The organism is Aliamphritea hakodatensis (genome assembly GCF_024347195.1).
Taxonomy (GTDB): domain Bacteria; phylum Pseudomonadota; class Gammaproteobacteria; order Pseudomonadales; family Balneatricaceae; genus Amphritea; species Amphritea hakodatensis.
Genome location: NZ_AP025281.1, coordinates 115,344 through 173,014, shown reverse-complemented (window position 1 = coordinate 173,014; position 57,671 = coordinate 115,344). Strand labels below are relative to the sequence as shown.

The 57,671-nt window shown below is 53.7% G+C and carries 48 protein-coding genes (1 of these 48 only partly in view); 30 read left to right on the top strand and 18 right to left on the bottom strand.

Translation table 11 applies throughout. The features are described from left to right. The 4 genes from PCI15_RS00755 to PCI15_RS00740 all read left to right on the top strand — a co-directional run. Positions 1 to 257: the end of a lysophospholipid acyltransferase family protein gene (locus PCI15_RS00755; protein WP_271272462.1), read on the top strand. It extends 394 nt beyond the left edge of the window; the window shows 257 of its 651 coding nt (coding positions 395–651); its start codon lies off the left edge, out of view; it ends in the stop codon at positions 255 to 257. A 90-nt stretch (positions 258 to 347) separates the two neighbouring features. Continuing rightward, the gene (locus PCI15_RS00750) at positions 348 to 947 is read left to right on the top strand and encodes a LysE family translocator (RefSeq protein ID WP_271272461.1); all 600 of its coding nucleotides are present in this window, start codon (positions 348 to 350) and stop codon (positions 945 to 947) included. Positions 948 to 966: 19 nt separating this feature from the next. After that, positions 967 to 1,800 carry an AraC family transcriptional regulator gene (locus PCI15_RS00745; protein WP_271272460.1) on the top strand — a complete coding sequence of 278 codons (834 nt, stop codon included), beginning with the start codon at positions 967 to 969 and terminating at the stop codon, positions 1,798 to 1,800. Positions 1,801 to 1,896: 96 nt separating this feature from the next. Beyond that, entirely contained in the window at positions 1,897 to 2,520 is a 624-nt protein-coding gene (locus PCI15_RS00740) for a LysE family translocator (RefSeq protein WP_271272459.1), read from the top strand. A 13-nt stretch (positions 2,521 to 2,533) separates the two neighbouring features. Here PCI15_RS00740 and PCI15_RS00735 read toward each other — a convergent pair whose 3' ends face one another. After that, positions 2,534 to 3,445 carry a LysR family transcriptional regulator gene (locus tag PCI15_RS00735; RefSeq protein WP_271272458.1) on the bottom strand — a complete coding sequence of 304 codons (912 nt, stop codon included), beginning with the start codon at positions 3,443 to 3,445 and terminating at the stop codon, positions 2,534 to 2,536. A 137-nt stretch (positions 3,446 to 3,582) separates the two neighbouring features. On the opposite strand from PCI15_RS00735, the gene PCI15_RS00730 reads away from it, so the two are divergent. From PCI15_RS00730 to PCI15_RS00695, 8 genes are all read left to right on the top strand, one after another. Further along, entirely contained in the window at positions 3,583 to 4,386 is an 804-nt protein-coding gene (locus tag PCI15_RS00730) for a transporter substrate-binding domain-containing protein (RefSeq protein WP_271272457.1), read from the top strand. 65 nt (positions 4,387 to 4,451) lie between these two features. Beyond that, on the top strand, positions 4,452 to 5,168 hold the full coding sequence (locus PCI15_RS00725; RefSeq protein WP_271272456.1) for an ABC transporter permease: 717 nt from the start codon (positions 4,452 to 4,454) through the stop codon (positions 5,166 to 5,168). 1 nt (position 5,169) lies between these two features. Then, complete coding sequence (locus PCI15_RS00720) at positions 5,170 to 5,859, top strand: ABC transporter permease (protein WP_271272455.1); 690 nt, start codon at positions 5,170 to 5,172, stop codon at positions 5,857 to 5,859. Between the two features lies 1 nt (position 5,860). Beyond that, positions 5,861 to 6,841 (top strand): agmatinase, encoded by a 981-nt coding sequence (speB, locus tag PCI15_RS00715; protein WP_271272454.1) that lies wholly within the window; start codon positions 5,861 to 5,863, stop codon positions 6,839 to 6,841. Further along, positions 6,834 to 8,327: a M81 family metallopeptidase gene (locus PCI15_RS00710; protein WP_271272453.1), complete on the top strand. Its 1,494-nt coding sequence runs from the start codon at positions 6,834 to 6,836 to the stop codon at positions 8,325 to 8,327. Before speB ends, PCI15_RS00710 begins: the two co-directional genes overlap by 8 nt. Next, on the top strand, positions 8,324 to 9,463 hold the full coding sequence (locus PCI15_RS00705) for an NAD(P)/FAD-dependent oxidoreductase (protein ID WP_271272452.1): 1,140 nt from the start codon (positions 8,324 to 8,326) through the stop codon (positions 9,461 to 9,463). The genes PCI15_RS00710 and PCI15_RS00705 overlap by 4 nt, the downstream gene beginning before the upstream one ends. A gap of 2 nt (positions 9,464 to 9,465) precedes the next feature. Next, positions 9,466 to 10,404 carry a bifunctional Delta(1)-pyrroline-2-carboxylate/Delta(1)-piperideine-2-carboxylate reductase gene (gene lhpI / locus PCI15_RS00700; protein ID WP_271272451.1) on the top strand — a complete coding sequence of 313 codons (939 nt, stop codon included), beginning with the start codon at positions 9,466 to 9,468 and terminating at the stop codon, positions 10,402 to 10,404. Positions 10,405 to 10,439: 35 nt separating this feature from the next. Next, positions 10,440 to 11,189 carry an amino acid ABC transporter ATP-binding protein gene (locus PCI15_RS00695; RefSeq protein ID WP_376787856.1) on the top strand — a complete coding sequence of 250 codons (750 nt, stop codon included), beginning with the start codon at positions 10,440 to 10,442 and terminating at the stop codon, positions 11,187 to 11,189. A gap of 39 nt (positions 11,190 to 11,228) precedes the next feature. Here the strand turns inward: PCI15_RS00695 and PCI15_RS00690 are convergent, their stop codons facing one another. Both PCI15_RS00690 and PCI15_RS00685 read right to left on the bottom strand, forming a co-directional pair. Then, a complete protein-coding gene (locus PCI15_RS00690; protein ID WP_271272449.1) occupies positions 11,229 to 12,494 on the bottom strand; it encodes a pyridoxamine 5'-phosphate oxidase family protein in 1,266 nt (421 codons plus the stop codon). 91 nt (positions 12,495 to 12,585) lie between these two features. Then, positions 12,586 to 13,131: a carboxymuconolactone decarboxylase family protein gene (locus PCI15_RS00685; RefSeq protein WP_271272448.1), complete on the bottom strand. Its 546-nt coding sequence runs from the start codon at positions 13,129 to 13,131 to the stop codon at positions 12,586 to 12,588. Positions 13,132 to 13,283: 152 nt separating this feature from the next. Here PCI15_RS00685 and PCI15_RS00680 point away from each other — a divergent pair, with 152 nt between their 5' ends. After that, positions 13,284 to 14,177, top strand: a complete 894-nt coding sequence (locus PCI15_RS00680) for a LysR family transcriptional regulator (RefSeq protein ID WP_271272447.1) — start codon at positions 13,284 to 13,286, stop codon at positions 14,175 to 14,177. Between the two features lie 3 nt (positions 14,178 to 14,180). On the opposite strand, the gene PCI15_RS00675 is transcribed toward PCI15_RS00680, so the two are convergent. Continuing rightward, positions 14,181 to 14,825 carry an HD domain-containing protein gene (locus PCI15_RS00675; RefSeq protein ID WP_271272446.1) on the bottom strand — a complete coding sequence of 215 codons (645 nt, stop codon included), beginning with the start codon at positions 14,823 to 14,825 and terminating at the stop codon, positions 14,181 to 14,183. A gap of 167 nt (positions 14,826 to 14,992) precedes the next feature. Continuing rightward, complete coding sequence (locus PCI15_RS00670) at positions 14,993 to 17,443, bottom strand: GcvT family protein (RefSeq protein ID WP_271272445.1); 2,451 nt, start codon at positions 17,441 to 17,443, stop codon at positions 14,993 to 14,995. A 206-nt stretch (positions 17,444 to 17,649) separates the two neighbouring features. Here PCI15_RS00670 and PCI15_RS00665 point away from each other — a divergent pair, with 206 nt between their 5' ends. Then, positions 17,650 to 18,558: a LysR substrate-binding domain-containing protein gene (locus PCI15_RS00665; RefSeq protein WP_271272444.1), complete on the top strand. Its 909-nt coding sequence runs from the start codon at positions 17,650 to 17,652 to the stop codon at positions 18,556 to 18,558. 16 nt (positions 18,559 to 18,574) lie between these two features. On the opposite strand, the gene PCI15_RS00660 is transcribed toward PCI15_RS00665, so the two are convergent. The 3 genes from PCI15_RS00660 to PCI15_RS00650 all read right to left on the bottom strand — a co-directional run bounded on the left by PCI15_RS00660 (position 18,575) and on the right by PCI15_RS00650 (position 23,885). Then, complete coding sequence (locus tag PCI15_RS00660; protein WP_271272443.1) at positions 18,575 to 19,609, bottom strand: GlxA family transcriptional regulator; 1,035 nt, start codon at positions 19,607 to 19,609, stop codon at positions 18,575 to 18,577. Positions 19,610 to 19,816: 207 nt separating this feature from the next. Continuing rightward, complete coding sequence (locus PCI15_RS00655; RefSeq protein ID WP_271272442.1) at positions 19,817 to 22,240, bottom strand: FAD-dependent oxidoreductase; 2,424 nt, start codon at positions 22,238 to 22,240, stop codon at positions 19,817 to 19,819. Between the two features lie 103 nt (positions 22,241 to 22,343). Next, complete coding sequence (locus PCI15_RS00650) at positions 22,344 to 23,885, bottom strand: trimethylamine methyltransferase family protein (RefSeq protein ID WP_271272441.1); 1,542 nt, start codon at positions 23,883 to 23,885, stop codon at positions 22,344 to 22,346. Between the two features lie 353 nt (positions 23,886 to 24,238). Here PCI15_RS00650 and gcvA point away from each other — a divergent pair, with 353 nt between their 5' ends. Then, positions 24,239 to 25,129, top strand: coding sequence for a transcriptional regulator GcvA (gcvA, locus tag PCI15_RS00645; RefSeq protein ID WP_271272440.1), 891 nt, complete (start codon positions 24,239 to 24,241; stop codon positions 25,127 to 25,129). A 299-nt stretch (positions 25,130 to 25,428) separates the two neighbouring features. Here the strand turns inward: gcvA and PCI15_RS00640 are convergent, their stop codons facing one another. Then, positions 25,429 to 26,313 (bottom strand): LysR family transcriptional regulator, encoded by an 885-nt coding sequence (locus tag PCI15_RS00640; protein ID WP_271272439.1) that lies wholly within the window; start codon positions 26,311 to 26,313, stop codon positions 25,429 to 25,431. Positions 26,314 to 26,421: 108 nt separating this feature from the next. Between PCI15_RS00640 and PCI15_RS00635 the strand changes: the two genes are divergently transcribed. Then, positions 26,422 to 26,571: a hypothetical protein gene (locus tag PCI15_RS00635; RefSeq protein ID WP_271272438.1), complete on the top strand. Its 150-nt coding sequence runs from the start codon at positions 26,422 to 26,424 to the stop codon at positions 26,569 to 26,571. Positions 26,572 to 26,650: 79 nt separating this feature from the next. On the opposite strand, the gene PCI15_RS00630 is transcribed toward PCI15_RS00635, so the two are convergent. Continuing rightward, positions 26,651 to 28,201, bottom strand: coding sequence for a cytochrome D1 domain-containing protein (locus tag PCI15_RS00630; RefSeq protein ID WP_271272437.1), 1,551 nt, complete (start codon positions 28,199 to 28,201; stop codon positions 26,651 to 26,653). Positions 28,202 to 28,342: 141 nt separating this feature from the next. Next, positions 28,343 to 29,821 (bottom strand): MocR-like pyridoxine biosynthesis transcription factor PdxR, encoded by a 1,479-nt coding sequence (gene pdxR / locus PCI15_RS00625; protein ID WP_271272436.1) that lies wholly within the window; start codon positions 29,819 to 29,821, stop codon positions 28,343 to 28,345. A gap of 280 nt (positions 29,822 to 30,101) precedes the next feature. Here pdxR and PCI15_RS00620 point away from each other — a divergent pair, with 280 nt between their 5' ends. From PCI15_RS00620 to PCI15_RS00600, 5 genes are all read left to right on the top strand, one after another. Beyond that, on the top strand, positions 30,102 to 30,299 hold the full coding sequence (locus PCI15_RS00620) for a DNA glycosylase family protein (RefSeq protein WP_271272435.1): 198 nt from the start codon (positions 30,102 to 30,104) through the stop codon (positions 30,297 to 30,299). 247 nt (positions 30,300 to 30,546) lie between these two features. Next, positions 30,547 to 32,244 carry an Hsp70 family protein gene (locus PCI15_RS00615; RefSeq protein ID WP_271272434.1) on the top strand — a complete coding sequence of 566 codons (1,698 nt, stop codon included), beginning with the start codon at positions 30,547 to 30,549 and terminating at the stop codon, positions 32,242 to 32,244. Positions 32,245 to 32,266: 22 nt separating this feature from the next. Further along, a complete protein-coding gene (locus PCI15_RS00610) occupies positions 32,267 to 33,448 on the top strand; it encodes a DUF805 domain-containing protein (RefSeq protein WP_271272433.1) in 1,182 nt (393 codons plus the stop codon). Continuing rightward, entirely contained in the window at positions 33,445 to 34,071 is a 627-nt protein-coding gene (locus tag PCI15_RS00605; RefSeq protein WP_271272432.1) for a DNA-3-methyladenine glycosylase family protein, read from the top strand. The genes PCI15_RS00610 and PCI15_RS00605 overlap by 4 nt, the downstream gene beginning before the upstream one ends. A 101-nt stretch (positions 34,072 to 34,172) precedes the next feature. Continuing rightward, the gene (locus PCI15_RS00600; RefSeq protein ID WP_271272431.1) at positions 34,173 to 35,573 is read left to right on the top strand and encodes a nicotinate phosphoribosyltransferase; all 1,401 of its coding nucleotides are present in this window, start codon (positions 34,173 to 34,175) and stop codon (positions 35,571 to 35,573) included. Positions 35,574 to 35,663: 90 nt separating this feature from the next. Here PCI15_RS00600 and rph read toward each other — a convergent pair whose 3' ends face one another. Beyond that, positions 35,664 to 36,434, bottom strand: coding sequence for a ribonuclease PH (gene rph, locus PCI15_RS00595; protein WP_271272430.1), 771 nt, complete (start codon positions 36,432 to 36,434; stop codon positions 35,664 to 35,666). Between the two features lie 102 nt (positions 36,435 to 36,536). Between rph and PCI15_RS00590 the strand changes: the two genes are divergently transcribed. After that, positions 36,537 to 37,400: a YicC/YloC family endoribonuclease gene (locus tag PCI15_RS00590; RefSeq protein ID WP_271272429.1), complete on the top strand. Its 864-nt coding sequence runs from the start codon at positions 36,537 to 36,539 to the stop codon at positions 37,398 to 37,400. 98 nt (positions 37,401 to 37,498) lie between these two features. Then, positions 37,499 to 40,798, top strand: a complete 3,300-nt coding sequence (locus PCI15_RS00585; RefSeq protein ID WP_271272428.1) for an SNF2-related protein — start codon at positions 37,499 to 37,501, stop codon at positions 40,796 to 40,798. 66 nt (positions 40,799 to 40,864) lie between these two features. Here the strand turns inward: PCI15_RS00585 and PCI15_RS00580 are convergent, their stop codons facing one another. The 3 genes from PCI15_RS00580 to PCI15_RS00570 all read right to left on the bottom strand — a co-directional run bounded on the left by PCI15_RS00580 (position 40,865) and on the right by PCI15_RS00570 (position 42,619). Then, a complete protein-coding gene (locus tag PCI15_RS00580; protein WP_271272427.1) occupies positions 40,865 to 41,455 on the bottom strand; it encodes a TIR domain-containing protein in 591 nt (196 codons plus the stop codon). 71 nt (positions 41,456 to 41,526) lie between these two features. Then, positions 41,527 to 42,012 (bottom strand): hypothetical protein, encoded by a 486-nt coding sequence (locus PCI15_RS00575; protein ID WP_271272426.1) that lies wholly within the window; start codon positions 42,010 to 42,012, stop codon positions 41,527 to 41,529. 13 nt (positions 42,013 to 42,025) lie between these two features. Continuing rightward, positions 42,026 to 42,619: a TIR domain-containing protein gene (locus PCI15_RS00570; protein WP_271272425.1), complete on the bottom strand. Its 594-nt coding sequence runs from the start codon at positions 42,617 to 42,619 to the stop codon at positions 42,026 to 42,028. Between the two features lie 206 nt (positions 42,620 to 42,825). Here PCI15_RS00570 and PCI15_RS00565 point away from each other — a divergent pair, with 206 nt between their 5' ends. The 4 genes from PCI15_RS00565 to PCI15_RS00550 all read left to right on the top strand — a co-directional run bounded on the left by PCI15_RS00565 (position 42,826) and on the right by PCI15_RS00550 (position 50,392). After that, entirely contained in the window at positions 42,826 to 43,314 is a 489-nt protein-coding gene (locus PCI15_RS00565; RefSeq protein WP_271272424.1) for a cyclic nucleotide-binding domain-containing protein, read from the top strand. Positions 43,315 to 43,460: 146 nt separating this feature from the next. Continuing rightward, positions 43,461 to 45,218 carry a gamma-glutamyltransferase gene (gene ggt / locus PCI15_RS00560; protein ID WP_271272423.1) on the top strand — a complete coding sequence of 586 codons (1,758 nt, stop codon included), beginning with the start codon at positions 43,461 to 43,463 and terminating at the stop codon, positions 45,216 to 45,218. Between the two features lie 192 nt (positions 45,219 to 45,410). Continuing rightward, complete coding sequence (locus PCI15_RS00555; RefSeq protein ID WP_271272422.1) at positions 45,411 to 46,409, top strand: ABC transporter substrate-binding protein; 999 nt, start codon at positions 45,411 to 45,413, stop codon at positions 46,407 to 46,409. Beyond that, positions 46,406 to 50,392 (top strand): response regulator, encoded by a 3,987-nt coding sequence (locus PCI15_RS00550; RefSeq protein ID WP_271272421.1) that lies wholly within the window; start codon positions 46,406 to 46,408, stop codon positions 50,390 to 50,392. Before PCI15_RS00555 ends, PCI15_RS00550 begins: the two co-directional genes overlap by 4 nt. Before the next feature lie 8 nt (positions 50,393 to 50,400). Here PCI15_RS00550 and PCI15_RS00545 read toward each other — a convergent pair whose 3' ends face one another. Next, complete coding sequence (locus PCI15_RS00545) at positions 50,401 to 51,165, bottom strand: substrate-binding periplasmic protein (protein WP_271272420.1); 765 nt, start codon at positions 51,163 to 51,165, stop codon at positions 50,401 to 50,403. 110 nt (positions 51,166 to 51,275) lie between these two features. Between PCI15_RS00545 and PCI15_RS00540 the strand changes: the two genes are divergently transcribed. From PCI15_RS00540 to fic, 3 genes are all read left to right on the top strand, one after another. Then, positions 51,276 to 54,332, top strand: a complete 3,057-nt coding sequence (locus PCI15_RS00540) for an AraC family transcriptional regulator ligand-binding domain-containing protein (RefSeq protein ID WP_271272419.1) — start codon at positions 51,276 to 51,278, stop codon at positions 54,330 to 54,332. A 40-nt stretch (positions 54,333 to 54,372) separates the two neighbouring features. Continuing rightward, complete coding sequence (locus PCI15_RS00535) at positions 54,373 to 55,419, top strand: response regulator (protein WP_271272418.1); 1,047 nt, start codon at positions 54,373 to 54,375, stop codon at positions 55,417 to 55,419. Between the two features lie 257 nt (positions 55,420 to 55,676). Further along, complete coding sequence (gene fic, locus PCI15_RS00530) at positions 55,677 to 56,780, top strand: protein adenylyltransferase Fic (RefSeq protein WP_271272417.1); 1,104 nt, start codon at positions 55,677 to 55,679, stop codon at positions 56,778 to 56,780. A 16-nt stretch (positions 56,781 to 56,796) separates the two neighbouring features. Here fic and PCI15_RS00525 read toward each other — a convergent pair whose 3' ends face one another. Beyond that, positions 56,797 to 57,024 (bottom strand): hypothetical protein, encoded by a 228-nt coding sequence (locus PCI15_RS00525; protein ID WP_271272416.1) that lies wholly within the window; start codon positions 57,022 to 57,024, stop codon positions 56,797 to 56,799. Positions 57,025 to 57,235: 211 nt separating this feature from the next. Then, positions 57,236 to 57,667 (bottom strand): universal stress protein, encoded by a 432-nt coding sequence (locus PCI15_RS00520; protein WP_271272415.1) that lies wholly within the window; start codon positions 57,665 to 57,667, stop codon positions 57,236 to 57,238. Positions 57,668 to 57,671 lie beyond the last annotated feature (4 nt).

Sequence of the window (57,671 nt, the reverse complement as noted above, 5' to 3'; positions counted from 1 at the left end):
CAGAACAGATGAGCAAAATTAAAAAAGGGGTTTTTTATGTCTTAAAAGAACGCCCTGATACCAAAGTGATCCCCGTGATGCTGCACGGTCTGGGCCGGGCCCTGCCCCGTAATGAAGCGCTCTTTGTCCCTTTTAACTGTGATGTAATCATTGGCGAAGAAATTCCGATGACTGAAAAGTCCCCGGCCTTTGTCGCGGCCATCGCCGCAGCGTTCGAACAGTTATCCGAATATTGCATTACACAAAATCAGTTATAAAAAACCAGGGGACTGAGACCCGCAATTTCGTTCAATACAACAGTCTCAGCGCTGGTTAAGCTGTCAGCATCATCACCTGCGGAGCATTCCATGCTGACAGTCGTATTATCTATGCTGGCATTTGCCCTCGTCGGCGCCATTTCACCGGGGCCGGTAAACATTGTTGCCACCGGAGCCGGTGCAAACTATGGGTTTCGTGGCGCCCTGCCTCACGTGCTGGGCGCCACCCTGAGCTATACCCTGATCGTTTTTCTGGTGGGGGCCGGTCTGAACCGTTTACTGGTTGAGTTCCCTCAATTCACCTCGGTTCTGCAGTACGCAGGGAGCGCGTTCCTGTTATGGATGGCCTGGAAAATCGCCTCTGCCCGTCCGGAAAGCCTGCAGGAGGATAACCGTTCAGAACCGCCCCGTATCATTGAGGGTGCACTCTGCCAGATACTGAACCCCAAAGCCTGGCTGGTTTCGGTCTCCGGTGTCAGTCTGTTTGTCAGCAGCCAGCAACCGGCTGAACTCTTCTTACTGATTTTCTGTGCCGTATCCTTTGCCATGTGCCTGATCGGTGTCGGCAGCTGGGCGCTGCTGGGTCAGCTGATCAGCGGTTACTTGTCCAGTCCGGCACGTCAGGTTATGTTTAACCGGATCATGGCAGCGCTGTTAGTCGCCAGTATTCTGACCATCACGAATGTTTAATCCGCCAGAGGCGCTGACGATGACAGCCAGCAACACACCGGAAATACGCAACCACTGTTTCTTTGCCCGCAGCCCGTCACTGCCGCAAGCAGAGTTACGGCTGGCGGATCACTCCAGCGCCTGCTACGGCACTCATTCCCACGATGAAGTATCATTCGGCGTCATTGATGCCGGCAGCGCCCGTTACCAGAACCGCCGGCATAACCACCAGATCGCTACAACAGCAACCGTGATGATGAATCCCGGCGATGCCCATTCCTGCAACCCGGATAACGGCGAATGGTCGTACCGGATGCTGTTCATTGACAGCCAGCTGATTGGCGAGCTGCAAGCCGAAATATTTCAGTGTCAGGGGCAGGACTACCTGTCTTTTCCCGGCCCGCTGGATACCTGCCGGCACAGCTACCGGGCGTTCAGCGCCCTTTTCAGTGCTCTGCAACAACCGGATAGCGGCATTGCTGAAAGCCTGCTGATGGACTATCTCGCCCTGCGGTATGCAACGGTAGCACCGCTGAATAAAGAGGTGATAAAAACCGATACCGCCGGCGTCCGTCAGGTACGGGAAATGATTCTGGATCAGCTGGATACCAATCTGTCACTGGACAGTTTCGCCAGCGAAACCGGGCTGAGCCGCTACCACCTGATCCGCAGTTTCAAGCAGGTTTATGGCCAGTCCCCCCATGCCTGGCAGCTGGATCAGCGCATTAAAACCGCCAAACGTTTACTGCGTGAAGGCGAAAGCCTCAGCAATACTGCCAGCCAGCTGGGGTTTGCGGATCAGGCACATTTTCAGCGCAACTTTAAGAAACGTCTGGCAATTACCCCCAGGCTTTATCAGTCGTTTTTTATCTGAACTCTTATCAGAACTCTTATCTGAGCTCTTATCAGAATGTTGACCCGGCGGGGAACGTCACCGGGCTTTTGACCGCTAAAAACACAGGGAATGACCATGTTTGATCCAACCCAGATTCTTGCCTATGCCACCGCACTGGCCATTGCCGCCATCATCCCGGGGCCGGGGATAACCGCGCTGATTGCCCGCAGTATCAGTGGCGGCGCCATTACCGGTTTCAGCTTTCTGCTGGGATTAATTCTGGGTGACCTGATTTATCTGTCATTTGCGGTATTCGGGCTGGCGCTGATTGCCGAACACCTGAACACCCTGTTTGTTATCGTCCGCTGGGGGGCTGCCCTGTACCTGAGCTATCTGGCCTGGCAGTTCTGGTTTGCGGAACATCAGCCACTGGATACGGAGCTGACCATCCGCCGTAAAGACCTGATTTCTGCCAGCCTGTCAGGGCTGACCATCACCCTGGGCAACCCGAAAAACATTGCGTTTTATCTGGCGCTGCTGCCGCTGGTGATCCCGCTGGACGCCATCACCCTGCACAGCTGGGGGCTGATACTGATGCCGGTAACCGTACTGGTACTGCTTGCGGTGGGCGGCATTTATATTGCCGGCGCGGTCCGGATTCGCCGCTTACTTTCGCAGCTGCATGCACAGCAGATCATTTTCCGCAGCGCCGCGGTTATGATGCTCTCAGCTGCGGGGCTGATGGTGTTGCGGGCCTGACCAGGAAAACAGTTTACAGGGCAGTGGCCTCAAGGTGATCGATAAACAGACGTTCTACTGCAGAAAAACTGGTTCCCGGGTTGTACACGTAGTACACCGCCGATTCAGGCAACTCTTCGTAGGGCGGTAAACGCCAGATCCTGCCCGTTTGCTCCGCCTCTCTGGCAATGTGCAACGGCAGAAAACCAATGCCGACACCGCACTCAATCATCCGTAGTACTTCCTTAACATTACTGGAAGTACCCCGGACATTCTGACCTATCGATGCCTTCGCCCTTAACGCAGTCACTTCAGTCATATGTTCGCCGCCCAGTACATCCGCAGTAAAACCAATGAAAGGCTCGCCCCGTAAATCCCCCAGCGCCAGCCCTTCCCGGCCAAACAGCGGATGCCCTGTGCCACAAAACAGAGCAAACACTTCGCGGCACAACTCTGCAGCCACCATCTGCCGGGGAATCACTCCGTCATAAATGCCAATAGTACAGTTGCCCACCTCAACACTGTGCAGAATGTCAGCAGTGGTGGTCACATTCATCTCCAGATCCACCTGAGGATAACGGCGGAAAAATTCCACCAGCTTCTGATCCAGCTTTGCAGACACCACATTATCAATGGTGGTGATTTTGATTTTGCCGGTCACCGGCTGTGGCAGATCTTCAAGCATGACTGGCAGACGTGAAATGGATGCATAGATACTGCAAGCCTCATTGAACAGCATTTCACCGGCAGCAGTTGGCCGCAGCCCTGCGGACTCCCGGATCAGCAACGCCGACCCCACAGTGTCTTCCAGACGCTTTATCGCCAGACTCACCGCCGGCTGGCTGCGGGATAGCTCATCTGCCGCCCGGGTAATACTTTTTTGATGTACCACAACCATAAAGGTATGCAGCAGGTTCCAGTCCAGCTTTCTCGCAAATTCAATCATTTAACCGCTCTCACACGCAGAAATGCCTAGTATTATAAATTTTATAAATACCTGAGATTTTAACTATAAAATTGATAAAGCCAAGTTGCCATGAAAAGCTGTCTGCAGAACAAAAACAAATATGACCGGAGAGCAACATGCGTAATCAGTTTAAAAAAGTTGCAACACTGCTAGCAGCTTTAACCCTCACAGGTGCCGTACAGGCCGCAGATAAAACCATCACCTTAGGCAGCGAAGGGTATTATCCGCCATTCAACTTCTTTAACAGTGCCGGCCAGCTTCAGGGGCTGGATATTGATGTGGGCAACGCCCTCTGTGAACAGTTACAGGCGAAGTGTAACTGGGTTGCAACTGACTGGGACGGCATTATCCCGGCCCTCAATGCGAAAAAATTCGACGCCATCATCGCCTCCATGTCGATCAATGAAAAACGTAAGAAAGTCGTCAGCTTCACCGATCCTTACTACTTCAACGGTATCCGGTTTGTCGCAGCTAAAGATACCCAGACAGAACCTGTCACACCTGAATCTATGGCCGGCAAAATCATCGGAACACAATCCGGTACCGGTGAAGTTGAAATTCTGAAGCAATACTTCCCGGACAGCGATATCAAGCTCTATCCGAAACTGGATGACTCCCTGCTGGACCTGAACAGTGGCCGGGTCGATTACGTTCTCGCCAGCCAGTTTGTACTGAGCGCCTGGCTGGAAAAAGATGAAGGACAGTGCTGCCAGTTCACCGGGCCAGCCTTTATTCCGGATAGCGTTGCCGGTACCGGAATCGCGGTGCGCAAAAATGACACAGCCTTACTTGATGACCTGAACGGCGCCCTGAGTGCCATCATCGAAAACGGCACCTACGACCAGATCCGCAGCAAATATTTCAGCGTGGATATCACCAGCCGCCCTGAAAACGCTTCAGCACTGTTCAACAGCCAGTAAGCCTCCCTGAATACCGGCAGCAGTGGTCGCTGCTGCCGACCCTATTGCTAACAGGTAACCCGATTATGGCTGAACTGATCGCATTACTGTCCTATGGCGACGCCGGCTGGGGCGACGAACTCCTGCAGGGCTTACTGATTACACTGGCCCTGGCACTGACCACAGTACCCTTTGCGCTGGTATTGTCATTTCTGATTGCCTGGGCAAAGCAGTCAAAAAATCCGCTGGTCGCCCGGGCGGGTCGCACCTATACCACGGTTTTCCGCAGCTTACCGGAGCTGCTGACGCTGCTGATTATCTATTACCAGCTGCAGAGCCTGCTCAATTATGTGTACTCCTTCTTTGTTGAAGACGCCGCCATCTCACTGAATGCCTTTGTTGCAGGTGTCGTGGCGCTGACACTGGTGTTCAGCGCTCTGGGCAGTGAAGTGGTGCGCTCGGCCTATCAGGCAGTTGGCTCCGCGCAGACTGAAGCTGCACTGGCACTGGGCCTGTCCCGGCGGGTGACCTTCTTTAAAGTACTGCTGCCGCAAATGTGGCGTCATGCGATCCCGGCCTTCGGCAACCTCTGGCTGATCCTGCTGAAGGACACTTCACTGATTTCCATCATCGCTGTCAGTGACCTGATGCGTTTCACCAACATGGCAATCGCCACCACCCGTGAACCCTTCTTCTTCTACTCGGTGGTCGCATTAATTTATATCTCCCTGGCATTCATCTCCGGACTCGCGCAGAAAGCGTTGGAACGCAATGCCAGCCAGACTTACATCGGAGGTCGCTAAGATGTTGTCGCACCTCACTGAAAACGTTGAACTCTGGCAACAGGGCATCACCAATACCCTGACGCTGACCTTATTAGCCTTTATCGTCGCCTTTTTCGTGGCCATTCCGCTGAGCATGGCACGTCTTAGCCAGCATTCAGCCATCAACCGGGCTGCCTATGGATATGTGTATCTGTTCCGGGGTACACCGCTGCTGGTGCAGATGTTCATGCTGTATTACGGCCTTGGAGAATTCAACAAAGAGCTGAAACAACTGGGCCTGTGGTGGTTTTTCCGGGATGCATATTTCTGTGGTTTACTGGCTTTCATCCTCAACTCCACCGCCTATCAGGCAGAAATCCTTCGCGGCGGTATCGCCGCCGTCCCTAAAGGCGTTCAGGAAGCCGGAGCTGCCCTGGGTCTCTCAAAGCTGCAAATTTTCCGCAAACTGATACTGCCAATTGCCTTTGCCCGGATGCTACCGGCCATGGGCAATGAACTGGTCCTGCTGCTTAAGGCCTCCGCGCTGATCAGCATCATCACTGTGCCGGACATCATGGGGCAAGCCCGCTATCTGTACAGCGAGACGTTTGATCTCTCGGTGTTCTACATCGCTGCAGTGAATTACCTGTTTATCGTTCTGGCTATTGAAGCAATCTGGAAGCGCCTGGAAATTCGCCACCAATGGCTAACTTATAGTGGTACCCGTTAACATGAAGAAATTAACTCCTCCTTTAATCCGTTCCGACGAAGGTATTTTCAATACCCAGACCGGCCCGGACGGCACTTTCGTCGAAATGCCCTATTCAGGCATCCGTACATTCATGCGACGCCGGGTAACACGGGATCTGACCGATGTGGATCTGGCCATTTACGGAATTCCCTTCGATCTGACCACTTCCGGCCGGCCCGGCTCCCGCTTCGGCCCCAGTGCCCTGCGGGAAGCATCAGCCCAGCTAGCCTGGGGGGAAGTCTGGCCATGGGGATTTGACCCGTTCGATATTCTCTCCGTGGTTGACTGTGCTGACGTCACCTTCCGCCGCGGTCAGGTCGATACCATGCTCAGTAACGCCATCGAAATGGCCCGTCATGTATGTGCAGCAGATGCCAGTCCGATCATGATGGGCGGTGACCACTGCACCACTTACACGGTTTTGAAAGCACTGGCGGAAAAACACGGTCCGCTGGCACTGGTTCACTTCGATGCCCACCGGGACACTCAGGCAAGCAGGTATCTGGATCACGGCACGTTTTTGCACCACGCGATGGAAGAAGGTCTGATCGACCCTGAGCATTCAATTCAGCTAGGTATCCGTACCTTTTATGAACATGACGATCCGATCGAAATTCTCTACCGGGACTGGCTGCACGAACACGGCTGGAAAAAGGCACTGGAGCGGATTCAGGCGGTCATCGGTGACCGTAAGGCCTATCTCACCATAGATATCGACAGCCTTGATCCGGCCTACGCGCCGGGTACCGGCACCCCTGTAGTGGACGGTCTGCACCCTAACGATATTATTTCGATTATCCGCAATACCTCAAATATCAACTTTGTAGGTATGGATCTCGTCGAAGTCGCGCCGCCATACGATAACGCCGACACCACGGCTCTGTTAGGGGCCTCTCTCATGCTCGAATACATCTGCTCACGGGCAGCGTATAAACAGCTGCAGGATGAACATCATGAGTAAGCGAATTGCTGTTATCGAGTTTATCAACGAGAGCAATACATTCACGGTGCTGCCCACCCGCCTGGACGATTTTCAGGCCGGTCATTACCTCACCGGAGATGCAATTCCGGCAGCGCTGAAGGACACCAATACTGAAGTCGGCGGCTTCATTGATGCCGCAAAGAAACATGGCTGGTCACCGGTATACACAGTCGCCGCTCACGCTGAACCCGGCGGCATTGTGTGCGAAGCCGCCCGGCAGAAAATCACCTCTGACACACTGAAGTTGCTCCGCGAAGCGGGCACTCTGGATGGTGTTTTCATCGCCCTGCATGGCGCGATGGTGACGGAAACACATCAGGACGGTGAAACGCAGTTCCTTCAGGAAGTGCGTCAGGTCGTGGGAGAGGAGACTCCTGTTGCGATCACGCTGGACCTGCATGCCAACATCTTTGATGAAATGGTCGGTCTGGCTGATATTGCCGTTACCTACCGCACCTATCCACATGTGGACATGTACGACAGAGCCACTGAAGCCTGTGAACTCCTGCAACGCACGCTGAACGGAGACATCCGTCCGGCAATCACACTTGCCCGGCCACCCATGCTGGTTGGCTGTGATGACGGACGCACCACCCAAAACGGCCCGATGTGCCGTCTGCTTGAAAACGCGGAATGCGCCACTCAGAGACACGGCATACTGAATGTCGCCGTCAATGCAGGCTTCACGGATGCTGACGTGTACGCCGCAGGCCCTTCAGTACTGGTGACTTACGACACTCTCTTATCCACAGCTGTAATCGCTCAGGAAATCGCTGAGGGAATATGCGACGAAATCTGGCAATACCGTCACGAATGGGATTTACCGCAACCGCTGGAAGACTGCATTACACAGGCGCAGCAGTACAGCGGCGCTTCCCGCCCGGTCATTATCGCTGACTTCTCCGATAACCCCGGCTCCGGCGCTTACAGTGACTGCACAGCCCTGCTGTCAGCATTACTGAAATCAGGATTACCCGACGTTGCGATTGGCGCTATCTACGATCCGGCAGCCGTTAAAACCTTAATGGCAGCGAAGCCCGGTGAAGAAGTCACCCTTGAAATCGGCGGCAAGACAGATCCGGCTGTTGGCGGAGGCCCCCTGCAGCTGACCGGTAAAGTCACCGCTAAAAGCAATGGCCGTTTTACGTTCGAAGGTCCGATGTTTACGGGGCTTGAAAACACCACCGGCGACAGTGTCTGTTTCCGCTCCGGCAACGCCAGCATCATGTTGGTATCGGAGCGTACTCAGATGCTGGATAAGAATATCTTTCGCAGCGTGGGGATCGAACCGACCGAAAAAAATATCGTTGCGGTGAAATCCATGCAGCACTTTCGCGCCGCCTTCGAACCCATCGCAGCGCATGTACTGGTCACCGACGCCGGTGGTTTGTGCAGCCCTGACGTCAATAACCGGCAGTACACGAACCTTCGTCGCCCGGTCTTTCCTCTGGATAACCTCTCATGAGTAACATTTACGACATTGCCATTATCGGCGGGGGCATTGCAGGTGCATCTCTCGCGTATGCATTAAACGGCCAACGTTCAGTCGTGCTGCTGGAGCAGGAAAGCGCACTGGGCTACCACTCTACCGGGCGCTCAGCGGCAGAATTCACCCGCCGCTTTCACTCTGAAAAGGTCGGCCTGCTGACCAGCATGAGTGAGACCTTTATGCACAGTCCACCGGAAGGGTTCTCAGATGTCCCGCTGTTACGACCACGGGGTAACCTGTTGATAGCTAATGCAGAAAAACATGATCACCTGCTTAACATCTTTGCCAACGAGCAGGCGAATACACCTGAAGGCGTCAGCCCCGTTGAACTGCTCAGCGTTTCTGACGCCTGTGACAAGGTCCCCTTTCTGAATGAAGAATGGCTGAGTGCTGCCTTTTACGATCCGGACTGTTGGGATGTTGAAGTCGAAAACTTGCTGCAGGGCTATATCCGTGGTGCTAAAAGCACAGGTACTGATGTACTTCAGAATACCGGTATCCGGCAGGTACAGTGGGAAAACGATCACTGGATCATTGAAGCTGAAGACTTCAGTGTCCGGGCCAGAACAGTGGTGAATGCTACCGGAGGCTGGGCCGATGCGACCGCAAGCCTGTTTGCAACTGATCCTTTGCAAATCATCCCCCATCGCCGTACCGCCATCAGCGTAAAAGTGCCGGACTACAGTCTGCATGACATGCCGGAAGTAAACGAAATCGATGAAGTTTTTTACTTTAAACCGGACGCCGGCCAGCTCATGGTCAGCCCGGCGGATGAAACCCCGGTAGACCCCCATGATGCATGGCCGGAAGAACTGGATATTGCTTACGCAGCTCACTACCTGAGCGAATGTTCCACGCTGGACATTCAGCATGTCGCCCATAGCTGGGCCGGCCTGCGTACCTTTGCGAAAGACCGCCTGCCGGTCATCGGCTATTCCGGTCAGACGGAAGGCTTCTTCTGGCTTGCAGGGCTGGGGGGTTACGGCATTCAGACCTCACCGGCAGTGGGTCAGCTGGCGGCGGCACAACTACTCAATACACCGGCGGCGCAGTTAACGCCTCTGACTCATCAGTTAATCCGTCAATTTACTCCAGCGCGATTTGAGAACTAAACATGCAAATATTCAACGCAAAACAAACCGCTGAACTGCTGCCCTATCCGCACCTGATCGCGCAGCTGTCAGCCCAGTTCAGAGCCGGCCTGAAGGCACCGGACAGACACCACCACGACCTGCCAATGCAGCATGAAGCCAACGGCACTCTGCTGCTCATGCCCGCCTGGAATAATGACATCGGCTGCATCAAAATCGTCACCGTCACGCCCGGCAACAGCGCCCGAAGCCTGCCGGCAATTGCCGGTAACGTGCTGATTTTCCGCCGTGACACCGGCGCTCATGTTGCCCTGTTGGACGGCGCAGTGCTCACCGCCCGACGCACCGCGGCGGCTTCTGCGCTGGCAGCAGACAAGCTGGCCCGGAAAGACGCCCGGCATCTGCTGATTCTGGGGGCCGGTAAAGTTGCCCAGCAATTACCTGATGCATTTGCTGCGGTTCGCCCAATTGATCAGATCAGTATTTGGAACAATCACCCGGATGGCGCTGAAGCACTGGCGGCTTCACTGCGACAGCAAGGCAAAAACGCCACAGCCGTTCATGACCTGCAAGACGCTGTATCACGGGCAGATATCATCACCGCCGCCACCCTGGCCCAGCAACCACTGATCAAAGGCGAATGGCTGCAACCGGGGCAACATCTGGATCTGATCGGTGCCTTCACCCCGACGATGCGTGAAGCCGACGATCAGGCACTGCAACGCAGTTCGATCTACATTGATACCGCGTTTGCCTGTCAGGAAGCCGGAGAACTGAAAATCCCGCTGGTTTCCGGTGCTATCAGTCAAAATGATATCTGCGGTGACCTTTACAGCCTCACAGCTAACCCGACATCAGCCCGCCGTTCCTCCGAAGAAATAACACTTTTTAAATCAGTGGGTAACGCCGTCATGGACCTGTCCGCTGCCCTGACCGCCATTAATAACGGAGGTGACATATGAATACCGCCCAGCAAACCGTCAGACAACCGGTGAAGATGTCGGTCAGCAATAAACCGGTGATCGAAATCAGCGGAATGAACAAATGGTACGACGATTTTCAGGTGCTCAAAGATATTAATCTGACGGTTCATGAAGGCGAACGTATTGTGATCGCAGGCCCTTCAGGCTCCGGTAAATCAACCATGATTCGCTGTATCAATGCACTTGAACATCACCAGCAAGGCAGCATTATTATCAACGGCACGCCCTTAACCTCAAACGCCAGAGATCTGGAAAAAGTTCGCTCAGAAGTAGGTATGTGCTTCCAGAACTTTAATCTGTTTCCCCATCTGACAATTCTGGAAAACTGTATCCTGGCCCCGATGAATGCCCGGAAGCTTTCAAAAAAAGACGCCACAGAGCAAGCCATGCACTTTCTCAATAAGGTCAGAATTCCGGATCAGGCGGGTAAATACCCGGGCCAGCTGTCCGGCGGACAACAGCAACGGGTAGCCATCGCCAGAGCACTCTGCATGCGCCCGAAAGTAATGCTCTTCGATGAGCCTACCTCCGCACTGGACCCGGAAATGATCAAAGAGGTGCTGGATACCATGGTAGAGCTCGCAGAAGACGGCATGACCATGTTATGTGTTACCCATGAAATGGGCTTCGCCCGTGAAGTTGCGAACCGGGTTATCTTCATGGATCAGGGGCAGGTTGTTGAAGAAAATGAACCTGAACTCTTCTTCAATGCCCCGCAAAATCCACGCACCCAGGCATTCCTGAGCCAGATCCTGCGGCACTGATTCACTGCCCTGCAGGAACCGGCCCCACCGGTTCCTGTATCAGAAAGATTCCAGCATAAGCCGGTCAGCGACCCCCGCATTACGGGTCGCACGGCGAATACTGGCCAGCAGCTCTTCCGGGCCACAGGCATAGATCTGGCAGTCATCTGCCAGATCCGTCAGCAGCTCGGCCGGATTCAGACGTTCTCCGTCATGGCTGAAATAGGTAATCAGCCGTTCCCCCAACAGGCTCTGTAACTCCGGGTAAAACGCCATTTGCTCAGGGCGTTTGGCTGCATAATGCAACTGGAAATCAGCCCCCCGCTGTAACAGCGCCAGCGCCATGGATTTAAGCGGCGTAATGCCGATCCCACCGGCAATCAGCAATGCCGGGCGGTTATCTTCATGCAGGGCAAAATAATTCAGCGGTTCGGTGATCTGTAACCGGGTCCCTAACTGATAATGGCACTGTAACGCTGCCGCCAGTGTTGAATCCGCTTTTGCCTGTACTGCGATCTGATATTCATGACTGTCTGGCGCACCGCACAGGGAATAATGCCCCATGCGGATGCCCTGTGGTGTCGGCACCGGCAACTGCACATGCGCCCCCGGGCTGAAAGCGGGCAGCGGCTCCCCGTTCACTGACTGTAACTGATAACTGCGCACTTCCGATGTCAGTTGGCTTACACCGCAGATCTTCAGCTCCAGCGGCCCGTCACCTAATACTGTATCAGGCACAGGTACCGGCTGATCTGGCACCGCAGCGCTTACCTCAGGCGTTGCCAGTGCCTGCCATTCCTGTTCTGTAAAACGGGGGGTAATGTATTTCGGGCAGTTCCAGTCGAAGCCTTCCACATCGATCAGATAACCCCGCTCTACCGGGGCCCGGAAATCCGCCTGCTCCAGCGCCGCCAGGGTTTTCAGATTCTGAGGGTCCACCAGCCGGATCCGGCCCAGCAGTTTCAGCCGGGTACGGTTGGCGTAATCCATAAAAAACAGGGCAACCCGGTTATCCCGGCGAAAGTTTCCCAGGCTGACGTACTGGCGGTTGCCGCTGTAGTCGGCAAATCCGAGGGTCTGCTTGTCCAGCACCCGGACAAAGCCTGCTGCCCCGCCACGATGCTGAACGTAGGGCCAACCGGTCTCACTGACGCTGGCCATATAAAAACTGTCACGGGCCTGAATAAAGCCGGCTTCCGCTGCACTTAACCGGCCGTTGAAATCTTCACCGCCCAAAAAGCCCTGATAGGCTTCCCCGCTACCGTGCCGCTGCTGCTCCGCCAGCACGGATTCAGTAAAGGCTATTTCTGCAAAACGGTGTCCCATAACCGGTCCCTCCTGAATCTGTGAAATGCTGCACTGTGGTTCTCACAGCGCAGCAGCCTTGCTTTAAAAAGCGCTCCGTCAGAAGCTCTGATCAGCCCGCCAGTTTCAGATCCACTTCCGGGAAGTCGATGCTCACCTGGCTTGTTTTGGCCAGCATATTGGTCAGCAGATTCATTGCCACATGGGTAATAATCTCGACGATCTGAGCATCGTTATAGCCTGCTTCACGCACTGCCAGCAGTTCAGTATTGCTGACAGCACCGGTATTTTCCGCCAGTGAAAGGGCAAACTTCACCGCCACTGCGGCGTTATCATCCAGGCTGGCGCCCTCACGATTCGCGGCAATTTCGGCACTTTCCAGACCGGCCTTGCGGCCCAGTGCAGTATGCGCAGAAAGGCAGTACTGGCAGCTGTTCGTCTGCGCCAGTGCCAACGCAATCCGCTCCCGGGTTTCGCCATCCAGCTCACCGTCACCGGCAACACCGTGCAGCCCCAGAAACGCTTTCAGCGCCACCGGCGAGTTAGCAAACACCTTCAGAAAATTCGGCACCATCCCCAGCTGTGCCTGAATTGCATCCAACAGCTCCGCCTGCTCTGCACTGGCAGCATTAGGTTCAACAACATTAATCCGGCTCATCGTGTCACTCCTTAGCGCTTCTGCGCTGTCTGGTTAGAAAACCCGCGTTCACCTCAGCGGGTGAAGACACTATGAGCCATTACATTTAATTAAAGAATCACCTAAAATTTAATTTCATAATTACGATAAATGAAATAATAGGCAGTCAGCTCATGGATCAGTTCCACCTTCTGAGGGTATTCAGTGCCGTTGCTGAACAGCAGGGATTCGCCGCCGCGGCCCGTCAGCTACGGATTTCCGCCCCGGCAGTTACCCGCGCCATAGGGCAGTTGGAAGAACATCTGGGAGCAAAACTGCTGGAACGTACCACCCGTCATGTACACCTGACGGATGTGGGCAGCCGGTATCTGGAAGATTCCCGTGCGGTGCTGGAACAGTTAGCACAGGCAGATCAGGCCGCTGCCGGCATCAATGCAGCGCCCCGCGGGCTACTCACCGTCACCGCTCCCAGCCTGTTTGGCCGCCGTTTTGTTGCGCCGCTGATGCTGGAATACCTGCGCCGTTATCCGGATGTCCAGGTTAATGAGCTGTTTGTGGACCGCCGGGTAAATCTGGTGGAGGAAGGCATTGATGTCGGCATCCGCATCGGCGATCTGCCGGACTCTAACCTGCGAGCCCGTCATGTAGGCACCGTCAGCCGGGTGCTGTGCGCCAGCCCCGCTTACCTGCAGGAGCACGGCAGCCCGCAAACCCTCAGTGAACTGCAGCAGCACAACCTGATAGATGCCAGCCCGTCACTGGACTGGCGTTTTCAGACCCGGGAAGGGCTTCGCACGCTGAACTTCCGCCCCCGCCTGAGCACTTCTGATAATGACACTGCCATCCATGCGGCCTGCGCCGGATTTGGCATTACCCGGGTGCTGTCCTATCAGGTGGCGGCTAAATTTGCCTCCGGCGAGCTGATCCGGTTATTGCCCGAATTTGAACCAGAGCCCTGGCCGGTCAATGTTATTCACCGGCAGGGGCCACAGGGTTCTGCCAAGGTGCGCAGCTGCGTGGATCTTCTGGCCGAGAACCTGCAACAGGCGCCCTGTCTGAAGGGCTGAAGTTTAAGGGAATATTTCGCGCTGCAGCTGTTGCAGAAAACCTTGCATATAGTCTGTCCGCCGCCGGGCTTCTGCTCTGGCGGCAGCGGTATTCATGGTATCCGCCAGCCGCAGTAACTTGGTGTAAAAATGATCCAGGGTAAATCGGCTATCATCCAGCGTCCGCTTTTCACAGAACGGGTCATCGGGCTGATAAAGAGCCCGCTGCAGCCCGGTACCCACCTGCAGAGTACGCACAACGCCTATGGCCCCCAGTGAATCCAGCCGGTCGGCATCCTGAACAATCTGCGCCTCCAGTGTTTCAGCACGGACGCCAGCACTGAAACTGTGAGCCTGAATAGCATGATGAATCGCATCATAATACGCCTGTGGATAACCGACCCCCTGCAGAAACTGGCAGGCTTTATCGGCGGCTTTCAGTGAGCTTTTGCGGCGTTCAGGGTGATCTTTCGGATAGGTAAAACAGTCATGCAGCCAGGCGGCGGGCATCACGACTTCAGCCTGTGCACCTTCCGCTTCGCAGAGCTGCCGGGCGGTCTTCACTACCCGCAGCACATGGTTAAAATCATGGGCGGTATCGGTGATCATTTCCGCCTGAATAAAGGCGGCAAACTGCGTTTCAAAGTCTGTCACTGGCTGTTGATTCATTATCTGATCCGGGGGTTTTCAGCATTATTCCTCACCGGGCAGCAGAAAACAAAAAGCCCGGTGCTCCTTACGGAGTACCGGGCAAAAACCTGTGTAGCACAGAACACAGGGGGTGAGCAGGAACAGTTACGGCTCAGCACAGCCGGCAACTGTTCGGGTCTTACCTGTTACATTTTCATCCGTTCGCCTTTCGGATCGTACAGACCGCGCAGCGAGGCAGTCGCACTGACCGGCTCCAACGCCACTTCGATCTCAAACTTCGCCGCCGCCAGAGCATCAGCGGTCAGGTTCGGCGCGTTTACGTAGCCCATGCCAATTGCACCGCCCACCGAGTGGCCGTACATGCCAGACGTCAGGTACCCCACCACATTACCGTCCATCAGAATTGGCTCGTTGTGATATAGCAGCGGCTCAGGGTCGTTCAGTTTGAACTGCACCAAACGGCGATCCGGCAGACCGGCAGCTTTCTGCGCCATAAAGGCTTCACGGCCGATAAAGTCGCTGGCATCCGGCTTGGCAGTAAAGCCAAGGCCGGCCTGAATCAGGTTATCTTCAGAGGCAATATCATGGCCCCAGTGACGGAAGCCTTTCTCCAGACGCAGACTGTTCAGGGCATGCAGGCCCACATTGCACAGTTCGTATTCCGCACCGGCCTGGTGGATCGCGTGGTAAACCTTTGCAGCATCTGCCGCCGGTACCATGATCTCCCAGCCCAGTTCACCTACATAGCTGATCCGCTGCAGCCAGACTTCCGCACCGGCCATCTGCGCATAGCGCCCGGTGCTGAAAATAAAGCCATCAGCACTCAGATCCGTTTCGGTAATTTTCTCCAGCACCTTACGGGCATTCGGGCCCTGTACTGACAGACAGGCAAACTGCTGGCTGACGTCGGTCAGCTGGCTCTCGCCCAGCAGATTACGCTTCAGATGCCACCAGTCACGGTTAAACGAACCGATACCGGTCGTGACCCAGAAGCGCTCAGCGCCCATCCGGGCAATGGTCAGGTCCGCCTCGATACCGCCGCGCTCGTTCAGCCACTGGGTATACACCAGCTTGCCTTCAGGCACGTCGATATCCGCACAGCTGAGACGCTGCAGCGTGGCCATGGCGTCTTTGCCGACCACTTCAAACTTACCGAACGAGGAAATATCGTACATACCCACGCTTTCACGGGTAGCCAGATGCTCGTCACGGTAGAAATCAAACCAGTTCTGGCGCTTGTAGCTGTATTCATATTCCGCTTTGGCGCCGTTACGGGCAAACCAGTTGGCCCGCTCATAACCGCCCACTTCACCGAAACAGGCACCGGCTTCAGCCAGTTCGTGATGCAGCGGTGAATGCTGGATATCCCGGGCGGTGTGGTACTGATAAAACGGCCAGTGCATGGCATAGGTATGGCCCAGTGCTTCCGGAATACGCTGTTCAACGTAGCTCTGAGTGCGCTGTACCGGGTGGTGACGGCGGACGTCACATTCGGTGATATCACCGGACGGATAGCCGTCGATGATCCAGTCAGCCATCAGTTTGCCCAGACCACCGCCGGCACCGATGCCTTTGGAGTTCAGGCCACAGGCAACGAAGAAGTTATCCACTTCCGGCGTCGGCCCCAATAAGTGCAGGTTATCGCTGGTGAAACTTTCAGGGCCGTTAAACCAGGTACGGATCCCCGCTTCACCGAAGTCCGGCATCGTTTCCATGCCGCGCATCAGATACTCTTCAATGTGATCCATCTCACACGGGAACTGATCGAAACAGAAATCTTCCTGAATGCGGCTCATCGGCAGGCCTTTGGCGTTATGCTCAAACCAGCCGACCAGTAACTTACCGGCGTCTTCCTTGAAGTAAACGCCTTTGTCGAAGTCCCGCAGCACCGGACGCTTGCTCATGGACTCCATTTCATCGGTCACCACGTAGTAGTGTTCGCAGGCATACAGGGGCAGATCCACACCGATTTTTGCGGCGATATCCCGTGACCACATACCGCCACAGAGAATCACCTGATCCGCACGGATTTCACCGGCGTCAGTTTTCACACCGACAGCCTTGCCATCTTCAACGATGATGTCGGTAACCTTGGTTTTCTCACGGATGTTGGCACCGCCCATTTTCGCGCCTTTTGCCAGCGCCATGGTGGTATCAATCGGGTTTGTCTGGCCGTCTTTTTCGATGTACAGGGTGCCCACCACGCCGTCGGTGTTAATGCCCGGATACAGCTCCGCCAGACGTTCGTTGTCGATCATTTCAGAATCCACACCGAATACCTTCGCCATGGATGCGGTCCGCTTGAGTTCTTCCAGACGTTCTTCAGAACGGGCAATGGACAGCGAGCCGATACGGGCATAACCGGTGGCCTGTCCGGTTTCTTCTTCCAGGCTGGCATAGAGTTCGTGGCTGTATTTCGCCAGATTGGTCAGGGTCGGGGTTGGCCACAGCATGCTCACCAGACCGGCAGCATGCCAGGTGGTACCGCAGGTCAGTTGCTGACGTTCAAGCAACACCACGTCGTTTACGCCACGCTTGGTCAGATGATAAGCAATAGAGGTGCCGACGATACCGCCACCGATAATTACCACTTCAGCCTTAGCCGGCAAAGGTGTCTGGGTTGTTTCTTCAGTCATTACGCAAATCCTGTTTTTATTGCTTTTATCTGACACCGGCCGGCGGTGAAAAACCTTGCCGTGCTGGCGACCTGCAGAGCCTGCTTTTCAGCAGTGGATAGCCGCCATCATGACACAGAGGAAAAACCTCTCACAATTGATAAATATCTTCTTTATGGTAAGTTTTATTACCATTAAACATTCTTCTTACCGAGCCGGTTTCAGTCATGGAAAAAGCCATCAACCACCGCAAGCTCCCCCCGCTGAAAACCCTCAGTGGCTTTGAGGCGACAGCCCGTTTACTGAGTTTTCGCAAAGCTGCTCAGGAACTTAACCTGAGCCACCCGGCGATCAGCCATCAGGTGCTTTCACTGGAAACAAATCTTGGGGTGAAGCTGTTCAACCGGAAAGGCCGGCAAATGGTACTCACCCCCGAAGGGGAGCGCTTTTATCCGATTGCCCGGCGGGCACTGGAAGAACTGATCAATGGCAGCGAAATGCTGCGCCGCAGCGCCGCCGTCAAACCGCTGAGAATTCAGACCTACATTTCGGTGTCGATTCGCTGGCTGTCGCACCGGCTGAGCCGTTTCCGGGCCGCCCACCCGGGCATTGAACTGCAACTGATTTCGAGCATTGAAGAGCAGGATTTTGACGAATCCAATGCGGATATCGGGCTGATTTTCAGCCGTACCGCCGCGCCATCCCATCTGGCATGGGAGCCGCTGATCCGGCCGGCACTGCGCCCGGTGTGCCATCCTTCACTGGTCAGCCATCAGACGGATCTGCAGCCAGAAGAGATACTGCAATACCCGCTTATCACGGTGACATCTGAACGCTGGCAGTGGCAGGACTGGTTTGAAGCGGCAGGCTTTTGTGCCTCGCAACCGAACCGGCCACTGAGTACAGACAGCACCGCCATTGCGCTGGAAATGGCGATGGACGGCGAAGGCATTGCCCTGCTGAACGGGCCGTTTGCGGATAAAGACTTAAAAGCCGGCCGGCTGATCCACCCCAGTGAACACGCGGTGAGTAATCTGGGGGAATGGGGGCTGACGTACCGGAAAGATACCCGGCCACAGCCGGATATTGAGGCGTTTGTCCGCTGGATGCTGCAGGATATCAGCGAGCATCCCTGATGGCGGACACGGTTTTTCAGAAACGCATTTGTGCACTGTGGAAACTGTTGTACAGCAACGCTGCCGGAATATCGCCCACCCGGGTTGCAACGGCCGCTTCAAGCGGGACCGCTTTTCCCTGACGCTCGGCCTTAGGCGTAATATGCATATGGGCTTTGTAGCATTTGCTAAAGTGCGCCGCCGACACAAACCCGCAGGCAGCCGCCACATCAATGATCGGCCGGGACGTTTGCTTGAGCAACTGACGGGCCGCCAGTAAACGCAGTTTGATGTAGTACTTTAGCGGTGTGCAATCCAGATGCTTCTTAAAGATCCGTTCCAGATGCCGGCGGGAAATGCCCACATAACCGGCCAGTTCTGTCAGGGATAACGGCTCTTCCAGATTGGTTTCCATCAGGGCGATAATCTCTGCCAGTTTCGGCTGGCTGAGTTTCACCGGGTCCGGCAGATGGACCGACTGTTCCATCATGGACGATTCAAACATCAGCGCCTCAGCCACCGACTGCGCCAGTTCCTGGCCCTGCTCATCGGCAATCCGGTTGATCATCAGTTCCAGCATCGCGCAGCCGCCAGCACAGCTGAACCGCTGACCACCGGTGGTAAACGGCTTCAGGGTAACCGCCACTCTTGGCCGTTCTTCCTGCAGCACTGTGGAAAACTCACGTTGCACACTGCAGCTCTGGCCATCATAGAAGCCGGCTTTTGCCAGTGCCACCACACCGCTGGCAACCCCGCCCAGCGAGACACCACCGGCGGCACAGCGCTGCAGGCGCGCCACCAGCATATTCGTCAGTTCAGGAACTTCGGAGCCGCCGACAACAATCAGCGTATCAATGGCTTTGCTGGCAATCAGCTCAGCAATGCTGAAGTCCGGTACGGTTGTTACGCCGGTGGATGCCCGGATCTTTTCACCGTCAACCGTCGCTGTGAAGTACTCATAGAGACTTTCTTCCGCAACCTGATTGGCTACTTCAAGCGGCTCAAGCGCAGATGTGAATGACAACATGCTGAAGCGGTCTAACAGCAAAAATCCGATCTTTTTTTGGCTCATTATTATTGTCTCCAAAAGTATCTTAATCCGACTATTTCTATCCGGGAGATAGCCGTCATTACGGCAGTGTAAGTTCCCTCTGCATAACACCTCCAAGGACAGGAAGTCTTATGCAGAAGCACTGTTTCCAGTGTCTTTCAGGGTGGTCAGAAACGGGAACAGCAGCGCTGTTCCCGTTCACAGACTCACTGCAATCAGCGCCGCTGATCAGACCCGCAGACGCTCGTTCTTCGGATCGTAGGCAGGCATCATCTCAACGTGGGCTTTACGCTCACCCAGAGAGGTTTCTACCATGACCTGCTGACCGGCAACGTTATGCTCAGGCTTCACATAGGCAAATGACAGGCTCTTACCGATACGGTGGCCGTAGCCGCCGCCGGTGGTCAGGCCGGTGATTTCACCGTCAACCCAGACCGCTTCGTTACCGAAACATTCCGCCGGAATATCATCATCAAACACCAGATAAGCATTCACCATTTCCAGCCCGTTCTGCTGACGCTCACGGATATTTTCAGCACCGATGAAGTCGCGGCTCAGATCCATGAAACGATCCATGCAGGCTTCTGCACCGGAAATTTCTTCAGTGAATTCATGGCCGTAAGCACGGTAGCCTTTTTCCATCCGCATAGAGTTCATGGCCATGCCACCGAAGTCACGCAGACCCAGCGCTGCACCGTTGTGGAACAGGGATTCATAAATAGAGACCACCTGCCAGGTCGGCATGTGCAGCTCCCAGCCCAGTTCGCCGGCGTAAGATACCCGCATCGCAAATACGTCGGCAGAGTCCACCTTGATCGTCCGGCAGGACAGCCACGGGAAACCGGCGTTGCTGATATCTTCTTCTTCGTCCAGGTGTTCCTGAAGAATTTCACGGGCCTTAGGACCGGTCAGTAACAGGCCACCCCAGGACTCGGTAATATCTTCGATGGTCACGTCGTAACCGTCTTTGTGCCATTCCATCCACTGGTAATCTTTCACCTGCGAGCCAATCGCGCCCATCAGAATGAAGTGATCTTCGGCAATCCGGCTGATGGTCTGTTCAGCCATGATGCCGCCATTTTCAGCGTGGAACAGGGTCAGAGTAATGCGACCGTCTTTCGCCGGCAGCTTGTTACAGGACAGCTTATCCAGGAAGGCAAATGCATCCGGACCTTTGACCACAAACTTCGCAGTACCGCTCAGGTCGGCAATACCACAGGCGTTCTGTACTGCGGCACATTCTTCTGCCACAGCGGCGTGTGCTTCACTGTGCGCCCAATTGTGGGTTTCGCCACGGATTTCATCAGTGGTGAACCAGGAAGGCTTCTCGTAGCCGGTATTCACCACATGCACGGCGCCTTTCTGTCCCAGCAGGGCGTGCATCGGGCTGACCCGCATCGGACGGCCATGCGGACGGTTATCGTTCGGCGCACCAAAGGAATACATACGCTCGTAAGATTCGATAGCACGGGTGATGCAGTAGTTCTTATCCGCCCAGGTATCAAACCGGCGGCTGTCCAGCGATGCCATGTTCAGTTCTGTCTGACCATGCACCATCCACTGCGCCAGATACTTACCGATGCCGCCCTGAGCAATACCGATAGAAGCACCACACAGGTTCCAGAAGTTCCGCAGCCCCTTCGCAGGACCCACCAGGAAGTTGTCATCCGGGGTGTGCGTGATCGCACCGTTGATAATGGTACGGATACCCACTTCGCTGAAGCCCGGCACCAGTTCCATACAACGTTCCAGGAACGGCATGATACGGACCAGATCGCCCGGGAACAGACCACGGTCGAAGTCCCAGTCCATGCCTTCCAGCGCCCACGGTTTGGCACCGGAGGTTTCATACGGACCGATCAGGAAACCATTACCTTCCTGACGGATGTAACTGGCCGCCCAGGAGTCACGGGTAACCGGCATTTCACGGGCCAGCTTGGCCACTTCAGGGTGATCATCCGTTACCAGGTACTGGTGTTCCAGATTCACGATTGGAATGTGTACACCCACCATGCGGCCAACTTCCGGTGCGAAACAGCCACCGGCGTTTACCACGTGCTCGGCAATGACCGTGCCTTTCTCAGTGATCACTTCGTATTCACCGCTTGGCAGCAGGTTGATATCAATGACCCGGTTGAAACGGGACACTTTGGCACCGTTTTCACGGGCCAGCTGGCCCAGCGGCATAACGATGGAGGTCGGATCGATGTGACCGTCATTCGGGGTGTACAGAATGCAGCGGGCATTATCGAAGTTCATCAGCGGATTCACTTCTTTGGCTTCTTCACGGCTGATGAAACGCATTTCACAGCCCACGTTACGGGAGCGGCTGATGATGTTACGGAACCACTGCTCTTCAACTTCGGTGTAACCTACCCGCAGGCTGCCTGTACGATGGAAGGTTGACGGCAGGCCGGTTTCCCGGGGAATGATCTCATCATAAAGCTTGATGGTGTATTCATGGATCTTCGACAGGGTGTGGTTACCGTTAAAATTCGGACACAGGCCCGCCGCGTGCCAGGTCGAGCCGGAGGTAAGCTCGCCCTTTTCGATCAACAGAACGTCGGTCCAGCCTTCTTTAGTCAGGTGATACATGAGGTTCACACCCAGTGAACCGCCGCCGACGATGACAACTCTTGCTGTTGACTGCATACAATTCTTCTCCTTAAATTCATGCCCTTTTAAAGGCAGAACGGCGACCGGCACCCGGGGTGCAGATCGCCATTAACAGGCAGTCTGGCTGCCTGCAGAATAATTAACGGCCCATTTCCGATGCCGGAATATGAATGGTGTAGCGCTCACGGATCGCCTGATCCACTTCATCACTGATGTGTTTCGGGAAATAGGTGCTGAGAATGGTGTTCTTCTTCTCTATGGCTTTTTCCAGCAGGACAGGCTTACCCTTTTCCTGCCAGACATTCGGGCTGTCACGGTCGCTGACCACCGGATAAATATATTCAGACTGCATCACCGACAGGGTCTGGCTGGAGCCCAGATAATGGCCCAGGTCATTCAGACAGACATCTTTCAGGGTATCAAAGCTCAGGGATGCCTCATCCACTTTAATGCCTTTGGTCATCCGCATACAGGCACCCAGCACATCGTTATCCATCAGATAAGATTCCGGGCAAACCCCCAGCAGACTGGCGTACATACCGGCAGACTCATATACAATGTTGGCACCGGCCATCGCCGCAGCAGACGCACCGTAACCCCGTTCTGCACCGGCCTGGAAGTCAGGGAATTTGGCGTCAGACATACCCGCCGCAGTACCGGTAGGCAGATCAAAATAGTTACCCATCTGCGCACAGGCCGCACACAGCAGGCCCTGCTCCGGCGAACCGCCACTCATGGCACCGGTACGCAGGTCACTGACAAACGGCCAGGTCCCCAGGATCGCCGGTGCACCCGGCTTAATGGCATTCACGTAGACCAGGCCACCCAGACATTCGGCCCAGGCCTGCGCCACAGCACCTGCCAGCATCGCCGGTGCGGTTGCACCTGCCTGACCGGCCGACAGCAGCAGAATCGGCATACCGCGCTCAACACCAACCCGCAGGCAGTCCAGAGACTCCTCGGCAAACTTCATCGGCGGTACCACGAAACAGTTAGACATGCTCACGAACGGGCGCGCCCGCCACTGGTCTTCACCGCCGGCAATAATTTCCAGCATATCGATGGTTTCATCAACGTGCTCAGCTTCCGTGAAGCTGGTACCCACGTGCTTGGTGGTGCCATGCACAGACAGGTACGTGGTGTTCAGATCCATTTCCCGCGGGCTGGCGATATCCCGCAGTACACAGGTACGCTGAAACATGTGGATGTGTTCACAGTTATCGACAATACGCGCCATGTCATAGAGATCTTTGGCGGTTGAATCACGGTATTCATTCTTCATCGGATCAGCGATCATTACCGCTGCACCGGCCGTCGAGAAGTGCACCCGCTGGCCACTTAAGTCCAGATCAAACTCAGGATCCTGAGCATGCAGGGTCAGGTTCCGGTTTGCCTTGCTCATGGCATCCTCGACCACGGCACGCGGAAAACGCAAACGCCCGTCCTCACCGACAATCGCGCCCACCTTGGTACACATCTCAACGCAGTGTGGCGTCGCCTGAGAAAAACCGATTTCCTCAAGAATCTTAAAAGCAGTTTCAGCAACCTGCTCCATTTCCGACTGTGTCAGCGGCTGAAACGTCCCGCCCAGTTCACCGGGCAGAACCGGCTTGGAATCTTTATCAAGCGGCTTACTGCGCAGCGCCAGCATCGCCTTCCTACCACCAGATCTACGTGCCATGATCACTCCTGATATCTAAACTTCTTATTATTTACGACCTGACAGGTCGCTTTTTAACTACTCTAAGGTCGTATTCGAGAAAATATTCCACCTTCACAGCTGAATTCACAATTGATATATTCTTACCCACGGATTAGATAATCTAATCCACAAGCACTTAACATAAGTCATTGATATAATGGCTAAAAAACGGTAGTACCAAATATGTTTGTCCAGAAATCAGCAGAAAGTTGATACAGCGCATACCCCCGGCAGGGAAAAAAACGGATACTTGCCGCACACCGGACAACTGTTTAATAAATAAACAGTCTGAAACACGTAAACTTCATAACAATTGGGAATAAAAACCGCCTATGGCCCGACGTCTCCCACCGCTGAACAGCATGAAAGCCTTTGAAGCAGCTTCCCGTCGTCTCAGCTTCACCCTGGCGGCGGAAGAACTGCACGTCACCCAGGCGGCCATCAGCCATCAGGTCAAGTCACTGGAAGAGTACTTGCAGACGCCCCTGTTCGTGCGTTATCCCCGTAAGCTGGAACTGACCGAACCCGGCGAAGAGCTGATGCACAAACTCAGCAAATGTTTTGATGAAATGGACGCGGCGATCAGTGGCCTGTTGCAGGAACATAACCGCCAGTCGCTGAAACTGCGGATGGGTTCCGCCTTCGCCGCCAAATGGATGTCGCCGCGCCTGCCAGAATTCAGCCAGCAGTACCCGGAAATTGATTTGTCCTTCAACTACTCACAGATCATTGCCGATTTCGATAATACCGATGTTGATGTCTGTATTACCTTTGGCAACGGTGAATGGCCCGGTCTGGAAGCGTATCCAATCATCCATCTGGATTTTTTCCCGGTCTGCAGCCCGGCGTTTATCCACCGCCACGGTGAGATCACCTCCCCCCACCAGTTCGCGGATCTGCCGCTGCTGCACGACCTTGATTACTACACCTGGACCCAGTGGCTGTTACAGGTCGGGGCGGATGGCGTAAACCCGCGCCGGGGCAGCATTCTGGATGACAGTAACGTACTGATGCAGGCGGCAATAGACGGTCAGGGGGTGGCCATGTGCTCCACGGCGCTGGTGTCAGATCATCTGGCGGCGGGGCATCTGGTGAGGTTATTTGATGATACCTTTATCAGCCGCTGGGCCTATCATCTGGCCTATCCAAGCAAAAACGCCAATAACCCCAGCATCGTCGCGTTCCGCGACTGGTTGCTGACCCATGCAAATCTGGAAATCTGAAAAAAATCCCGGGCAGGGAATTTGCCGACCTTAAAGAGCAGTTTCAGCAAACCCCAGGCAGGCCCGGGTGTATAAGATGTACAACAAATTGAAGTAGACAGCACAAAACGCCGTAACGGATTACGGTGCGCTCCGTACCTCATCATAAGCTACCGGAACCGGCGTCTCTTGCCTAACGAGTATTTCTTATAGATGCATATAGATTTTTAATAAGCTGTTGCTTAAGTACCCGCCAGCTGTGGCCTGCAGCGCTGCAAACCGGAACATTCCTGCCCCGCTAATTGCCTGCTCCGGCAACATCAGCCAAGTTTTTCAAGGCAGAAATCCATAAAACAGCGCACCTTCATCGGTACAAACTGCCGCTGTGGATAAACCAGGTAAAAGGGCGTGGCCGGCGGTGTAAATGCCGTCAGCAGAGCCTGCAACGTGCCGTTTTTCAGGTCTTCCCGTATCAGAAACTCCGGCAATAAACTGATCCCCAGATCCCCCAGCGCCGCAGTACGCGCCGCTTCCATACTGTTCACCGACAACCTGCCATTCACCCTGATGCTCAGAGGCTCGCCGGACAGAGATGCCAGCGCCCAGCGGCTGGAGCCATCATCACAGAACAGTACACAGCTGTGTGCCGGCAGATCCTCCGGTGACTGTAATGCCGGCGATTCAGCCAGATACGCCGGGGTGGCGCACAGCAGTGAAGACGACTCTCCCAGCTTTCGGGCCACCAGGCCGGAATCCTCCAGATGCGCCACAAAGCGCACCGCCAGATCACAGCCTTCCTCCACCAGATCAATCACCTGATTGGTTAAATGTAAGCTCACCGCCAGTTTGGGATAACGCTTCATAAACTCCGGCAGCAGCGGGGCAAGTATATTTTGCCCCAGCGCCAGCGGGGCCGTCACCCGCAGCCGGCCGGATGGCTGCGAGTGCAATGCCTGCGTGCTTTCCCGCATGGCGTCAAAGTCATCCAGCAGCGCTTCAGCCCTGAGCAGAAAGTTCTGCCCGGCCTCCGTTAAAGCTACTTTGCGGGTCGTCCGGGTGAACAGCCGCACCCCCAGATCACTTTCCAACTCTTTAACATAACGGCTGATCACCGACGCAGCGGTATTCAGATCCCGGGAAGCGGCGGAAAAACTTTCCCGCCGGGCTACCTGAAGGAAGGCACGGAGTGCTGAGATATGATCCATTATTCGAATTTCTCGATTAATTATTTGCCAGGACGGCCAATTATCATCATTTATGGATCAGTATAGAGTAATTCCCATGATGAACGACAACGCTTTAAGGAGTGAATCATGGAACAACGTTATCAACAGCAGATCGCCCACACCTACTACCTGACAACCGGCAGCCTGCGCCTGCTCGAAGCAGCACTGACAAAGGGGCCTAAGCAGACTGTCAGTGAACCGGAACACAAATGCTGTGCCAACGGGACTGCGAAATAACCGGCCATATACCGGCACGGGCAGTGCTTTGCCGCCCGTCAGAAAAGCAGGGGAAGGCGACACCTTCCCCTGATGAACCTCAGGATTTAAAGCCTATGGTTTTGATCTTCGGACGATTGTGGCCAAAAATGCCCGCCGGCGACTCAACCGGTACCCGCTTCACGACAGACAGGGTCTCAGCATCAATAATCACCAGTTCATTGCCCTGATATCCGGCACTGACATAAATGTATTTACCGTCATGGGTGAATTCAGGGAAATAGGCATGGCCGCCAATATCCATGGTTTTCACCACTTCCAGAGAATTCTTATCAATAAACTGTATGGCACTGTCTTCACCGCTGACAATATCGACCACCACGTAAGGTGAATCAGGATGTGCCGCCGGGGATTCCGTTGCCCCAATGGTAGGGATCTGTTTAATGACCTCAAACGTTTGCGCATCAAAGGCGGTCACCACCGTTTTATCGCACCCGGCGCCCCGGCCGATATTCGTGCCAAAACCAATGTCACGGCCGTTCACTTCAACAATGGCCCCGGAGCCCACATGGGGCTGACAGCCGGCCGGCACATTGCCCACCACCTTCTTCTGCTCGTAATCCACCGCCACCAGCTTATCGTCGACATAAGAAGCAACGATCATCTGTTTACCGTCCCGGGAGAGGAAAGAATCATGCAGATCCCGGCCGACATTCTTCACTCTGGTAACGGCGAAGTCAGGGGTATCCAGATCTACAATCCATACCTGATCCGCATGCTTAAGGGTGATGGCAAAATAATTGCCATAAGGGGTGGCGGTTATCCCTGTTGAGACGGAATCAACCATCTCCCCTTCGATATTCTCCCCCTTCAGCTCGAAGTACTTCACCGGCTCCAGCGTGTCAGCATCCAGAATCACCACGGTATACGGCACAAACGAACCGGTGGCGACATATTTGCCGTCGTAAGAGACCGCAATGGAAGGGCCGGTAAAACCGGCACGGATACTCCGTGTGGCCTGCATGGAATACAGATCAAGCTTGTACAGCCGGCCGCCGTCGGTCTTCAGATACGCCCAGCGCTCATCCGTTGGATGGTAATCAAGAATATGGGGGGCTTTATCAACGTCTATAGCACCCACAATCTCATGATTCTGGCCATTGAAGAACAGCACTCTGGCGTTTTCTCCGTCGGAGTAATAGCCCCGTTCCATCACCGCCATTAATGCAGCCAGATTTTCAACCGGATACACGGGGGCATCCGGCAGGCTGGTTTCATCTGCCACATACACTTCCAGCGAATTTTTAATATCCGCCATATCCCAGGACACATCCGGCACCGGCTCATTAATAATCAGTTCGGCAATGCCGGTAATCTCTTCTTTGGACAACCGGCCTTCCCACCGCGGCATCAGCGTGCCGGGAATACCGTAAGTGATCAGAGCCTCCAGCGCGGCCACCGGAAAGTTACCATGGCTGCTACTGTTCAGGGCAGGCCCGATGTATCCCGCCCGGTTCATGCCATGGCATGCACCGCACTTGTCTGCAAACAACTCTTCAGAGGTGCTGTTTTCCTGCGCCGCCACCAGCGAAAACTGTGACAACAATACCGCGCCGATCAAAAGTCTGCTCTTGTGTAATATATTTCCCATTATGTCTCACCTGTTTTTCTGTGATGTTTCACAGGCAAGGTATTTTCAGGACGGCACAGTTCATAGGTACACAGTTAAGCGGCGGTTTAGTAACACCCCGGCTGCCATGACCTGTATCAACGAAAGCCGCCGGTTTAAGCGTCACAGTGGCAGACGGGCCATTCTGGCCACCGCTTCGGTGATTTTTACTTCCGGCACTGCCGCATAGCCGAACAGCAACACCCTGTGGCTGATCCGGCTGTTATCTGCCGCAAGAGAAGCACAGTTTTTAATCGTATAGACTCCCACCCCCACCGCTTCAGACATCCGCTGTATGCTGTCTGCATCAGGAAACGTGTCCGGCAGGTGCCAGGCAAGGTGCATGCCTCCTTCGGTACCGGAAACCTCAGCTTCACCGAACCGCCGGGATAACTGACGGATCAGGGTTTCCTGCCGGTTGCGGTAGCGCTCACGGATCCGGTGCAGATGATGCAGGTAATCACCGCCTCTTATAAAATCCGCCATGGCCGCCTGATTCAGCCATGAATTGCCGTTATCCAGCTGGCTTTTCACGGTCCGTGCATGTTCAGCAATTTCAGCCGGCAGCACCAGATAGCCCAGCCGCAAGCCCGCCCCCATCGACTTGGAAAAGGTACCGGCGTAAATAACACACCCCCGGCTATCCAGCGACATCAGCGCAGGCAACGGGCTGGAGCCGTAACGAAAGTCAGCATCATAGTCATCTTCGAAGATGTAACAGTTATGCTGCCAGGCCCACGCCAGCAATTGCTGCCGCCGCGGGTAAGACAGGGTATACCCCGTGGGATACTGATGTGACGGGGTCACGTACGCCAGGCTGATGTCTCCGGGCGGTAACCGGCCGGCCTGCAGGCCGCCGGTATCTACCGGAACCGAATGCAGCCTTGCCCCGTAACTTTCAAACAGATAATACGCCCCGGTATAACAGGGCGATTCAACCAGCACCTCCGCGCCGGGACGCAGCAAAAGACGGGAAACCAGGCTCAGCCCTTCCTGAATGCCGTGGGTGATAATGATCTGCTCCGGACGGGCACGAAAACCGCGGGTCTGTGCCAGATGATCGGCAATGACCGCCCGCAGCTCATATAAACCGGCCGGGTCACCATAATTCACCAACTGCTGCCCGGCATGCTTCAGCCTGACATTCACCCTTCGTCGCCAGGCCTTCAGGGGAAAGCTGCCGGCATCGGGCCGGCCAAGCCAAAAATCGATATCAGGCACAGCGCTGTCATCCCGGACCACCATTTGCCGGCGTCCGGAAAATACCGGAGGCTGCCGGTCAGCCAGCCGCTCACAGCATTGTGCTCCTGCTCCGTCTTCTGCCGCTGGGGTCAGAATAAAATCCGCCGGTCTGCGATCCGACACATAGGTCCCCAGCCCCGGCTTGCGCTCAATAATGCCCTCCGAATGCAGCTCATCGTAGGCCAGCAGTACCGTATTCACCGAAACACCCAACTGTTTTGCCAGTTCGCGCACCGAAGGCAGGCGGGAGGCCGGCTTTAAACAACCATTGCCAATGCTGTCTCTCAGTTGGTTAATAATCTGCGATTGCAACGTCTCATCCGAACATCTGGAGATCCGGATGGGTAACTGAATATACATATCTGACTTCCCTGTTCAGAAACAATATGATGGCGTGTACCGTCAGCCTGCAGATAGCAAGCCGGTACAGAATCACCGCAGTGAAAACTGCCGAGGCCGCCATCCACAGTCATTCCCTGACCGGCTAACCGCCTCTGTACACCTGTGAAGATTATCGCACCGCCCGGACATTTATTCGTATACTCCTGAGGTCAGAACGCTGACTGGATAACAATTTCTTAACCCTGATCAATAAACCGCCCTCTGCACGGGCCTACTGTTTAAACAGGAGTATCTGCCGATGAATCAGTCCCGGATCGACACCAGCCTTCAGGCACTGGCCCTGCAGGACAGCGATATTGCCCGTGCCTTTGCCGAACTGGGTTCACCGCCACCCCGCAGCCGGCCGGCAGGGTTCAGAACCTTTCTGAATATCATTGTCAGCCAGCAGTTATCAACAGAATCCGCCGCGGCCATTATGGGCCGGGCGGAAATCTGAAATCTGACAATTTTCTCAACGAATATTTCTAACACTGCTTTAACTCTATACAACAACTCTAAGGTTTAGCGTCGACTGTCATTTTCTGCATTGCTCTATCATCTTACTTTTGAACAGGAAAAATTGTTTTTCATAGCCTACATTTGTTACGCCTACATCAGGTGATAACATCACTCCTACGGCTCGCAGTGCTGGAGTAACAGCTTAAAACCCCTGCGGGTCTGGCTGATAAATTAAGGATGATTAAATGGCTGTAATTGGTATTGATTTAGGCACCACTAACTCTCTGGCTGCAATCTGGCGCAATGGCGGCGTTGAAATAATCCCCAATGCTTTAGACGAAAAACTGACACCCTCAGTGGTAAGTGTTTCCTCCAAAGGAGAGCTCATCGTTGGCCGGGCAGCACAAAACAGGCTGGTCAGCCATCCGGACGTCACTGTCAGTCAATTTAAGCGGCTGATGGGCACAAATGAAAAGATTAATCTTGCGGGCCAGAGCTTCCTTCCCGAAGAGCTTTCGGCTCTGATTCTCAGACAACTTAAACAAGACGCTGAAGCCTGGCTCGGAGAAGAAATCAGCGAAGCCATCATTAGTGTGCCAGCTTATTTTAATGACAATCAACGCCGCGCAACCATTGCCGCAGCAACAATTGCAGGATTACACACAGAACGTTTAATTAACGAGCCCACAGCCGCAGCGATCGCTTATGGCATACATGAAACCGAAGATGAAGCTCAACTTGTTATCGTTGATTTAGGGGGCGGTACTCTGGACATCTCTATTTTGGAAAAATTTGATGATCTTCTGGAAGTACATGCCTGCTCCGGTGACAACTTTCTAGGCGGCGAAGATTTCACCCGGGCAGTTTCGACAGGTTTATGTCATAAATATGAGATTACGTTTGTAGAGCTGAGCGCTCAGGAAAAAAGCCTGCTAATCCGGCAATGTAACCAAGCTAAAGAAGCCTTAAGCGGTACTTCTCATGTGCAGTTCGAGCTGCAACTTCAAAACCGATTGGTGGCCATGACCATCAGCCGGGAGGAATTAATCAACTGGACTGCGCCTCTTATGGAGCGCTTTAACACCCCTCTTCAACGTGCAATCCGGGACGCAAAACTGAAACAAGACCAGGTCAGTGACGTTATTCTTGTTGGCGGTGCTTCCCGTATGACGACGGTTAAAAATCATGTTGGCCGAATATTTGGACGGATCCCGTCATGCACCCTAGATCCCGATCAGGTTGTCGTCATGGGAGTTTCCATCGTCGCCGCCTTAAAACACAAACAAAGCGATTTACAGGAAACGGTTCTCACAGACGTCTGCCCCTTCTCACTGGGAATAAATACTGTGCAGGAATTCCAGAGCGGCATTCAGTCTGGCTTTTATAACGTCATCATACAGCGTAACACTGTTATACCCGTCAGCCGTGTGAAAACCTACTCGACTATTGCTGATAAACAGACTTCCATGACATTCAGTATTTATCAGGGAGAAAACCGGCTAGTCAAAAACAACATCCTACTCGGTAAAATGGCCATCAGTGTCCCTTCTGCTCCCGCTGGGGAAGAAACTGTAGATATTCGCTTTACCTATAACGTCAACGGTATCCTGGAGGTCACGGCAAAAGTTATCAGTACCGGTCAAGAAAAAACCATGATTTTGCAAAACTCTGTTAATCAGCTTAGCGAGACAGAAATTCAGCAATCTCTCGAAAAAATAGCAGAATACAAAATTCACCCCCGGGAAAATGCCCGCAACCTTGCTGTGCTCAGCGAAGCCGAATGTATGTACAGTGAATTTCTGGATGAGCGCAGAAATGAAATTGAACATTTGATTTATCAGTTCGAGTACGCGATTGAAGGCCAGGACCCTGCAACGATTAAGTCCGTCAGGGAACAGGTCAGGCAACGCCTGAACGAAATAAAATCAGATTTAGTTTTCTAAATCCATATTCAGGGAAAAGAATATGAATTGCTGGCAGCAGTTAGATACGGAACCAACAGACGACCTTAAAATCATCAAACGGGCTTATCTGAAACAACTGAAAAAAATTGATCCTGAGCAGGATCAACAAGCTTTCATGTACATACGTGAGGCATATGAGCAAGCACAGCATTACGCCCAATCAGATGTTCACGAATACTCCGCCAATGTCTGGCAGGCAGATTCCGAAAATTACTTGAACACCTCAACAGAATCATCCTGGGAAGACAATATTTCTAACAATCAGGCCCATACAGTTACTCCCACCCCGGCTCAGGAAACAACACCGGAATATGAATACGGCACAGAATGGACCTCAGACACCGGTACTAATCAAACAGACAATACAGCTCAGCCCCTTCTCCTGAATGCTATAAATATTCATCAGCAGGCCCAACACATCATCGATCAGTGTAAAACCTTACTGCAAACGAAAAATATCAACAGTATTCCCCACTGGGAAGCTATCCTTCGCTGCCCTACTCTCTTTAATGATCAGGTCAGGTACCAGGTAGGATCGCAGATTATGGTTGATATAAACCGTATACTCGAGAGCGAAAAAACCCATAAAGCACCTAGTATCCATGCAGATCTGCTTGCCTATCTGGACACCAACTTTCACTGGAGCAGTGAAGTATCGTCCGAATGGCATGCACACCCTGTCGTTATCCACAAAATGGCTATGCTATCCAACGCAGCACATATCGATATCGCTCCCATTAAAATGTTCACATGGCGGAGGATATTACAAGTAATGTTCAAACCCAAAGGCCGAATCCGGCGACGTGAATTCCTGTTAGTGCTAACGCTTTGGCTATTTGTTTTTGCATTCGGTTCGCTCGTCGAGAGCACGCAGCAAAGCATTTTACAGGAAGGGTTAAACATATTATTTTTGCTGGTATTTCTCTATTCCCTCATATGTCTTACCTTCAAAAGAACGATTGATACTGGCCAGTCACTCTCCGTATTAATAATTATCTTCATCCCCTATATTGGTCCGCTACTTTTGCTAGTACTCATGCTAGGCGTTGGTCCCTCAGATGAAGTTGAAGAACTTAACCCCCGTGGTGACAAAACACTTTTTACACGTACCTTCAGAAGTATCTATGGCGGCAAGAAAAGCAATTGGGATCAGCAATCAGATGGTATATTGAAAGCCATATGAACCAACAAAAAATAACGCAGCACCTCAACGCACTGGCCCTGCAGGACAGCGATATCGCCCGTGCCTTTGCCGAACTGGGTTCACCGCCACCCCGCAGCCGGCCGGCAGGGTTCAGAACCTTTCTGAATATCATTGTCAGCCAGCAGTTATCCAAAGAATCCGCCGCGGCCATTATGGGCCGGGTGGAAAATCTGCTCACAGCACAGGGCACTCAGCCGTTGCAGGCCAGCTGCATCAGTGCCCATTCCGACGAAGCTCTGCGGGCTGCGGGCTTATCCTTCCGAAAGATTGAATACATTCGCGGGCTGGCAGAAGCCGTCAGTTCAGGCCGGCTGGATATCGACGGGCTGGCAGACCTGCCGGACGATGACGCCATTGCCGCCATCACCCAGCTGAAAGGCTTTGGCCGCTGGAGTGCCGAAATCTATCTGATGTTCGCCCTCGGCCGGGAAGACATCTTCCCCGCCGAAGACCTCGCTGTGGTCACCGCCCTGGGTAAACTGAAACGGCTGGACGGCAAACCCAGCGCCAAAGACGCCCGTGCCATGACCGCCCACTGGGCTCCGTACCGCAGCGCCGGCGCACTGTTTCTCTGGATGTACTACCGCGGCGCACCGGTCTGAACAGGCAGTACATGCCTGCGGCTTAAACTTCGCGTGACGAAGGAGGTGGACTCTCTTAATATACTCCCGCAAGCACAACAATCAGGTTCGCGAGATTCCCCATGACAGACCTCAGCCCGGCTAACATCATTCTTAATGCTGATTCCTACAAAGCCTCCCATTTCCGGCAATATCCGCCGGAAACCACTCAGGTATCCAGCTATATAGAAGCCCGTGGCGGGGAATATACACAAACGGTGTTCTTTGGCCTGCAAATGTTCCTGCAGCAGTATCTGAGCAAGCCCATTACCGCAGCGGATATTGCCGACGCTAAAGCCATCATTGAAGCCCACGGCCTGCCCTTTAACGAAGCCGGCTGGCAACACATTCTGGACAAGCACAATGGCTATCTGCCGCTGGAAATTCAGGCCCTGCCGGAAGGCTCCGTAGTGCCCACCCAAACGGCGCTGGTGCAGGTCATCAACACCGACCCCGCATGTGCCTGGCTGACCAGCTACATCGAAACCGCCCTGCTGCGTGCCGTGTGGTACCCCACCACCGTCGCCACCCTTTCATGGCACTGCCGCCAGACCATTCAGCACGCCCTGATGAAAACCGCCGACACCTGCGACGGGCTGGACTTCAAACTTCACGACTTCGGCGCCCGGGGTGCCAGCAGTGAAGAATCCGCGGCCATTGGTGGCGCAGCCCATCTGGTGAACTTCATGGGCACCGACACCATCAGCGGCTTGCTGGCCGCACGCCGCCACTACGGGGCAGAGATGGCCGGCTTCTCGATTCCGGCCGCTGAGCACAGCACCATCACCGCCTGGGGGCGTGACAACGAAGCCGCCGCCTACCGCAACATGCTGGACGCCTTTGCCGGCCCCGGCAAACTGGTAGCCGTGGTAAGCGACTCATACGACCTGTGGCATGCCATCGACCACATCTGGGGGCAGGAACTGCACGATGCTGTTACTGGCAGCGGCGGCACTTTAGTGGTCCGCCCGGACAGCGGCGACCCGGTAAGCGTGGTCAGCGAGACGCTGGAACGGCTGATGAAGGTCTTCGGCTATCACACCAACAGCAAAGGCTTCCGGGTACTGCCGGACTGTGTGCGGGTGATACAGGGGGATGGCATCTCCCGCCTGAGTATCTCTGCCATTCTGGCGGAAATGGAGCAACGCGGCCTGAGTGCCGACAACATCGCCTTCGGGATGGGCGGCGAACTGCTGCAGAAAGTGAACCGCGACACCCTCAACTTCGCCATGAAAACCTCGGCGGTGAACATTGCCGGCCAGTGGCAGGATGTTTACAAAGACCCGGTTACCGACAGCGGTAAGCGTTCCAAGAAGGGCCGTCTGGCGGTTATCCGCAGCCAGGCAGGTGAACTGCAAACCATCCGTGAAACTGATCTTGGTAACCAGCAAAACCTGCTGACGCCGGTCTTCCGGAACGGTGAAGTTCTGCAAACCGTCAGTTTTGATGAAATTCGCCAGCGGGCCCGCCAGGAAATCAGCTGAACGCCGGCAATCAATAGCCACAAAAAAAGGCTGAAGGTTCACACCCTCAGCCTTTTTTAATTACTCTTTTTAAGAACTCTTGCTCAGCGCTTAGCTCTTCAGCGCAGCCTGCTGCAGAAGGGTAATTTCGGCGATGCCTTTTTCTGCCAGCGCCAACATGGCATTCAGCTCATCACGGGAGTACGGCTCGCCTTCTGCAGTACCCTGGACTTCAACAAAGCCGCCTTTATCCGTCATCACAACGTTCATATCGGTTTCGGCATCAGAATCTTCTGCGTAATCCAGATCCAGTACCGGCTCACCTTTGTAGATACCCACAGATACCGCCGCAATGGCATATTTAACCGGGTCACCTTTCATCGCGCCGTGCTTGTCGGCTTTCAGGAAGGCAATGGCATCCATCAGCGCCACATAAGCTCCGGTGATAGACGCCGTACGGGTGCCGCCGTCGGCCTGAATCACATCACAGTCGATGGTAATGGTGTTTTCACCCAGTTTATTCAGGTTCAGACAGGCACGCAGTGAACGGCCAATCAGACGCTGAATTTCCAGCGTACGGCCACCCTGCTTACCACGGGCCGCTTCACGGCCACAGCGGCTGCCGGTCGCCCGTGGCAGCATGCCATATTCAGCCGTTACCCAGCCCGAACCGGAACCACGCAGAAAACGTGGCACACCACGCTCAACCGACGCTGTACAAATCACCTTGGTATTACCAAACTCCACCAGCACCGACCCTTCGGCATGCATGGTGTACTGGCGGGTGATTTTCACCTCGCGCATCTGATCCGCTTCGCGGTTGCTTGGGCGAATGGTCGCCACACCCAGGTTTTGTAACTGATCGGAGATAGAAGAACTCATGAATACTAATTCTCTGCTTGGAGTTGCGCTTCGACATAGAGCCGAGCCAATCGGGCTGATAGAATGTCTTGGAAATGTGAATTCTAATCGAGAAAAGACAATATGACACGTAGTATGACCGCTTTTGCCCGTCAGGAAGTTCAACACAGCTGGGGCAGCCTTACCTGGGAAGTGCGTTCGGTTAACCACCGCTACCTGGAACCGCACCTGCGTCTGCCGGAAAGTCTGCGGGATCTGGAAGGCCCGCTGCGGGAACAGCTACGTAAAAATCTCAGCCGCGGTAAGGTTGAATGCACCCTGCGATTCGTACCGGAAGCCCAGTCCCAGACTCTGACCGTTAATCAGGACTTCGCCGGTGAACTGGTGGCTGCCGCGCAACAGGTTGCCAGCATCATCCCCAATGCACAGACACTGGACCCGCTGGAAGTACTGCGCTGGCCGGGCGTCCTGCAGGACACCAAACTCGATATGGATGCGGTGAAAAAAGCCGGGCTGGAACTGTTCAGCAAAGCACTGGCCGAACTGATCGACAACCGTGGCCGAGAAGGTGCCGAACTGGCCAACCTGATCGACCAGCGGCTGGACGCTATCACCGACATCGTCACCGACGTGCGCGCCAAGCTGCCGGGAATTCTCACCAAGCAGCGGGAAAACCTGCAGGCCCGTCTGGATGAACTGCAGGCCGAACTGGACCCGACCCGCCTGGAACAGGAAATGGTCATTCTGGCCCAGAAAGCCGACGTCGACGAAGAAATGGACCGCCTCAACACTCACGTTCAGGAAGTAAAACGGGTACTGAAGCAAAAAGGCCCGATCGGCCGCCGGCTGGACTTCCTGATGCAGGAACTGAACCGTGAAGCCAACACCCTGTCATCCAAGTCGATCGTCAGCGACACCACGCAAAGCGCCGTGGAACTGAAAGTCCTGATCGAACAGATGCGTGAGCAGATTCAGAATATTGAGTGATATGCTTAACATTAAAAAGCCCTGAATATTCGGGGCTTTTTTTTGTCTGGATATCCCGGTAACTTTATCGTTAAAAAACATAGCCAAGGATAGGTTATATGACTGATCAGATACCTCTTTATTTCAAAGATAACTTTTCACCTAAAGATGAGAAGCGCAGAGAACCTTTTGAAGGTTCTTTTCCTGAAGTCAGCCGCCTGCCACATAACTATGGTTTGTATACGGTAGATGCTGTGCTGAGTACTGATCTCGAATTTGAAAAAGAACCCCTCATCATTACGAGTTACACATCGTTACTTCGAATTGTAAAACTCATTTCAAAGCTTACCGAAAAACAGGATTTACGCATTCTCATCGGTAATGACCCCCGCCCTGTAACAAACACTCCGTTGTCACTTGAGCCAGTCCCCTTTCCTGAAGAAGTTCAGAAATATTGGTTGAATGAACGCATATCATTACTGCAATACCCAGAAGTTTTGCTTGCCCTTAAAAGAATAAGTGAAGGGCAAGTTGATGCCGCCTATCTGGACATCCCCGGAAGAATGATGCATGCCAAAATGATTATAACCAGTGATGTTGCCATCCTTGGGTCATCCAATTACTCAGAAGCAGGCTTAAGACGTAACATTGAAGCAAATGTTCGCTTCAAACGGGAAGAAGAACCTGAGAGATACAATGAAGTAAAAGAATACGCAGAAGCTCTTTTTAGTCTTGCAGATGATTATAGAAAGCATTTAAAAACCTTATTGGAATCATTACTTCAGCCCTCCACATGGGAAGACTGTATCGCCAGAGCGTGCTCAGAACTGTTAGAAGGTCACTGGGCAAAAAAATATACTTCTTACGCCGGCCCACATCACTCGAATATGACGTTATGGCCGTCACAGAAGCAAGGCATTGCTCAGGCACTATGGATAGTCGAAAACTTAGGGAGTGTATTAGTTGCTGATGCTACGGGTAGCGGTAAAACCCGTATGGGTACAGCGTTACAACGTGCAGTCTTTGACAGGATGGTTCGTACCGGCAATCTTCGTGGTGGAGGAATGTCTTTGATCAGCCCTCCAGGAGTGGTACCGGGATGGCACAAAGAGCTTCTAAACTATGATTTATACCACCAACCTCTGTCTCAAGGGGCATTGAGTTTTACTGATCGAAAACGGATAGGTGACTTGGTTGCACAAGCAATCAGGCAGACGCAAATTCTAACAGTTGATGAGGCTCATAATTACCTTAATACCACTGCAAACCGTGCGCAGGTATTACTACGTAATCTTGCTGATCATGTTTTGCTATTTACAGCGACACCTATTAACCGCAGTGCTTCTGACCTTCTTTGCTTAGTTAATATTTTGGGTGCCGACAATTTTGATCCAGATGTTATTCAACGCTTCAACAATTGGCTTCGGATGGATGTAAGAAGCATGCGGGCAGCTCGTGAAGAACAGCTGGAAACACTTAAGAACGAGATTGCTCGCTTTACCGTTCGAAGAACTAAAAATGAGTTAAACCGACTGATTGATCTCCAACCCGATGCGTATCTAAACAAGCATAAGATGCCATGCCGTTATCCTGAGCACCAGGCAATCCCATATCCAACAGGGGAGTCTGAATCAGCCTTGCAAATAGGACGAAAAATCAGAAAGTTATCAGAGCAGCTCCAGGGTGTAGCCTATGTAACAAAAGGAATTGGTCAGAATGCATTCCTGACATCTGAAGGCGAGCCTATAGACCCTGAAACTGTCATTAATCAACGTTTAGGTATGGCAAAAAGAAGCGCCATCTATCAAATTATGTCTCACCTGCGTTCCTCTAAAGCCGCAGCATATGCTCATATAGCAGGTAGCCTGGCAACTTCTCAGTTCTTTGGCTTTGAAACTAAAAATGGGAAAGATAAAAAGAAGATAAGCCATCAGGGGATGATTCCAAAACTGGAAGAACAAAACTCTCCTCCAGGTGTGAGTTTTCCTGAAACAATGAATAACACCTTTGATGTACCAGAATGGCTGATTAATCAAAATGCCTTTCTTCGGGTCTGTGCAAGTGAGATCAAAATTTATCGCGAGATTATTACCCTTCTGGAGAAACTTGATGATTCAAGAGAACTGGCTAAGTTAAGCCTGATTTCAGCTCTATTTTCTGATAACACTCTACTGGGCGTAATTGCTTTTGATCGCCACCCTGTAACACTTCTTTACTTGCGCCATCTTTCAGAGAAAGAAGACTTGCTTAATGGCGTCAAATTGCTGCGTGCTTCAGGTGATTCAACCAAAACAGAGCGAAAAGAAGTAGACCTGTATCTGAATAATGAAAATAAATTAACCCAGAATGTTCTGGCGCTATGCTCCGATGCAATGTCAGAAGGTTACAACCTTCAAAATGCTTCAATAGTAATACACCTTGATATGCCCTCAGTTGTACGTCTTGTTGAACAGCGTATAGGACGTGTGGATCGAATGGATAGCGTGCATCAGAGCATAAAAGTTTACTGGCCTATGGATCATGATGTTTTTGCCCTCCGTACAGATGATCTGTTGATAGAGCGCTTTGAAGCTAATGCGATGCTGTTAGGTTCCAACTTTTCCTTACCTGAAAAAATGGCGGATAAACGAGTTGATTACGAAGAAATCATTGAGCTGGCAGAAAAACAGAGCGTTACCTGGGATGGAATACGGGATGCCTTTGAACCTGTACGGGATTTGATCGAAGGCGAAAAAGCTCTAATTACCAGTCAACATTATCAAGCGATATCATCCATTGAAGAAACATGTACGCGAATAAGCGCCGTCGCTTCAGATCATAACTGGGGATTCTTCTGTATATCCGGCACTGAATTTGGAGCTCCAAAATGGGTGTTGATTAGTGAAACTCAGGCTGCTCCTATTGTTGATCTTAGCGTGATATCACAATTTTTATCAAATCATCTATTTAAGGATATTGTAAAAGTCGATCTGCAATCTGATCTATGTTTCAAAAGTATAAAAGAATATCTTCAAGCATTACCGGCTATTGAGCGCGATTTACTACCCAGACGTAAACAGGTAGCTCTTATAGAAATGGAGTTTATACTGCGCGAATGGACAAAACATACAGATGAAGAACAAACCGATTTTTACAACAAAATACTAAATATATTGAGCCAAAAAACTGAAACAACAAAAGCAATAAACTGGTCTCTTCTGGCTGACCATTGGTTAGAAATAATCCGGCCAGTTTGGTATGAAAAGCTCAGCTCTGCCGGCGGCCGAAAAGCTATTTTACTGACGGACCTACATGATAGTTTGATTAAAGACCCAATCCCTTACGACAAGGTATATGAACGCTTTGTTGTACTACCAGATTCTGCATCACATGTAAGTGAAAGAATTGCAGCCTGTATAATCGGTATTAGTAACAGCTGAAGAGCTAATGGTTATCCATATCATCACAGTTATCAAAAAATTTTAACATCTTGCGTATAGCGGACTCTAACGCTGCCATTCAGTTCCTGAGCGATTATTCACAAACCCCGTCAAAGAGTTATCCGGAACTATCCGGTTTCTTCGGTTAAAAGCCTGATGAATCCATCGTTGCACCTGACAAGGATCATCAGACCAGTCATAGATTTTAGCGAATCCTCGATTCACATTATCCACTAGCCTGGGTGGTAAAGTTTTAGGGTTGTATTTACGAAAATTATTCTCAGTTTGTTTATCTCTTAGCGTTTCCAACAAACCCCGAGCAGGTAAATGATAGCTGGGCAGTAAAATCCCAATCAGGCCAGAACGAGAGTTATATCTGGTATCACGGATTGACGCACCAATTTCCCAGTCCACATGTTTACGTTTCCAGGTATCCGTACCAATCAACACTACAGTCACGGTAGATTCCCGAAGATACTCATCGCGGATAATCTGTCTGATGCGCTCCGCCGGTAAGTTTTCATTGATATCACCAATCCGCACAGACTGAGAAAGCAAAATATCATGCTGATGAGCAAACAGGCGCTCAAAGCGATCTCGATAACTCTGATCATTCGCATGGTGATAACTGACAAATACTTTATGGCGCTGGCTCACTAAAACTCCTCTTTTAATCGTTCCCTATTTATATAAAACAGACCTATACGACTCCTCCCGCATCTAAGCCATTACGGCTCATCATTCACCTCGAAAGCGGTCAGATCTTCGACCCCAGCCATCTGGGAAAGCATCTGTGTGTAAATCGTCAGTTGTTCCTGCAGCTGACTCAAGTCAGCACGAAACTCCTCGCATTGCTCCTGAGAGGTATCAAAGCCATTCTGTTTAGCTACCGGATGCCATTTGGAAGTGAATGGCCTAATGATCTGATTCAGAACGATCACGGCTATCTTGGTGAACTCTAGACAATGGCGACCGTTTTCCCGCAGAATGTCCCGGGTTAACGGGAATAGCTGGTGTACACTGGCCAGCGCTGCGTATTCATCGCCTTCTCTCATTTCCAGTTTCTGCGTTGTTACACGGGTCAGCAGTTCGACATACAACTGCCATGCGGCAACCTTGTCCTGCTCTTTCGGTTGCCACTCGGCATCAAGAAACGGGGTTTTAATCTTTAGGGAGGTCATCCCCCACTCATCCAACCATTCACGCCATTTCATTAAAGTATCCTTTTTAACGCTGCCATTCAGAGCCGCTGCGGTTGTGGATAAAACCCGGAAAGGAATTATCCGGGTTCAACTGTGTCCGGCTGAGAAAGGCCTTATGAATCCATTGCTGAACCTGAACAGGATCATCTGACCATTCATAGATCTTTGCAAAGCCGCACTTAACATTATCCACCAGCCGGGGTGGAGCGGTTCTTTCGTAATATTTGCGACAATGATTGTTCGCGGTATTCCGGTATGCAGCGGTGTGTAACAGATCCTGAGCCGGTGGCTGATACGTCGGTAACAGGATGCCGATGAGGCCGGAGCGGGGATTATAGTCAGTCTGCCGGATGGATGAGCCAATCTCCCAGTCCACATGCTTTCGCTGCCAGGTTTCAGCACCAATCAATACCACCGTTACCCTGGTATCCCTGAGATACTGATCGCGGATTATCTGGTGAATCCGCTCCGGCGCTGCATATTCATCAATATCACCAATCTGTACCGACTGTGGCACCATAATGTCATGAATGTCTGCAAACAGCTGCTCAAACCTGTCACGGTATGCCTGATCGTTCGCGTGATGATAACTGACAAAAACCTTGTGTCGCTGGCTCATTCCTGAATTCCTTGTCTTAATAATTAACTGCAATATCCATTGCTTACGGTGAATAACCTGCTGATTAAGCTACCCACATCCATTTTAATTGCAAGCGCTAAACATAAGTAAAGCAGGGGTAGTTCGATTCAGCCATCTTCCGGCACACCATCCGCCCGATCTGTGTATATACTTGAAAGAACAGCCGTCACTTAACCGTGTAACCAATGGAAACCTTACAGGCAGAACCCTTACTGACAGAATTCGGCCTCCCGTATTTCAGGGAACTGGCCAGCTTTGGGGCACTGTCTGACGACATGATCCGCAACATGGTTTACAAGGGGGTCTGTGTGCAGCTGGAACAGGGGGAAATTCTGAAACCTTATGAATCCCCGGTGGACGGTTTCAGCATTGTGCTGGAAGGAGATATCGCCTTTTACAAACACTGCGAAACCCACGATGTGCTGACCCGCCACTTCCTCGCCGGCGAACAGATCGGCTTTGATTCCATGATCGCCATGATCCCCAACAGCGGCACCGAAATCGCCTTTGATGACAGCATAGTGCTGCAGATCAGCGCCACACAGTTCTTTGATTTACATGTGGATTTCCCCAATGACTTCGGCTTGCTCATGATCAACCTCTCACGGGAGCTGTCCCGGGAAATCGCCATGCTGGAAGATGTCGTCGGTAAAAGCACCGGCTGGCAAGCCTGACCACACCAGCCATTCGCGCTGGCTGTCTTTTTAACCCACCTGTACCCCGTTCACTGCATCGTCTATATTGTTCGGACGCCGGATTTCTGCGGCAGCCCGGACGCCGATTTTCAGCTGAAGTCACTCAACGTAAAGGAATAACAATTATGATTACTCAAGCCAGCAAACAGTTGGGGATTCTGTCGGCATCTTTGCTGCTGTCCCTGCAGCTGCACGCGTCTTCGCAGGTTGCTGATTCAGTTGCGCCGGAAGCGGCCAGCGGTCTGCAGAGCAAACAGGCAGTGACCGCAAATGATTTTATGGTAGCGGCGGCCAACCCTCTGGCGGCGCAGGCCGGTTATGATGTGCTGAAAAACGGCGGCACCGCGATGGATGCCATGGTCGCTATTCAGGCCATGCTGGGGCTGGTCGAGCCGCAGTCGTCCGGGCTGGGTGGCGGTGCCTTTCTGGTGTATTACGATGCCGAGCGCAAACAGCTGACCACCTTTGATGGCCGCGAAACCGCCCCCCTGGCAACCACCCCGGCACTGTTTCAGGATGCCAACGGTAAACCGCTGAAGTTCTATGACGCGGTTGTCGGTGGCCGCTCTGTTGGTACCCCGGGTACCGTTAAACTGATGGCGGATATGCACGCCCGTTACGGGAATCAGGACTGGGCCAGCCTGCTGAAACCCGCGCAGGATATGGCGGCTAACGGCTTCCGGGTATCCGCCCGGCTGGCCGGTGCAATTACCAATGATAAAGAACGCCTGAGCACCTATCCCGATACCCGGTCTTACTTCTTCAGCGCTGACGGCGAACCGCTGCCGGAAGGCCACCTGCTGAAGAATCAGGCTTATGCCGATACCCTGGCCCTGCTGGCGAAAGACGGGGCCGATGCCTTCTACAACGGCCCGATCGGCAAGGCCATCGTCGCTAAAGTGAACAGCATTGAAGATAACCCTGGCATCCTCAGCGAACAGGATCTGGCAATTTACAGCGTCAAGGAACGCCCGGCAGTCTGTGCGCCTTATCGTCAGTATGATATCTGCGGCATGGGGCCGCCAAGTTCCGGTGCCCTGACCGTCGGACAGATTCTGGGCATCAGCAGCAATTTTGATCTGGCCGGTATGGGGGCTGATAGCGCTACCGCCTGGCAGATCATCGGCGATGCTTCCCGTCTGGCATTTGCCGACCGGGGCCGCTACATGGCCGACAGCGATTATGTACCTATGCCCGAAGGCCTGCTGGATAAAGCCTACCTCGCCCAGCGTGCTGAGCTGATAACAGAAGGCAAAGCCCTGACGGCAGTCGCCCCCGGTGAACCCCGCTGGGAGCAGGCGGTGGCGCAGGCGGATGATATCGCTATTGAACTGCCTTCCACCTCACACTTCGTCATTGTGGATAAAGCCGGCAATATCGTTTCGATGACCACCACCATCGAAAACGGCTTCGGCTCCCGGGTGATGAGTAACGGCTTCCTGCTGAATAACGAGCTGACGGATTTCTCATTCGCGGCGCAGAAAAACGGCTATCCGATTGCTAACCGCATCGAGCCGGGCAAGCGCCCCCGTTCGTCGATGTCGCCCACCATCGTGATGCGTGACGGCCAGCCTTATATGGCGGTCGGTTCACCAGGCGGCTCGCGGATTATCGGTTATGTAGCCTCGGCCCTGATTGCCCATCTGGACTGGGGCATGGGCATTCAGCAGGCCATCGACCTGCCACACCTGATCAACCGTTTTGGCACCTATGATCTGGAAAAAGGCACTGCTGCTGAAGGCTATAAAGCGACCCTTGAAGGTATGGGGTTCAAGGTGAACGTCCGTGATCTGAATTCCGGACTGCAGGCGATCATTCTGGATAACGGCACACTGACCGGCGCAGCCGATCCCCGCCGTGAAGGTCTGGCACTGGGCGACTAGCCTGCCTTCTCCCCCGCCTTGCTCCGTTCAGGGGCAAGGCTTCTTACGTATAAAGTCTTAGATAAGAATAACTTGCTCACCGTTTTGGGTAAGCAACGTTGCACATAAGCCATTCCTGAGCGGAAGGTTTCCCGATCCTTGCCTATGTTTAATTCAGAGGTCTTTTTCTGAATTAAACCTGAGGCAAAATCCATGCTGACGCCGCATCATCCGAAATGTTTACCACGGCTCCGTTTAGCGGGGCTGCCTGCAGTAATCATTGTCTGCCTGATGCTGATCAGCAGCGCCCTGCAGGCCACCCCCTTCCGAATCGGTCTGGCCACCTGGAGCGGCTACCCGGAAAGTGTCCGGGGGTTCAAGGCAGGGCTGGCAAACGCAGGTCTTATCGAAGCTCTCGACGTCACTTTCATTGCCGGCGAACAGGGTGCGGACATCGGGCTGCAAACCCGGGTTGCGGAATCCTTCCGCGATGCAGGGGTGGATCTGGTCTATTCCCTGACCACCCCCGGCACCACCGTGATGAAAAACATCCTGCCCGACAGCACGCCGATTGTGTTCTCAATCGTGACCTATCCGGCAGATTCGGGGCTGATTGAGTCATTCGAATATTCCGGAAACAACCTGGTGGGCACCAGCAACTATGTGCCGGTCCGGCACTATCTGTACCTGTTGCAGTTGCTTTATCCACAGGTCAGCCGGATTGCAATCTTTCATCGTAAAGGCGAAGCGAACTCGCAAATCCAGTCCGCCAACTTACTGCGCCTGTTCCGCCGGGCCGGCATTGAAGCGGTCGAGTTTAAACCGGAGAACCTGACGCAGCTCAAACGGCTGGCAGAACAGGTCGTCGGTCAGGTAGACGCGTTTATGACTACCACCGACACCCTGATCCAGGCCGGCGGGGAGCAGATCCTCATTGAACTCTCTCTTGAACACGGCATACCGGTGCTGAGCTCCAATAAAAAGGGCATTGAACAGGGCGCCAGTTTTGGCCCGGTGGCCGACTTTTACACGCTTGGATATATGGCTGGCCAGAAAGCAGCCCGCATTCTGCGGGACGGCACTGCCCCGACTAAACTGGAATCTGAAATTCAGAATCCGCCTCTGTTCCTGGTGAACCGCAACACCATTAATCATCTGGGTATTCCGCTGTCACCGGAAGCCCTGCGCAATGTAACCTGGACTGACGAATGAAACTAACGGCTAAAATCGTTTTCACCGGCATCCTTGCCGTCGGCCTGATTATGAGTGCTATCGGCTACCTGATTGTTTCCGGAATCGACCGTGAAATGACCCGCAACCTCGATAACTGGCTCACCGGTGATGCGAAGTTTGCCGCTGCCCGGATTAACGAAAAAGCCACCCACGTCAGTGCCATTACCCAGGCCATCGCCAAAGCACGGGAAATTCCCCGGGCACTGAACACCTACGAAAGCCGGGGCATTAACGCCATCCTGAATGACCAGATCGCGATCTACCCTTTCATCAACTACATACTGGTCACGGAAAATGACAGCAGCGTCTTTGCCGCCAGCACACTGGACGGCGACCTCAAAAAAACCCGCGGGGAAGACCTGTTACTGGAGCGGGCCCAGGAACACCCCATGTATCAGCCCGACAGCAGCCGCCAGCCGGTCAGTGTCGGCCGTATCGGTTATGACCCTTATCTGGCGGTAATCGGGCTCGAACGGGGCTATGCCCAGTGGTTTTCTACTGATATCGAACATAAAGGGGAAATCGTCGGTCAGGTCATCGTGTCTATCGACTGGGAAACCATTCATACCGCCCTGCTCGATGACATCGTCAGAGAACTCAGCGACGCCGGAAACCCCATTGACGCGGCCTTTCTCACCGATACCAAGCAGCGGATTCTCAGCCACAACACCCGCAGCAGCCTGAACCATGTTCACAGTGATCACCGGGACGAAAATGCCCAACTGGATAAAAATCAGCTGATTGGCCAGCAAAACGTCAGCTTTGGCGACCATACTTACGTCGTCAACATCGTGCTTAACCGTGAGTTGGCCATGCACCCGATAAACACCCTTAACCAACGGGCATTTCTGGCCACGTTTCTGGGCAGCTGCCTGCTGGGAATCGTCTTATTCGTTATGCTGCGCCGCTCAATCCTCAAGCGTATCAATAGCCTGCACACGGCGATGTTTCAGCTTGGCTCCGGTGACTTAAGTTATCGGGTACCGATCGCCGGCAATGATGAAATCACCGACCTGGGGCGTGCCATCAACGAAATGACGGCAAACCTCGGCACCAAAACGACGTCAATCGACCGGCTTAATGAAGAGATCAATCTGCGTAAACAGGCCCTGCAGGAAAAACGTGAACGGGAAGTTGAGCTGGCCCAGAGTCGCAAATATATCGACGACATCACTCATAATGCCCCGCAACTGCTTTCCTATGTGGATACCGGCCAACACTACCGCTTCGTGAATAAAGCCTATGAACGCTGGTTCGACGTTCCTCTGGAGCACTTCCACAGAAAACACGTACGGGAAAGTCTGGGCGAAGAAGCCTATACTCTGATCCTGCCCTACATGCGGATGGCTCTGAACGGCCAGACGGTCAACTATGAATCGGAAATCCCTTATTCAGAAGGCGGTAACCGGTTCGTCAATGTGACCTATACGCCGGACAAAAACACCGAAGGAGAGGTACTGGGCTTCTTTGTCTCGGTTGAAGATATCACCGGCATCAAAGAATCTGAGAAGAAAATCCAGAACACCCTGAACCTGCTGGAAGCCACACTGGAAGCCACGGATAACGGCATCATGGTCACCGATGAATATGGCCAGATGATCAAAGCTAACCAACGCTTTGCAGAAATGTGGCAAGTGCCGGATGAACTGCTCAGCAACGCCGATACTGATGCCATACTCAGCCTGATGGTTGAGCAAACGAGTGACCCGAAAACCTTCCTTGAAGGGGTTCAGCAACTCCACGCCGAAGACAATATCCAGGCACTGGAAACCCTGGCATTCAGGGATGGCAGAGTCTTTGAGCAGGTATCCCTGCCGATTATCAACAGCAGTAAATCCATGGGTCGGGTGTGGAGTTTCCGGGATATATCACAACGCCAGCGCTATGAAGAAGGCTTGCTGGAAGCCAAGAATGCAGCCGAAACGGCCGCCCAGGCAAAAAGTGAATTCCTCGCCAACATGAGCCATGAAATCCGCACACCAATGAATGGCGTGCTGGGGATGCTCTCCCTGTTGCAGGATACCGAACTGGATGAGCAGCAGCGCCATCAGGCCTGTCTGGCCACCAGCAGCGCCGAAAGCCTGCTTAACCTGATCAATGACATTCTCGATTTTTCCAAGGTCAATGCCGGCAAACTGGATCTGGAAAATATCGACTTTGACCTGCACAGCATGCTTAACGAATTCACCGAAACCATGTCGCTGCAAGCCCATGACAAAGGCCTTGAACTGATTCTGGATACCACCGAGCTGGGCCACAGCCATGTACGGGGAGACCCTACCCGGCTGCGACAGGTCATTACCAATCTGACCGGCAACGCCATTAAGTTCACCAGCGACGGCGATGTCACCCTGAAAGTCGCCCTCAGCGACCTGTCACCGGAAGAAGCCGGCAGCAGCGGCAAAGACCTGCGGCTGAACTGCAGCATTTCCGACACCGGTATCGGCATTGCGGAAAGTAAACTCCCCGGGCTGTTTGACTCCTTCAGCCAGGTGGACGCCTCTACCACCCGACAGTACGGCGGCACCGGGCTTGGCCTGAGCATTACCAAGATGCTCTGTGAACTGATGCAGGGCAGCATCCGGGTCATCAGTACCGTCGATAAAGGCAGCTGTTTCAGCTTTGATATGCTGATAAACCGCAGCGAAATGGATGAAAAAATTCCGGATACCGACCTCAAAGGGCTGGAAATTCTGATCATTGACGACAACACCCACTGCCGCAACACCCTCAGCCGGCAACTGAGGATCTGGGGCGCAAATGTCACTGAAGCAGCCGACGGTTTTATTGCCATGCAGGCATGTCAGGAACGGGCACAGATTGCCAGCCTGCCTCTGTTTGATCTGGTGGTGCTGGACATGGAAATGGCCGACATGGACGGCGAAGCCTTTACCAACCGGCTGCACTCAGAACCTAAACTTCAGCACATCAAGCTGGTCATGATGACCCCCTCGCTGAACTGTGAGCCGACCAGACGCTATGCAGAAAAAGTGGCCGACAGCTACTTCGCCAAACCGATAACTGTGCCCACCCTTCTGAAAGCCCTTAATACCGCCATTGAGCGGCCACTGCTGATGCTGCTCGAGCCGGAAATGAAGCCTAAACCCAAACGCCACCAGCCGGTTCAGAATGCGTCACAGGTCACCCATAACATGAAACACATGCACCGGGTCCTGCTGGTTGAAGACAACAGGGTCAACCAGATGGTCGCCACCGGTATCCTGCAAAAACTGGGGCTGCGGGTGGATGTTGCCGATAACGGTCTGGATGCCATCGGCAAACTCACCACCAGTGCCATGCCTTACAACCTGATATTCATGGACTGTCAGATGCCGGAAATGGACGGCTATGAAGCCACCCAGCAAATCCGCGAAGGCAACGCAGGGGAGGAAAACCGGCGCATTCCGATCATCGCCATGACCGCCAATGCCATGAGTGGTGACCGTGAAAAATGCATCACCGCCGGCATGGACGACTACCTCAGCAAACCGGTCATACTCAGCGATCTGGAGCTCGTCCTGCAGCGCTGGCTCCACCAGCATACCTCACACACGTCAGACAGCAGCGGGGCCACCACGCACACAGCGGCTTCCCCGGACTACATCAATGATCTCAGGGAAGAATTTGTCAGTTGGGATAAATCAGAAGCACTGGAACGGGTCATGGGGGACGAAGGATTCCTGCACAGCCTGCTGGAAATCTACCTCAGCGACAGCCAGCCCCTGATCAGTGAACTGCAGAGTGCACTGGATGCCGGCAACTGCGAACACGCCCGGCATGCCATTCACGCACTGAAAGGCATGGCAGCCAACCTCTCCGCCCATTATCTGCACCATCTGGCGCAGCAGCTTGAACAACTGATAAAACAGAGTGAGATTGACGAAGTTATGCAACGTTTACCGGGGTTTCTCGACGCCTGTCAGGAACTGGAAGATCTGTTCAATACCTGCCTGTCCCACTGAGGCCGGGTTTACTGGGTGCCGCAACGGTATTTGCACACCAGCCGCTCCAGTTCGCCCTGCTGCTCCAGCCGGGCGATACTCGCATTCAGCTGCGCCAGTAAGGGACTGCGGGCGCGGTGTAAACGGAAGGTCACAGCATTACTGGCATACGGCAGGGAAATCTCATAGTTGAGGCTTTCCTCCGACTGATACCGCAACGCCGTGGCTTCGTTAATCAGCCCGATCTGATTCCAGCCCCGGTGCACCCGCTGAGCAATCTGCCACTGGCTGGCAAAATCCTCCCGGATCAGGTTATCCGGCACAGAAGCCCCCCGTACCGTCGCCACCCGCTGACCTTCCAGATCTTTCAGAATAAACACCGGGAACGACAACTCCGGGCGGTAAATAATCACCTCATTCACAATGCCAAACGGAATGCTGTAAAGCGACACCTGCTGCAAGGCATCCGGCACCTCCAGCTGTGGCGACACGCCAGCCTCGATATCAATCTCGCCGGCAATGAATAAACGCTGTAAACGGGCCTGTGAAAGAGGCACAAAATCCAGTTCAACCGCTAAATCTTCTGCAATCAGCCGTAAGGTATCCGCATAAATGCCCTGAAACTCGCCCGCTTCATCCTGCCAGAAAAACGGAATCTGCCCCGGCAAAGGCATGCCCACCCGCAGCGTTCGCGTCGCGGCAGGCTCTGCTTCCGGTGCCGCCTGTAGCGGCAACGCGGCAAGCAACACCAGCCACAGACCGCTGATAAAGTGCAAAATGGCACGAAAGGACATATTTACTGATTCTCTGTGATATTCTGAGCAACTGATAACAGGCAGAGAATAACCTAAATTCATGCCACCTTCTGCAATTAAACGCATGTGCGGCAAAGATACCCCCTTTTATGCAGACCAACAGCGCCTCCGCCAAACTGCTTGAACCGGTTTTACAGCTGGCACGCCACTTCCCACAACAGGGCGAACGAACCCTGCATCAGCAACTGCTCGACAGTGCCGGCCTCAGCGAAGCAGAATACAGCAAGCCCGGTGCCCGGTTTGCCGTCAGCTGCTATCCGTCTGTCCTGCAGACCCTGGCTGAAGCCAGCGGCAACCCGCTGATCACCCTCAGTCTGGGGGAAGCGACCCAGCCACGGTTACTAGGCTCTATCGGTTTTCTGATGGCAACCGCCACCACACTGGAGCAGGCTTACCAGAGCCTGATCGATTACCTGCCCCTGCTCATCGAAGGGGCTGTGCTGGAAATGCAGCCCACCGCGGAAGGTAGCCTGCTGACACTGGAACTGAACCAGAATGATCCCCGGGCGATCGAATACTTTCTTGCCTGTCTGGTGAACTGGCCCCGCTGGCTCACCGGCCGGCAGGTACCGGCACATGCGGTACGGCTGGCCTTACCCGAACCGGACAATATCCAGCCCTATCAGCAATTCTTTGCCGCTGAAGTCGAATTCGGCGCGGCCCGGCATCAGGTCTTGCTCAACAGTGAATATCTGAGCCTGGGCTGTCTGGATGCCAACGGCGAAATGCACCAGCTGCACCGGGAATTTGCCGATTCACTGCTCAGTAAAAGTAACCAGCAGGGGGCGCTTATCGCCCAGACCCGCAACCTCATCCGCCAGCAGCTGGCCGAAGGCGGCAGCGCCGTGCGCCGGGAAGAAGTCGCTGCCACTCTGGGCCTCAGCCTGCGGACCCTGCAACGGAAACTGGGCGTGCTGGGCACCAACTTTCAGGACCTTTACGATCAGACCCGCCGGGACCTGTGCCTGCAGCTTATCCAGCGGGGGCAGCTCAGTTTCGGCGAAATCACCTTTCAGCTGGGCTTTGCTAACCAGTCAGCCTTCCAGAAAGCCTTTAAACGCTGGATGGGCATTGCCCCCAGCCAGTACCGTAAACAGATTAAACCCCACATACCCGACCCGTTAAACATAGACACCGGGCCGGTGAATGATGCTGACTGGGTACAGCAAGACAACCGGGAAGACGCCTTCCGGCAACGGCTGAACAGCCTCACCAGCTTCAGCCGCGAATTGCTGGACATTGCCGCCATCGGCGGCATCAGTAACGACCTCTCTGAACTGGCCCGGGTGACCGGCAACCCTATCGCCCGGCTGGCCATTCATCTGTGGCCGGCAGAACAGGCCGGCATTCTGATCCGTGAAGAACATACCCCGGAACAGATCAGCTACCACTTCGCTGATCCGGCCTTGCAGGTCATTCTCTGCGGGCAACTCAGCCATGACGAACAGCAACGCCTGCACCGGCAGTTTGCTGCCACGCTGTACACAGATTTACCACCCCAGCCACAACAGGATGCTCACCGGCTCGGCCCGGTGCTGCGGCATCTGAACCGCCTCGACGACCCCCTGCCGGACAACCGCCGCCAGACGTTAAACCTGCAGGCCGCCGCATATGCCCGAGAAGACAAACACTATGCTCAGGCCGCCCGGTACCTGCAATATGCCGTGACCGACGCCAGCGATGCGGATCAGCGCACAGACCTGTTATTACAGAGCACCGATCTGCACCTGCTCAGCAGTGATATCCGTCAGGCAGAACACTGCCTGCAGGCGATCCGGAAACAGCCGGATGCAGCTTTACTGCCCCATTACCAAACCCGTCGTTCTCTGTTACAGGCCCGTCTGTATCAGGCACAGAACCGGCCAGAAAACGCCCTTGAAGTACTTTGCCAGCAATTGAAAACAGATCACCGGCCACTGCCGACAGCGCACAGCGAGCAGCTCAATCTCTTGCTCAGCCAGCTGGAACGGATCAGCCGGATTTCCAGCCGCGACAGCCGCCAGATTGAAACACCGGATGACAATCTTCAGCTGCAGCTGCTGGAACACATCAGCCTGCTGGCCCGCCAGCTCAGCCAGCCGTTGCTGGCAGCCTGCGCCATCGGCCGGATGACCGAACACTGCCTGCAGCATCCCGGCTCGCCGCTGGCAGCCTTTGCCTTCAGCAGTTACGCCTGGGTGGCCAGCTGGTTCTGTGCCGACACCCAACTGGCCCGCAGTTTTACCAGCAAAGCCATGCATCTGGCAGACAGCACACACCATCCGGTCCAGACGGGCAGTGCCGCCCTGCGGCTGAACAGCCAGGTGCAGCACTGGTTCAGCCCGTTACAGGAAGTCCGTCAGCAGCTTACTCACACACTGGAACTGGCCACCAGCCACCATCAGTGGCCAACCCTCAGCGAAGGCCAGCTACTGGCTGCCCAGCTGGATTTGTTCAGCAATACCCCGCTGGGTGAGCTGTATCCGCAACTGCAACAGCAACACCAGCAGATGCTTACCCGGCAACAGCACACCCAGGCCGCCTGGCTGGAAGGCTCAGCCCTGACAGTCATTCGCCAGTTGCAAGGCACTGAACCGCCCCCGGCCAGCCTGAGCTATCAGCATGGATGGCAGGCCGTCAGTTGCTGCATCAGCGCATTACTGCTGGACCAGCAGCACCTCTGGCCGGATCTGTACCGCTGGGAAGCCCGGCTGGAAAACGAGCTGGCAGGTTATTTCGGTGTCAGTGAAGCCCTGTTCTGCACAACCCTGATGCGGCTGATACAGGCCGGCCAGCAACAGGCCATCAGCCGGCGGCGTCAGCTGGAAACCGAACAGCTGATCTCCCGGCTGGAACTGTGGGCGACCCAGAGTCCGGACAACTTTAACTGTCAGCTGCAACTACTGCAGGCCGAACAGAGCCGCTTTCAGCCGGACAGCCAGACCACCGTCCGCTACTACGAGCAGGCGCTGCAGGCGGCTGACCGTCAGCAGTTCAGCTTCCACCGGGCACTGGTCAACGAACGCTACGCCGATTTTCTGCACCACAACGGCCAGAAAACGCTGGCCCGCTACTGTTTACAGGAAGCGATGCACTTCTATCGTCACTGGCAGGCGGATGCAAAAATAAAACAGCTGGCACAAACACTGGAATTGCTGGCAAAATAACCAATCACGCGTAACCGACATAAATCAGATAACGGCGCATATGACCCCCTGGAAAGTACTGATAGTTGACGATGAAGAAGGCATCCACGGCATTACCCGGATGATCTTCCGTGGCTACGAATTCGAGCAGCGTGGTATCGAACTGATCAGTGCAATGAACGGGGCAGAAGCGCGGCAGATTCTGGAACAGCAGCAGGACATCGCCCTGGCCCTGCTGGACGTGGTCATGGAAACCGATCACGAAGGTCTGCAACTGGTGGATTTCATCCGTAACCAGCTGAATAATCAGGATATCCGCATCATTCTCCGTACCGGCCACCCGGGCTACGCCCCGGAAGCCCAGGTCATTGTTAACTACGACATTAACGACTACCTGAGTAAAGCTGAGCTGTCCGCTTCACGCCTGCTCACCTCGGTGGTGGTGGCGTTACGTTCCTACCGGGATATTAAAACCGCCCGCCAGCAATCGGATCAGCCCGCCAGCAACGGCCATCAGGATGGATTATTGCAGTGTGCTGCGGTTGAACTGCAGCAGCAAATTACCCCTCTGCTGCAACAAAGTCGCCGTTTGCAGCAACTGGAACTGAACCCGGTCGCCCGGGACCTGAGCCATGAACTGCATGCCCGGCAACAACGCCTGCATAACAGCGTCAGCCTGCTGCAAAACTCTGCTACAACAGAAGCATCCCGGCCGGTGAGCCTCAGTAACCTGCTCAATGAAGTGTTACAGATATTCCTGCCCCAAAGCCGCCGGGAAGGCTGGCTGCTGGATTACAGCCTGGATGAACAGTTACCGTCTGAAATTCAGAGCGCACCGCAACCGCTGCAGCAATTACTGATTACGGCCACCGAACTGGCCATTCTGCAGGCCGGCGGCCAGGACCTGAAACTCAGCGTCAGCGCATCCGGCGCCGCGCAGCTACTGCTGAACCTGACTCAGCCCCACGGCCAGCCGGTATTTACCCGGACCCCTTGGAGCCAACACCTGCAACAGCAGCTGCACAGCCAGTGTCAGCAACTGGGCGGTCAGCTACTGGACGCCGGTGACCAGAGCGCCATCCGCTGCCTGCTCCCGCTGACGCTGTAGCATCACGCCAGCCGCACAGACCCCCTCAGCCCCGTACCACGGCATTTTAGCGGGCAAAGCGCCCGGGCTGAACTCATCCGGACTGAACGCTGTTTGTATCAGTATGACGATGCACAACTTATGACCTTTCCGTGATCCGGCCAGATCATCATGTCGATAAAAGATCACAAAATCGACATATAAACTTGTTGTGTCGATCATATCGACATACACTGCCAAACAGACGAATCATGTCGATATTCTTCAGGAAATTAAACATGACATGGACAGCAGACCAGGCTTATAACCAACTGCCTTTGTTACCGCCCAACACTGAAACTACAGAAACCCGGGCGGTTCTGAAAGCCTGTATACCGGCACGTGCCGCCCTTGCTGAACTTAAACAGGCAGGTCAACTTTTGCCTAATCAGAGCATGCTTATTAATCTCCTGCCTCTGCTGGAAGCCAAAGACAGCTCAGAAATCGAAAACATTGTCACCACCACGGACCGCCTGTTTCAGTATGCCCGGGAAGATACCGGTGCCGATCACGCGACAAAAGAGGCCCTGCGTTACCGCACAGCACTGCAGCAGGGCTTTGCACAACTGGGAAGCCGGCCGCTATGTACGGCAACAGCAACCGAAGTCTGCAGCACGCTGAAAAACACGCACATGGACGTCCGTAAAATTCCCGGTACCGTCATCGAAAATCAGACAACCGGAGATATTATCTATACCCCACCAGCCGGCGAGGATGTTATCCGGGGCTTATTAAGTAACTGGGAAGGCTTTCTTCATGCTGACGATGATCTCGATCCGCTGATTAAAATGGCTGTCAGCCATTATCAGTTCGAAGCTATTCACCCGTTTCTGGACGGTAATGGCCGTACCGGTCGGATCATCAATGTCCTGTATCTGATTGAACAGAACCTGTTAACTCTGCCCATCCTGTATCTGAGCCGCTATATCGTCCAGCACAAGCAGGACTACTACCGTTTACTAACAGAAGTAACCCGGGAACAGGCGTGGGAGAACTGGCTGCTGTTTATGCTCAGGGGTGTAGAGCAAACCGCGATATGGACCCGCGATAAGATATCTGCGATCACGGAACTGATGAATCTGACAGCAGAATATGTCCGGCAACAGTTACCCAAGATATACAGCTATGAGCTGATTCAGCTGATTTTTGAGCAGCCTTACTGCCGTATCAGTAATCTGGTGGAAAATGGCATCGCCAAGCGCCAGACAGCATCCACTTACCTGAGGCAATTAAGCGCCATTGGCGTATTACAGGAAACATCCGCCGGAAAAGAGAAGCTTTTCGTCCATCCTAAACTCATGGAACTGATGCGTCAGGACAGCAACACAGTCAGCCCGTACTGAGTACGGGCTTCAGTGATCAGTTATCTGACAACAGATACACAGTGCCTTCCTGGCGCTGGTGATCAATCCACTGTTCCGCTTCTTCACGGCTGCGGCCAAAGAAAACCACCCGGGACATATGCTTAAGCATACCTCCGGACATGATTTCATGGCGGTATACCCACCAGCTGTCAGCAGCAATTTCACGGATTTTTAAAACGAATTCGATAGGTGTTACAGGTTGATATGCGTCTGCTACGTTCATCGGTCTGCCGGCCCCTGAGGCCGTTTGTTTTTAGGTTTCAGTTGAGTGATGTCCGGTCACACCGTCTGTGCAGTTTCGTGACCGACCATCAGAATCGGCTTTGGCTCAGGCCTGATCCTTCCGTAATCAGGACAGGTTACGCCTGCTATGGGAAATTCCCCTTCACAAACATAGCAAACAACCTGCCCTTAACAAGCAATCCTGACTAAAGTCAGTTTTTCAGCAGCATCACCGAGCATCCGGCCCGTTCTGCTACCCGTGCTGAGACAGAGCCCAGCAGGAATTCATTCATTCGGGAACGGTGATGGGCGGACATAACCACCAGATCAATGTCCTTTTTGCGGATGTAGCGGATAATCATTTCCGCGGGTGATCCTTCGTACACTTTCAGTACCGGATGAACATCTTCCGGCAATACTGAGTCCGCATATTTTTTGAACTTGCGGGCCACTTCCGTCATGGCATGCTGATGATCGCTTTCACTGAAAAACGAGGCCACCAGCGAGTTACTGAACCCGGACACCACAGTGACCAGATGCAATTCCGCCTGATTATCCTGTACTTCCCGCAGTGCCAGCTTCAGTGCGTCCTGAATAAATTCAGGTTCAGACACATCCACCGGTACCAGTACTTTCTTAAACATCACT

Bases quoted from the DNA above. Each gene is read 5' to 3' on its own strand.
- speB (WP_271272454.1), top strand. From the start codon at position 5,861: ATGAAGAAATTAACTCCTCCTTTAATCCGTTCCGACGAAGGTATTTTC.
- ggt (WP_271272423.1), top strand. From the start codon at position 43,461: ATGATTACTCAAGCCAGCAAACAGTTGGGGATTCTGTCGGCATCTTTG.
- PCI15_RS00585 (WP_271272428.1), top strand. From the start codon at position 37,499: ATGACTGATCAGATACCTCTTTATTTCAAAGATAACTTTTCACCTAAA.
- PCI15_RS00665 (WP_271272444.1), top strand. From the start codon at position 17,650: ATGGAAAAAGCCATCAACCACCGCAAGCTCCCCCCGCTGAAAACCCTC.
- PCI15_RS00660 (WP_271272443.1), bottom strand. From the start codon at position 19,609: ATGAGCCAAAAAAAGATCGGATTTTTGCTGTTAGACCGCTTCAGCATG.
- pdxR (WP_271272436.1), bottom strand. From the start codon at position 29,821: ATGTATATTCAGTTACCCATCCGGATCTCCAGATGTTCGGATGAGACG.
- PCI15_RS00655 (WP_271272442.1), bottom strand. From the start codon at position 22,240: ATGCAGTCAACAGCAAGAGTTGTCATCGTCGGCGGCGGTTCACTGGGT.
- PCI15_RS00615 (WP_271272434.1), top strand. From the start codon at position 30,547: ATGGCTGTAATTGGTATTGATTTAGGCACCACTAACTCTCTGGCTGCA.
- PCI15_RS00575 (WP_271272426.1), bottom strand. From the start codon at position 42,012: ATGAAATGGCGTGAATGGTTGGATGAGTGGGGGATGACCTCCCTAAAG.
- PCI15_RS00735 (WP_271272458.1), bottom strand. From the start codon at position 3,445: ATGATTGAATTTGCGAGAAAGCTGGACTGGAACCTGCTGCATACCTTT.
- PCI15_RS00620 (WP_271272435.1), top strand. From the start codon at position 30,102: ATGAATCAGTCCCGGATCGACACCAGCCTTCAGGCACTGGCCCTGCAG.
- PCI15_RS00690 (WP_271272449.1), bottom strand. From the start codon at position 12,494: ATGGGACACCGTTTTGCAGAAATAGCCTTTACTGAATCCGTGCTGGCG.
- PCI15_RS00640 (WP_271272439.1), bottom strand. From the start codon at position 26,313: ATGGATCATATCTCAGCACTCCGTGCCTTCCTTCAGGTAGCCCGGCGG.
- PCI15_RS00720 (WP_271272455.1), top strand. From the start codon at position 5,170: ATGTTGTCGCACCTCACTGAAAACGTTGAACTCTGGCAACAGGGCATC.
- PCI15_RS00610 (WP_271272433.1), top strand. From the start codon at position 32,267: ATGAATTGCTGGCAGCAGTTAGATACGGAACCAACAGACGACCTTAAA.
- PCI15_RS00685 (WP_271272448.1), bottom strand. From the start codon at position 13,131: ATGAGCCGGATTAATGTTGTTGAACCTAATGCTGCCAGTGCAGAGCAG.
- PCI15_RS00555 (WP_271272422.1), top strand. From the start codon at position 45,411: ATGCTGACGCCGCATCATCCGAAATGTTTACCACGGCTCCGTTTAGCG.
- PCI15_RS00565 (WP_271272424.1), top strand. From the start codon at position 42,826: ATGGAAACCTTACAGGCAGAACCCTTACTGACAGAATTCGGCCTCCCG.
- lhpI (WP_271272451.1), top strand. From the start codon at position 9,466: ATGCAAATATTCAACGCAAAACAAACCGCTGAACTGCTGCCCTATCCG.
- fic (WP_271272417.1), top strand. From the start codon at position 55,677: ATGACATGGACAGCAGACCAGGCTTATAACCAACTGCCTTTGTTACCG.
- PCI15_RS00670 (WP_271272445.1), bottom strand. From the start codon at position 17,443: ATGACTGAAGAAACAACCCAGACACCTTTGCCGGCTAAGGCTGAAGTG.
- PCI15_RS00750 (WP_271272461.1), top strand. From the start codon at position 348: ATGCTGACAGTCGTATTATCTATGCTGGCATTTGCCCTCGTCGGCGCC.
- PCI15_RS00535 (WP_271272418.1), top strand. From the start codon at position 54,373: ATGACCCCCTGGAAAGTACTGATAGTTGACGATGAAGAAGGCATCCAC.
- PCI15_RS00525 (WP_271272416.1), bottom strand. From the start codon at position 57,024: ATGAACGTAGCAGACGCATATCAACCTGTAACACCTATCGAATTCGTT.
- PCI15_RS00695 (WP_376787856.1), top strand. From the start codon at position 10,440: ATGTCGGTCAGCAATAAACCGGTGATCGAAATCAGCGGAATGAACAAA.
- PCI15_RS00740 (WP_271272459.1), top strand. From the start codon at position 1,897: ATGTTTGATCCAACCCAGATTCTTGCCTATGCCACCGCACTGGCCATT.
- PCI15_RS00590 (WP_271272429.1), top strand. From the start codon at position 36,537: ATGACACGTAGTATGACCGCTTTTGCCCGTCAGGAAGTTCAACACAGC.
- PCI15_RS00635 (WP_271272438.1), top strand. From the start codon at position 26,422: ATGGAACAACGTTATCAACAGCAGATCGCCCACACCTACTACCTGACA.
- PCI15_RS00630 (WP_271272437.1), bottom strand. From the start codon at position 28,201: ATGGGAAATATATTACACAAGAGCAGACTTTTGATCGGCGCGGTATTG.
- PCI15_RS00705 (WP_271272452.1), top strand. From the start codon at position 8,324: ATGAGTAACATTTACGACATTGCCATTATCGGCGGGGGCATTGCAGGT.
- gcvA (WP_271272440.1), top strand. From the start codon at position 24,239: ATGGCCCGACGTCTCCCACCGCTGAACAGCATGAAAGCCTTTGAAGCA.
- PCI15_RS00745 (WP_271272460.1), top strand. From the start codon at position 967: ATGACAGCCAGCAACACACCGGAAATACGCAACCACTGTTTCTTTGCC.
- PCI15_RS00570 (WP_271272425.1), bottom strand. From the start codon at position 42,619: ATGAGCCAGCGACACAAGGTTTTTGTCAGTTATCATCACGCGAACGAT.
- PCI15_RS00545 (WP_271272420.1), bottom strand. From the start codon at position 51,165: ATGTCCTTTCGTGCCATTTTGCACTTTATCAGCGGTCTGTGGCTGGTG.
- PCI15_RS00605 (WP_271272432.1), top strand. From the start codon at position 33,445: ATGAACCAACAAAAAATAACGCAGCACCTCAACGCACTGGCCCTGCAG.
- PCI15_RS00680 (WP_271272447.1), top strand. From the start codon at position 13,284: ATGGATCAGTTCCACCTTCTGAGGGTATTCAGTGCCGTTGCTGAACAG.
- PCI15_RS00520 (WP_271272415.1), bottom strand. From the start codon at position 57,667: ATGTTTAAGAAAGTACTGGTACCGGTGGATGTGTCTGAACCTGAATTT.
- PCI15_RS00730 (WP_271272457.1), top strand. From the start codon at position 3,583: ATGCGTAATCAGTTTAAAAAAGTTGCAACACTGCTAGCAGCTTTAACC.
- rph (WP_271272430.1), bottom strand. From the start codon at position 36,434: ATGAGTTCTTCTATCTCCGATCAGTTACAAAACCTGGGTGTGGCGACC.
- PCI15_RS00675 (WP_271272446.1), bottom strand. From the start codon at position 14,825: ATGAATCAACAGCCAGTGACAGACTTTGAAACGCAGTTTGCCGCCTTT.
- PCI15_RS00650 (WP_271272441.1), bottom strand. From the start codon at position 23,885: ATGGCACGTAGATCTGGTGGTAGGAAGGCGATGCTGGCGCTGCGCAGT.
- PCI15_RS00600 (WP_271272431.1), top strand. From the start codon at position 34,173: ATGACAGACCTCAGCCCGGCTAACATCATTCTTAATGCTGATTCCTAC.
- PCI15_RS00725 (WP_271272456.1), top strand. From the start codon at position 4,452: ATGGCTGAACTGATCGCATTACTGTCCTATGGCGACGCCGGCTGGGGC.
- PCI15_RS00540 (WP_271272419.1), top strand. From the start codon at position 51,276: ATGCAGACCAACAGCGCCTCCGCCAAACTGCTTGAACCGGTTTTACAG.
- PCI15_RS00710 (WP_271272453.1), top strand. From the start codon at position 6,834: ATGAGTAAGCGAATTGCTGTTATCGAGTTTATCAACGAGAGCAATACA.
- PCI15_RS00550 (WP_271272421.1), top strand. From the start codon at position 46,406: ATGAAACTAACGGCTAAAATCGTTTTCACCGGCATCCTTGCCGTCGGC.